This window comes from Streptomyces sp. NPDC003248, from assembly GCF_055563235.1.
This window is the reverse complement of sequence record NZ_JBVHDT010000004.1, coordinates 459,249-515,365: the sequence shown is the minus strand read 5'-3', so window position 1 is coordinate 515,365 and position 56,117 is coordinate 459,249. Positions and strand designations below refer to the sequence as shown.

Annotated in this window: 51 protein-coding genes and 2 pseudogenes (2 of these 53 cut by a window edge); 36 read left to right on the top strand and 17 right to left on the bottom strand. The window is 71.9% G+C overall.

Annotation, left to right across the window (positions count from 1 at the left end):
• The 12 genes from ACZ3KJ_RS13940 to ACZ3KJ_RS13885 form a co-directional block, all read left to right on the top strand.
• Nucleotides 1–1,674, top strand: partial view of an ABC transporter family substrate-binding protein gene (locus ACZ3KJ_RS13940; RefSeq protein WP_467526804.1) — the 3' portion only. Its footprint begins 573 nt before the window's first position; only the last 1,674 of its 2,247 coding nucleotides appear in the window; the start codon falls outside the window, past its left edge; it ends in the stop codon at nt 1,672–1,674.
• Nucleotides 1,675–1,858: 184 nt separating this feature from the next.
• Complete coding sequence (typA, locus tag ACZ3KJ_RS13935; protein ID WP_467526802.1) at nt 1,859–3,766, top strand: translational GTPase TypA; 1,908 nt, start codon at nt 1,859–1,861, stop codon at nt 3,764–3,766.
• Nucleotides 3,767–4,704: 938 nt separating this feature from the next.
• Nucleotides 4,705–5,736: an ABC transporter permease gene (locus ACZ3KJ_RS13930; protein WP_467526800.1), complete on the top strand. Its 1,032-nt coding sequence runs from the start codon at nt 4,705–4,707 to the stop codon at nt 5,734–5,736.
• A gap of 114 nt (nt 5,737–5,850) precedes the next feature.
• Entirely contained in the window at nt 5,851–7,647 is a 1,797-nt protein-coding gene (locus tag ACZ3KJ_RS13925) for an ABC transporter substrate-binding protein (RefSeq protein ID WP_467526798.1), read from the top strand.
• Between the two features lie 111 nt (nt 7,648–7,758).
• Nucleotides 7,759–8,736: an ABC transporter permease gene (locus ACZ3KJ_RS13920; protein WP_467526797.1), complete on the top strand. Its 978-nt coding sequence runs from the start codon at nt 7,759–7,761 to the stop codon at nt 8,734–8,736.
• Nucleotides 8,737–8,746: 10 nt separating this feature from the next.
• The gene (locus tag ACZ3KJ_RS13915; RefSeq protein ID WP_467526795.1) at nt 8,747–9,808 is read left to right on the top strand and encodes an ABC transporter ATP-binding protein; all 1,062 of its coding nucleotides are present in this window, start codon (nt 8,747–8,749) and stop codon (nt 9,806–9,808) included.
• Nucleotides 9,809–9,835: 27 nt separating this feature from the next.
• Nucleotides 9,836–10,975 (top strand): ABC transporter ATP-binding protein, encoded by a 1,140-nt coding sequence (locus tag ACZ3KJ_RS13910; protein ID WP_467526793.1) that lies wholly within the window; start codon nt 9,836–9,838, stop codon nt 10,973–10,975.
• Nucleotides 10,976–11,194: 219 nt separating this feature from the next.
• Nucleotides 11,195–12,823, top strand: coding sequence for a peptide ABC transporter substrate-binding protein (locus tag ACZ3KJ_RS13905; protein WP_467526791.1), 1,629 nt, complete (start codon nt 11,195–11,197; stop codon nt 12,821–12,823).
• 6 nt (nt 12,824–12,829) lie between these two features.
• Nucleotides 12,830–13,753 (top strand): ABC transporter permease, encoded by a 924-nt coding sequence (locus ACZ3KJ_RS13900; protein ID WP_467526789.1) that lies wholly within the window; start codon nt 12,830–12,832, stop codon nt 13,751–13,753.
• 34 nt (nt 13,754–13,787) lie between these two features.
• Nucleotides 13,788–14,768: an ABC transporter permease gene (locus ACZ3KJ_RS13895; RefSeq protein ID WP_467526845.1), complete on the top strand. Its 981-nt coding sequence runs from the start codon at nt 13,788–13,790 to the stop codon at nt 14,766–14,768.
• A 7-nt stretch (nt 14,769–14,775) separates the two neighbouring features.
• Nucleotides 14,776–15,759 carry an ABC transporter ATP-binding protein gene (locus tag ACZ3KJ_RS13890; protein WP_467526788.1) on the top strand — a complete coding sequence of 328 codons (984 nt, stop codon included), beginning with the start codon at nt 14,776–14,778 and terminating at the stop codon, nt 15,757–15,759.
• Nucleotides 15,743–16,813 (top strand): ABC transporter ATP-binding protein, encoded by a 1,071-nt coding sequence (locus ACZ3KJ_RS13885; protein WP_467526786.1) that lies wholly within the window; start codon nt 15,743–15,745, stop codon nt 16,811–16,813. Before ACZ3KJ_RS13890 ends, ACZ3KJ_RS13885 begins: the two co-directional genes overlap by 17 nt.
• A 149-nt stretch (nt 16,814–16,962) precedes the next feature.
• Here ACZ3KJ_RS13885 and ACZ3KJ_RS13880 read toward each other — a convergent pair whose 3' ends face one another.
• Nucleotides 16,963–19,107, bottom strand: coding sequence for a prolyl oligopeptidase family serine peptidase (locus ACZ3KJ_RS13880; protein WP_467526784.1), 2,145 nt, complete (start codon nt 19,105–19,107; stop codon nt 16,963–16,965).
• A 178-nt stretch (nt 19,108–19,285) separates the two neighbouring features.
• Here ACZ3KJ_RS13880 and ACZ3KJ_RS13875 point away from each other — a divergent pair, with 178 nt between their 5' ends.
• Complete coding sequence (locus ACZ3KJ_RS13875; RefSeq protein WP_385067291.1) at nt 19,286–19,480, top strand: hypothetical protein; 195 nt, start codon at nt 19,286–19,288, stop codon at nt 19,478–19,480.
• A 138-nt stretch (nt 19,481–19,618) separates the two neighbouring features.
• On the opposite strand, the gene ACZ3KJ_RS13870 is transcribed toward ACZ3KJ_RS13875, so the two are convergent.
• Together ACZ3KJ_RS13870 and ACZ3KJ_RS13865 are read right to left on the bottom strand one after the other, a co-directional pair.
• Complete coding sequence (locus ACZ3KJ_RS13870) at nt 19,619–19,828, bottom strand: DUF397 domain-containing protein (RefSeq protein ID WP_467526782.1); 210 nt, start codon at nt 19,826–19,828, stop codon at nt 19,619–19,621.
• Nucleotides 19,825–20,699, bottom strand: a pseudogene (locus tag ACZ3KJ_RS13865) (helix-turn-helix domain-containing protein). The gene ACZ3KJ_RS13870 and the pseudogene ACZ3KJ_RS13865 overlap by 4 nt, the downstream one beginning before the upstream one ends.
• Nucleotides 20,700–21,263: 564 nt before the next feature.
• Here ACZ3KJ_RS13865 and mshB point away from each other — a divergent pair.
• The 4 genes and pseudogenes from mshB to ACZ3KJ_RS13845 all read left to right on the top strand — a co-directional run.
• Nucleotides 21,264–22,133, top strand: coding sequence for an N-acetyl-1-D-myo-inositol-2-amino-2-deoxy-alpha-D-glucopyranoside deacetylase (mshB, locus tag ACZ3KJ_RS13860; protein WP_467526780.1), 870 nt, complete (start codon nt 21,264–21,266; stop codon nt 22,131–22,133).
• A complete protein-coding gene (locus ACZ3KJ_RS13855) occupies nt 22,133–22,543 on the top strand; it encodes a DUF6113 family protein (protein WP_385067277.1) in 411 nt (136 codons plus the stop codon). The genes mshB and ACZ3KJ_RS13855 overlap by 1 nt, the downstream gene beginning before the upstream one ends.
• A 154-nt stretch (nt 22,544–22,697) precedes the next feature.
• The gene (locus ACZ3KJ_RS13850) at nt 22,698–25,184 is read left to right on the top strand and encodes a hypothetical protein (protein WP_467526778.1); all 2,487 of its coding nucleotides are present in this window, start codon (nt 22,698–22,700) and stop codon (nt 25,182–25,184) included.
• 233 nt (nt 25,185–25,417) lie between these two features.
• Nucleotides 25,418–25,583 (top strand): annotated as a pseudogene (locus tag ACZ3KJ_RS13845) (ATP-binding cassette domain-containing protein); the annotation flags it as partial.
• Nucleotides 25,584–25,676: 93 nt separating this feature from the next.
• Here ACZ3KJ_RS13845 and ACZ3KJ_RS13840 read toward each other — a convergent pair.
• Together ACZ3KJ_RS13840 and ACZ3KJ_RS13835 are read right to left on the bottom strand one after the other, a co-directional pair.
• Entirely contained in the window at nt 25,677–26,519 is an 843-nt protein-coding gene (locus tag ACZ3KJ_RS13840; protein ID WP_467526776.1) for a transglutaminase family protein, read from the bottom strand.
• Nucleotides 26,516–27,532, bottom strand: a complete 1,017-nt coding sequence (locus ACZ3KJ_RS13835) for a GNAT family N-acetyltransferase (RefSeq protein ID WP_467526843.1) — start codon at nt 27,530–27,532, stop codon at nt 26,516–26,518. Before ACZ3KJ_RS13835 ends, ACZ3KJ_RS13840 begins: the two co-directional genes overlap by 4 nt.
• 141 nt (nt 27,533–27,673) lie before the next feature.
• On the opposite strand from ACZ3KJ_RS13835, the gene fdxA reads away from it, so the two are divergent.
• Together fdxA and ACZ3KJ_RS13825 are read left to right on the top strand one after the other, a co-directional pair.
• Entirely contained in the window at nt 27,674–27,994 is a 321-nt protein-coding gene (gene fdxA, locus ACZ3KJ_RS13830) for a ferredoxin (protein WP_385078888.1), read from the top strand.
• 131 nt (nt 27,995–28,125) lie between these two features.
• Nucleotides 28,126–29,220 carry a bifunctional succinyldiaminopimelate transaminase/glutamate-prephenate aminotransferase gene (locus tag ACZ3KJ_RS13825; protein WP_467526774.1) on the top strand — a complete coding sequence of 365 codons (1,095 nt, stop codon included), beginning with the start codon at nt 28,126–28,128 and terminating at the stop codon, nt 29,218–29,220.
• A 116-nt stretch (nt 29,221–29,336) separates the two neighbouring features.
• Here the strand turns inward: ACZ3KJ_RS13825 and ACZ3KJ_RS13820 are convergent, their stop codons facing one another.
• Nucleotides 29,337–29,786 (bottom strand): ATP-binding protein, encoded by a 450-nt coding sequence (locus tag ACZ3KJ_RS13820; protein WP_467526772.1) that lies wholly within the window; start codon nt 29,784–29,786, stop codon nt 29,337–29,339.
• 343 nt (nt 29,787–30,129) lie between these two features.
• Nucleotides 30,130–31,161: a VldE C-terminal domain-containing protein gene (locus tag ACZ3KJ_RS13815; RefSeq protein WP_467526771.1), complete on the bottom strand. Its 1,032-nt coding sequence runs from the start codon at nt 31,159–31,161 to the stop codon at nt 30,130–30,132.
• 93 nt (nt 31,162–31,254) lie between these two features.
• Between ACZ3KJ_RS13815 and dapE the strand changes: the two genes are divergently transcribed.
• Nucleotides 31,255–32,334, top strand: a complete 1,080-nt coding sequence (gene dapE / locus ACZ3KJ_RS13810; RefSeq protein WP_467526770.1) for a succinyl-diaminopimelate desuccinylase — start codon at nt 31,255–31,257, stop codon at nt 32,332–32,334.
• Between the two features lie 128 nt (nt 32,335–32,462).
• A complete protein-coding gene (locus ACZ3KJ_RS13805) occupies nt 32,463–33,221 on the top strand; it encodes an LOG family protein (protein WP_467526768.1) in 759 nt (252 codons plus the stop codon).
• A 154-nt stretch (nt 33,222–33,375) separates the two neighbouring features.
• Here ACZ3KJ_RS13805 and folP read toward each other — a convergent pair whose 3' ends face one another.
• Nucleotides 33,376–34,236, bottom strand: coding sequence for a dihydropteroate synthase (folP, locus tag ACZ3KJ_RS13800; RefSeq protein WP_467526841.1), 861 nt, complete (start codon nt 34,234–34,236; stop codon nt 33,376–33,378).
• Nucleotides 34,237–34,361: 125 nt separating this feature from the next.
• Between folP and ACZ3KJ_RS13795 the strand changes: the two genes are divergently transcribed.
• On the top strand, nt 34,362–34,718 hold the full coding sequence (locus tag ACZ3KJ_RS13795; protein ID WP_467526767.1) for a DivIVA domain-containing protein: 357 nt from the start codon (nt 34,362–34,364) through the stop codon (nt 34,716–34,718).
• Complete coding sequence (locus tag ACZ3KJ_RS13790) at nt 34,715–35,299, top strand: DNA-3-methyladenine glycosylase I (protein ID WP_467526765.1); 585 nt, start codon at nt 34,715–34,717, stop codon at nt 35,297–35,299. Before ACZ3KJ_RS13795 ends, ACZ3KJ_RS13790 begins: the two co-directional genes overlap by 4 nt.
• Before the next feature lie 16 nt (nt 35,300–35,315).
• Here the strand turns inward: ACZ3KJ_RS13790 and chcB are convergent, their stop codons facing one another.
• Complete coding sequence (gene chcB / locus ACZ3KJ_RS13785) at nt 35,316–36,119, bottom strand: 2-cyclohexenylcarbonyl CoA isomerase (protein WP_467526763.1); 804 nt, start codon at nt 36,117–36,119, stop codon at nt 35,316–35,318.
• Nucleotides 36,120–36,481: 362 nt separating this feature from the next.
• Here chcB and ACZ3KJ_RS13780 point away from each other — a divergent pair, with 362 nt between their 5' ends.
• Nucleotides 36,482–36,649, top strand: coding sequence for a DUF3117 domain-containing protein (locus tag ACZ3KJ_RS13780; RefSeq protein WP_003966491.1), 168 nt, complete (start codon nt 36,482–36,484; stop codon nt 36,647–36,649).
• 95 nt (nt 36,650–36,744) lie between these two features.
• On the opposite strand, the gene ACZ3KJ_RS13775 is transcribed toward ACZ3KJ_RS13780, so the two are convergent.
• The gene (locus ACZ3KJ_RS13775; protein WP_467526839.1) at nt 36,745–37,443 is read right to left on the bottom strand and encodes an O-methyltransferase; all 699 of its coding nucleotides are present in this window, start codon (nt 37,441–37,443) and stop codon (nt 36,745–36,747) included.
• A gap of 163 nt (nt 37,444–37,606) precedes the next feature.
• Between ACZ3KJ_RS13775 and sigE the strand changes: the two genes are divergently transcribed.
• The 5 genes from sigE (at nt 37,607) to ACZ3KJ_RS13750 (ending at nt 43,444) form a co-directional block, all read left to right on the top strand.
• Nucleotides 37,607–38,392, top strand: a complete 786-nt coding sequence (gene sigE / locus ACZ3KJ_RS13770) for an RNA polymerase sigma factor SigE (RefSeq protein ID WP_467526762.1) — start codon at nt 37,607–37,609, stop codon at nt 38,390–38,392.
• A complete protein-coding gene (locus ACZ3KJ_RS13765) occupies nt 38,389–39,351 on the top strand; it encodes an anti-sigma factor family protein (RefSeq protein WP_467526760.1) in 963 nt (320 codons plus the stop codon). Before sigE ends, ACZ3KJ_RS13765 begins: the two co-directional genes overlap by 4 nt.
• A 926-nt stretch (nt 39,352–40,277) precedes the next feature.
• A complete protein-coding gene (locus ACZ3KJ_RS13760; RefSeq protein WP_467526838.1) occupies nt 40,278–41,939 on the top strand; it encodes a S1C family serine protease in 1,662 nt (553 codons plus the stop codon).
• A 201-nt stretch (nt 41,940–42,140) separates the two neighbouring features.
• Nucleotides 42,141–42,602 (top strand): sec-independent translocase, encoded by a 462-nt coding sequence (locus ACZ3KJ_RS13755; RefSeq protein ID WP_467526759.1) that lies wholly within the window; start codon nt 42,141–42,143, stop codon nt 42,600–42,602.
• 182 nt (nt 42,603–42,784) lie between these two features.
• On the top strand, nt 42,785–43,444 hold the full coding sequence (locus ACZ3KJ_RS13750) for a hypothetical protein (protein ID WP_467526757.1): 660 nt from the start codon (nt 42,785–42,787) through the stop codon (nt 43,442–43,444).
• Between the two features lie 179 nt (nt 43,445–43,623).
• On the opposite strand, the gene ACZ3KJ_RS13745 is transcribed toward ACZ3KJ_RS13750, so the two are convergent.
• The 3 genes from ACZ3KJ_RS13745 to ACZ3KJ_RS13735 are packed head-to-tail and all read right to left on the bottom strand — an operon-like array spanning nt 43,624 to nt 46,703.
• Nucleotides 43,624–44,757: an Mrp/NBP35 family ATP-binding protein gene (locus tag ACZ3KJ_RS13745; protein WP_389513965.1), complete on the bottom strand. Its 1,134-nt coding sequence runs from the start codon at nt 44,755–44,757 to the stop codon at nt 43,624–43,626.
• 43 nt (nt 44,758–44,800) lie between these two features.
• Nucleotides 44,801–45,430 (bottom strand): DUF1003 domain-containing protein, encoded by a 630-nt coding sequence (locus ACZ3KJ_RS13740; protein WP_467526755.1) that lies wholly within the window; start codon nt 45,428–45,430, stop codon nt 44,801–44,803.
• A complete protein-coding gene (locus tag ACZ3KJ_RS13735) occupies nt 45,414–46,703 on the bottom strand; it encodes a magnesium transporter MgtE N-terminal domain-containing protein (protein WP_467526753.1) in 1,290 nt (429 codons plus the stop codon). The genes ACZ3KJ_RS13740 and ACZ3KJ_RS13735 overlap by 17 nt, the downstream gene beginning before the upstream one ends.
• Before the next feature lie 213 nt (nt 46,704–46,916).
• Here ACZ3KJ_RS13735 and ACZ3KJ_RS13730 point away from each other — a divergent pair, with 213 nt between their 5' ends.
• A complete protein-coding gene (locus tag ACZ3KJ_RS13730) occupies nt 46,917–47,669 on the top strand; it encodes a hypothetical protein (protein ID WP_467526751.1) in 753 nt (250 codons plus the stop codon).
• On the top strand, nt 47,666–47,833 hold the full coding sequence (locus tag ACZ3KJ_RS13725) for a hypothetical protein (RefSeq protein ID WP_467526750.1): 168 nt from the start codon (nt 47,666–47,668) through the stop codon (nt 47,831–47,833). Before ACZ3KJ_RS13730 ends, ACZ3KJ_RS13725 begins: the two co-directional genes overlap by 4 nt.
• A gap of 240 nt (nt 47,834–48,073) precedes the next feature.
• Here the strand turns inward: ACZ3KJ_RS13725 and ACZ3KJ_RS13720 are convergent, their stop codons facing one another.
• Both ACZ3KJ_RS13720 and ACZ3KJ_RS13715 read right to left on the bottom strand, forming a co-directional pair.
• Nucleotides 48,074–48,592: a hypothetical protein gene (locus ACZ3KJ_RS13720; protein WP_467526749.1), complete on the bottom strand. Its 519-nt coding sequence runs from the start codon at nt 48,590–48,592 to the stop codon at nt 48,074–48,076.
• Between the two features lie 23 nt (nt 48,593–48,615).
• The gene (locus ACZ3KJ_RS13715) at nt 48,616–49,731 is read right to left on the bottom strand and encodes a magnesium and cobalt transport protein CorA (protein ID WP_467526748.1); all 1,116 of its coding nucleotides are present in this window, start codon (nt 49,729–49,731) and stop codon (nt 48,616–48,618) included.
• 502 nt (nt 49,732–50,233) lie between these two features.
• Here ACZ3KJ_RS13715 and ACZ3KJ_RS13710 point away from each other — a divergent pair.
• A complete protein-coding gene (locus ACZ3KJ_RS13710; RefSeq protein ID WP_467526746.1) occupies nt 50,234–50,818 on the top strand; it encodes a suppressor of fused domain protein in 585 nt (194 codons plus the stop codon).
• A 189-nt stretch (nt 50,819–51,007) separates the two neighbouring features.
• On the opposite strand, the gene ACZ3KJ_RS13705 is transcribed toward ACZ3KJ_RS13710, so the two are convergent.
• Entirely contained in the window at nt 51,008–52,249 is a 1,242-nt protein-coding gene (locus ACZ3KJ_RS13705; protein WP_467526744.1) for an MFS transporter, read from the bottom strand.
• Between the two features lie 175 nt (nt 52,250–52,424).
• Here ACZ3KJ_RS13705 and ACZ3KJ_RS13700 point away from each other — a divergent pair, with 175 nt between their 5' ends.
• From ACZ3KJ_RS13700 to ACZ3KJ_RS13690, 3 genes are all read left to right on the top strand, one after another.
• A complete protein-coding gene (locus ACZ3KJ_RS13700; RefSeq protein WP_467526743.1) occupies nt 52,425–53,066 on the top strand; it encodes a DUF6758 family protein in 642 nt (213 codons plus the stop codon).
• Between the two features lie 108 nt (nt 53,067–53,174).
• The gene (locus tag ACZ3KJ_RS13695) at nt 53,175–54,032 is read left to right on the top strand and encodes a PHP domain-containing protein (RefSeq protein ID WP_467526742.1); all 858 of its coding nucleotides are present in this window, start codon (nt 53,175–53,177) and stop codon (nt 54,030–54,032) included.
• 302 nt (nt 54,033–54,334) lie between these two features.
• On the top strand, nt 54,335–54,940 hold the full coding sequence (locus ACZ3KJ_RS13690; protein ID WP_467526740.1) for a MarC family protein: 606 nt from the start codon (nt 54,335–54,337) through the stop codon (nt 54,938–54,940).
• Between the two features lie 113 nt (nt 54,941–55,053).
• On the opposite strand, the gene ACZ3KJ_RS13685 is transcribed toward ACZ3KJ_RS13690, so the two are convergent.
• Nucleotides 55,054–55,206 (bottom strand): hypothetical protein, encoded by a 153-nt coding sequence (locus ACZ3KJ_RS13685; protein ID WP_107055985.1) that lies wholly within the window; start codon nt 55,204–55,206, stop codon nt 55,054–55,056.
• A gap of 215 nt (nt 55,207–55,421) precedes the next feature.
• On the opposite strand from ACZ3KJ_RS13685, the gene ACZ3KJ_RS13680 reads away from it, so the two are divergent.
• Nucleotides 55,422–56,117, top strand: the 5' portion of a protein-coding gene (locus ACZ3KJ_RS13680) for an NYN domain-containing protein (protein WP_467526836.1). The gene runs 210 nt beyond the window's last position; the window shows 696 of its 906 coding nt (coding positions 1–696); it begins with the start codon at nt 55,422–55,424; its stop codon lies beyond the right edge, outside the window.

The window sequence follows — 56,117 nt, the reverse complement described above, 5'->3', positions numbered from 1 at the left end:
TGGCAGTCGCTGTTCTCCCCGCTGTACCCGAAGGACGTCATGGGCACGCCGGACTCGTTCAACGACGGGGCGCGGCGCAAGCTGAAGGTCACCGCGGGGCCGTTCACGGTGAAGCAGGTCGACCGGGACGAGGACCGGATCCGGCTCACCCCCAACCCGCGCTGGTGGGGCCGGCCCGCCAAGCTCTCCGAGATCGTCCTGACGGCCGTGCCGCGCGAGAAGCGGGCCGCCGCGCTCGCCGCCGGCGACATCGACCTGGCCGAGATCGACCCGGCCGCCGCGCAGCGCATCGACGGCGCGGCCCAGGGCGGCGCCGGACCCCTGGCCGGCCCCGGCGGCGGCCGTACGGCGGCCAAGGCGCTGCGGTCCTGGGCCCTGGCCCACGGCTCCGACGAGGACGCCGCCGAGGACGAGACGCACGCCCGCAGGAAGCTGAGCCAGGCGATCGCCACCTGGGAGCGCCAGCAGAAGGCGCTGCGCGACTTCGAGGTGCGCAAGTCGCTGGAGCCGGCCTCCACGCAGCTCGCCCTGAACGGCGCCGACGGCCCGCTCGCCGACGAGCGGGTGCGCCGGGCGGTGGCCCGGGCGCTGGACCGCGAGGAACTGGTCGAGGTGGTGCTCAAGCCGCTGGGGCTGCCCGCCGTCCCCGTCGGCAGCCACCTCGCCCTGTCCGGCCAGGAGGCGTACGCCGACGGCAGCGGGGCGCTCGGCGGTCAGGACACCAAGGAGGCCCAGGCGCTGCTCGCGGACGCCGGCTGGGTGCCGGGCGGCCCGGTCGAGGAGCGGAAGAAGACGGAGAAGGCGGCCGGCTCCGAGGGCGAGCGGGGAGGGAAGGGCGAGAAGGGCGAGAACGGAGAGAAGGGGCGGAAGGGCGAGGACGGCGGCCGGAGCGAGCAGGGCGCCGGGTCCGGGAACGGCCGGTCCGAGGGCGACGACGACGGCACGTACATCGTCGGCGAGGACGACAAGGCCCCGGGCGAGGCGGGAGGCGAGGAGCACGTCCGGCAGCTCGCCCAGGACGGCAGGCGCTCCGTCGGCCGGCAGGGCCCGCCCGGCGCCTACGCCCCCCGGGGCACCGCCGCCCCGGCCGGCGCCGCGCGCGGGGCGCTGGCCAAGGACGGCAAGGCGCTCACCCTGCGGTTCGTGCTGCCGAGCGGCGCGGGCTCGGAGCCCCTGCACGCGGTCGCCGGCCGGATCACCCGGATGCTGGACCAGGTCGGCATCGGCACCGAGATCACCAAGGTCTCCGACGAGAGCTACTTCAAGGACCACATCGCCTCCGGCGAGTACGACCTCGCGCTGTACTCCTGGCCCGCCTCCGCCTACCCGGCCACCGACGCCCGGCCGATCTACGCCAAGCCGGTGCCGGCCGCCGACGGGTCGCTCAGCGTCCAGCAGAACTACACCCGCGTCGGCACCGACCAGGTCGACCAGCTGTTCGACCAGGCGATCTCGACGCTGGACGCGGAGGAGGAGCGGTCCCTGCTCCGCAAGGCCGACGCCCGGATCTGGGCGGCCGCCGGATCGATTCCCCTCTACCAGCGCCCCCAGCTCACGGCCGCGAAGAAGAACGTGGTCAACGCCGGTGCCTTCGGCTTCCAGACGCCCGTCTACGAGGACATGGGCTTCCTGAAGAAGGGCGCGCGGATCGCCGCGAGCCCCTCCGCGGAGTGACGCGGGCCCGCCCGGGGAGCGAGGTGACGGGCACGGGGGAGTGAGCTGCGTGGCCCTGCGGAGGTCGGCTCCCGCAGGGCCACGTACCATGGGGTGAGGCCGTGGCATGTCAAGCCCGGCAGGGCCCGCGTAACACAGACGTACGCAGCAGGGCCGTCCTCACACTCCGGGAGAACGCCGCTTTATGGCCACGCGCCACGACATTCGCAACGTAGCCATCGTCGCCCACGTCGACCACGGCAAGACGACCATCGTCGACGGCATGCTCAAGCAGGCCGGTGCCTTCGCCGCCCACCAGCTCGACTCGGTCGACGACCGCATGATGGACTCGAACGACCTGGAGCGTGAGAAGGGCATCACGATCCTCGCCAAGAACACCGCGGTGAAGTACCACCCGAAGGACGGCGGGGACCCGATCACCATCAACATCATCGACACCCCCGGCCACGCCGACTTCGGTGGCGAGGTCGAGCGCGGTCTGTCGATGGTCGACGGTGTCGTCCTGCTCGTCGACGCCTCCGAGGGGCCGCTGCCGCAGACCCGCTTCGTGCTGCGCAAGGCGCTCCAGGCCCGCCTGCCGATCATCCTGTGCATCAACAAGACCGACCGGCCGGACGCCCGGATCGACGAGGTCGTCAACGAGACGTACGACCTCTTCCTCGACCTGGACGCGGACGAGGAGCAGATCGAGTTCCCGATCGTCTACGCCTGCGGCCGCGACGGCATCGCCTCGCTGACCAAGCCGGAGGACGGCACGGTCCCGGCGGACTCCACCAGCCTGGAGCCGTTCTTCTCCACGATCCTGGAGCACATCCCGGCCCCGACCTTCGACGAGGAGGCCCCGCTCCAGGCGCACGTCACCAACCTGGACGCCGACAACTTCCTCGGCCGTATCGCGCTGCTCCGCGTCCACCAGGGCGAGCTGAAGAAGGGGCAGACCGTCGCCTGGATGAAGCGCGACGGCTCCGTCACCAACGTGCGCATCTCCGAGCTGATGATGACCGAGGCGCTCACCCGCAAGCCCGCCGAGAAGGCCGGCCCGGGTGACATCTGCGCCGTCGCCGGTATCCCGGACATCATGATCGGCGAGACCCTCGCCGACCCCGAGAACCCGGTCCCGCTGCCCCTGATCACGGTCGACGAGCCCGCGATCTCCATGGTCATCGGCACCAACACCTCCCCGCTGGTCGGCCGCGGCGGCACCGGCAAGGGCGCCGACGCCAAGTCGGCCGTCAAGGACCGCAAGGTCACCGCCCGCCAGGTCAAGGACCGCCTGGACCGCGAGCTGATCGGCAACGTCTCCCTGCGCGTCCTGGACACCGAGCGTCCGGACGCCTGGGAGGTCCAGGGCCGCGGCGAGCTGGCGCTGGCCATCCTGGTCGAGCAGATGCGCCGCGAGGGCTTCGAGCTGACCATCGGCAAGCCGCAGGTCGTCACCAAGGACGTCGACGGCAAGGTCTACGAGCCGGTCGAGCGCATGACGGTCGACGTGCCCGAGGAGCACATGGGCGCGGTCACGCAGCTCATGGGCGTCCGCAAGGGCCGGATGGACAACATGTCCAACCACGGCTCCGGCTGGGTGCGCATGGAGTTCGTGGTGCCCTCCCGCGGTCTGATCGGCTTCCGGACCGAGTTCCTGACCCAGACCCGCGGCACGGGCATCGGCCACTCCATCCACGAGGGCCACGAGCCCTGGTTCGGCACGCTCCAGACCCGCAACAACGGCTCCCTGGTCGCCGACCGCTCCGGTGCCGTCACCGCGTTCGCGATGACGAACCTCCAGGAGCGCGGCGTCCTCTTCGTGGAGCCGGGCACCGAGGTGTACGAGGGCATGATCGTCGGCGAGAACTCCCGCGCCGACGACATGGACGTCAACATCACCAAGGAGAAGAAGCTCACCAACATGCGGTCCTCGACGGCCGACGTGGCCGAGTCGATCGTGCCGCCGCGCAAGCTGTCGCTGGAGCAGTCGCTGGAGTTCTGCCGCGACGACGAGTGCGTGGAGGTCACCCCGGAGGCGGTGCGCATCCGCAAGGTGAACCTGGACGCGCGGGAGCGCGCCCGCGCCGCGAGCCGCGCCAAGCACGGCTGATCACCGGCCCGACCCGACGACACCGGGCACCCCGCCAGGCGGGGTGCCCGGTGTCGTGTGTTGACGACAGGGCGCGGACACCGCTGCCGGTCGACGGTACGAGGGTAGGGAAAACCCTCTATTTGCCGCGGTGTGCCCCTCTGATGGCACCGTGCCCACTACCCTGCTTGCGAAAGCGGCCGTGACGGCCCGTCCGCGGGCCGGCGCAGGCCACCGCGCCGACGGCGGAACGGCCCCGTCGGAAGCGCGGGGAGAGCCCGTGAGCCCGCGGGGCACCTTGCACGCCGGCGCCGCACACCGCAATCGAATTTCCTCCCCCACGCGTCCGGAAACCGGACACCTGTTGCCGCTGGGCGTGTAACAAGTCCGTTTCGCAGGGATCTCTCACCAAACTGTTTGTCCGGATTTTGGAAGATGTTAGCGCGAGCTGTGATCGAACCGAGACCTCGTGGGTGTGGTTCGGCCTTGGCGCATGGCAGATAGTTAGGCGCGTAGAACTCGGACGAACGGGTCACACGCCGAGGCGGCGCCCGTTCACGAGCGCGGGGGCACCCGAGCAACTCCGGCACCGGCGACGGGCGGTGCGGTGCTGTGTCGCACGCTCCCCTTGTGGTGAAGCTATGGATGTATGAGGAGGAACCCATGCGCGGTGGCCACGAGCGCCCTACGGGTCGCGTCGTCCCCGAGGACAGGTGCAGGCCCCGCGGGTTCGCCCGGTCCCGTCACGGTGGTCGCGGCAGCGGCGCGCCGACGCGCACTTCCTCGACGACCTGTTCCGTCGGCCGGTAGGCGCCGGCCGCGAACCAGGGTTCTCCAGGGGGCTGGTGTCGCCCCTCCGTCGTTGTTCCCCTCGCGCGCTGCGCATGACGTACGCCGTGCGAAGGCCGTCGGGTCGCCGTGCACTCCCGACGACCTCCAACCTGTGAAATGGACGAATCATGACGAGTCCAATCGAGATTGAGGGTGCTGAAGCCTCTTCCGTCTTGGACGAAGCGAGCGTGCCCCCCGGTGGCGCCAAGGAGTCGAAGAAGCTCGAGGGGCGCAGTCCCGGGCAGTTGATGTGGGCGCGTTTCAAGCGTGACCGGACCGGTGTGGTCTCCGCCGTCGTCGTCCTGTTCTACTTCCTCATCGCGGCGGCGGCACCGCTGATCGCGAAGCTGTACGGCAAGGACCCGTACACCCTGTACGGGCAGGACAACCCCGAACTGCTGGACATGTTCACCATGCCGGCGAAGCCGGCCGGCGGCATCGACGGCGAGTTCTGGTTCGGCATCGAACCGGGTCTCGGCCGCGACGTCTTCACGCAGCTCCTGTACGGCATCCGGACCTCGCTGCTCACGGCGCTGGCCGCCACGGTGCTGATGACCGTGACGGGCGTGCTGATCGGCCTCGCCGGCGGCTACTTCGGCGGGAAGATCGACTACTGGCTCGGCCGGACGACCGACTTCTTCATGGCCCTGCCCAACCAGCTGTTCTTCGTCGCGGCGATGCCCGTCATCACCACGGTGTTCGTCGCCCCCGACGAGGAGACGCCCACCTATGTGCGCACCGCCGCGATCATCATCGTGCTGTCCTTCCTCGGGTGGATGAGCATGGCGCGCATCGTCCGCGCCGCCACGCTGTCCCTGCGCGACCGGGAGTTCATCGAGGCCGCGCGCATCTCCGGAGCCTCGTCCTGGCGCATCATCCGCAAGGAACTGCTGCCCAACATCGTCACTCCCACGCTGGTGCAGGCGACGCTCACCCTGCCGAGCACCATCCTCAGCATCGCGTTCCTGTCCTTCGTGGGTGTCGGATACGTCGAACCCACCCCGGACTGGGGGCGGATGTTCTCCATCGGCGCCAACATCGTGGAGCAGGACCCGTACTACATGCTCTTCCCCGGCGTGGCCATGGTGATCTTCGTCGTGGCCTTCAACCTCCTCGGTGACTCGGTGCGGGACGCCTTCGATCCCAAGACCGGACGCTGAACCCCGGCAGGTCCTCCCCCCACACTCTTCGCCTGGCCGGTCCGGGGCTCCACGGCCCGGAACCGGTCACGTACCAGCATGGCTCACTACTCACAGGCAGGTGGATTCGTCCCCATGAGCATCTTCCGCAACCGCACCGCCACGGCCGCGATAGTCGCGGTCGCCGCCGGCGCCCTGACCCTGACCGCTTGCGGCGGTGGCAGCGACAGCTCCGCCAAGGACAACAGCAAGAGCAAGGAGGATGCCAAGTCGCAGTCCAAGCCGGTGCAGATCGGTGACGCCAAGGCGTCGACCGGTCCGGCCCCCGCGGTGACCGGTGCCCAGACCGGCGGCACGGTGACCGTGTACCAGGAGGCGGACTTCTCCCACCTGGACCCGGGCCAGATCTACGTGTCGGACGGCAAGCTCCTCAGCCGCCTCGTCTTCCGCGGTCTGACCCAGTACGCCGAGGACGACAACGGCAACCTGACCGTCGTGGGCGACCTCGCCACCGACGCCGGTCAGGTCTCGGACGGCGGCAAGACCTGGACGTACACCCTGAAGGACAACCTGAAGGACGAGAACGGCAACCCGATCGACTCGGCGGACATCCGCCACACGGTCGAGCGCCTGTACGCCTCGTACATCACCGACGGTCCGACGTACCTCCAGCAGTGGCTGTCCGGCTCCGGCACCGCCTACCGCGACGCGTACGCGGGCCCGGACAAGGGCAAGCACCTGCCGGACAGCGTCCTGGAGACGCCGGACGCGAAGACGATCGTCTTCCACTTCAAGGACGCGCAGCCCGACCTCCCGCAGACGCTGACCATGCCGGGTTACAGCGTCGTCCCGGAGGAGACGGACACCAAGGAGAAGTACGACACCGACCCGGTCGCCACCGGGCCGTACAAGATCTCCGACTTCAAGCCGGGCAAGTCCATGACGCTGGTGAAGAACCCCCAGTGGGACGCGAAGTCCGACTCGGTGCGCCACCAGTACGTGGACGGCTTCGCCATCGAGATGAACCACGATGACGAGGACCAGACCAAGACCCTCCTGGCCGACCAGGGCACGGCCAAGAACGCGATGATGTTCACCGGCCAGGTCGCCACCACGCAGCTCCAGAACGTGGTGAGCGACAAGGCCGCCATGGCGCGCACCATCCAGGGCTACGCGCCCTACGTGTGGCAGCTCAACTTCAACCTGGACCGCGTCAAGGACAAGAAGCTCCGGGACGCCATCACCCTGGCGCTGCCCGCCACCTCGGTCTTCAAGGCCGACGGCGGTGCCTACGGCGGTGAGGTCGCCAACTCGCTGATCTCGCCCACCACGCCGGGCTACGACGAGTCCTTCGACCCGTTCGACCGCGCGTCCAAGCCCAACGGCGACATCGAGGCCGCCAAGAAGCTGATCAAGGAAGGCGGCTTCGAGGGCAAGAAGCTCGTCTACGCCTACGGCAACACCCCGGTCCGCCAGCAGCAGGCCGTGCTGATCGCCACCGCCCTGGAGAAGATCGGTCTCGACATCCAGAAGAAGGAGATCGACTCCGCCACCTGGTACGAGCAGGTCGGCAAGGTCAACAACGGCTACGACCTGTACATGACCGGCTGGGGCCAGGACTGGCCGTCCGCCTCCACGGTCATCCCGCCGCTCTACGACGGCACGCAGATCCAGGACGGTTCGTCGAACTACGCGCACATCAACGACGACCACGTCAACTCGGAGATCAAGCGCATCCAGAAGATCACCGACACGACGGAGGCCACCAAGGCCTGGGCCGAGCTGAGCGAGTACATCTCCAAGGAGATCAACCCGGCCGCCCCGATCTACTACACCAAGGTGTTCCAGATCTTCGGTTCGAACATCGGCGGCCTCCGCTACAGCTCCGACTCGAGCTACGTGGACGTCACCAGGATCTTCCTCAAGAAGTAACCGTCAGAACCGGGAACCCGGTGGGGGACGCGCGGCGGAGCGCCCCCACCGGGCCCCGGACTTCCCGCAGACCCCTCCCGATCGCCGCCGTCCTGAGAGCAGCTGCCTGCCATGCTTCAATTCCTCATTCGCCGGACGTTCGGCGCGGCGCTGATCTTGCTGTTGATCAGTGCTTTCACGTTCTTCATGTTCTTCGCCATCCCGCAGGACCCGGCCACGCTGGCCTGTGGCAAGAACTGCACTCCGGACGCGCTGGAGATCATTCACAAGAACCTCGGCCTCGACCAGCCGGTCACCACCCAGTACTGGGACTTCCTGGTCGGCATCTTCGCGGGCCGTGACTTCGCCGTCGGCCACTGCGACGCCCCCTGCTTCGGCGTCTCCTTCGCCAACAACCAGAACGTCTGGGACACCATCCTCGACCGCTTCCCGCTGACCGTCTGGCTCACCGTCGGCAGCCTGGTGGTCTTCCTCACCGTCGGCCTCGGCGCCGGCCTGCTGGCCGCCAAGTTCCGCGGCACCTGGCTGGACAAGGTGTTCAGCACCGGCTCGCTGGTCATCAGCTCCCTCCAGATCTACTTCCTCGGCCCGCTGCTCCTGCTCGCCTTCGTCTACAGCACCGGCTGGCTCGACAAGCCGAAGTACGTGCCGCTCACCGAGGATCCCGGCGGCTGGTTCATGGGCCTGCTGATCCCCTGGGTCGTGCTGGCGACCATCTTCACCGCCAACTACACCCGCATGAGCCGCTCCTCGATGGTCGAGCAGCTCCAGGAAGAGCATGTGAAGGCGGCCCGGGCCAAGGGCATGTCGGGCAACTACACCTTCTTCCGCTACGCCTGGCGCGGCTCCCTCATCCCGATCATCACCATCCTCGGCATCGACCTGTCCGCGCTGCTGGCGGGCGGTATGGCGACCGAGCTGACGTTCGGCCTGGCGGGGCTCGGCCGGCTCGCGCTGGACTCCGTCACCAACAAGGACCTGCCGATGCTGATGGGCGTCATGCTGATCAGCGCCGCGCTCATCATCGTCTTCAACCTGATCGTGGACGCCCTGTACGCCGTCATCGACCCGCGCGTGCGCCTGTCCTAGGAGAACCACCGTGACCACTCAGACCAAGCCCGACGAGGCCGCGGCCGCCGCCGCGGGGGACGCCTTTCTCTCGGTGCGCGACCTCAAGGTCCACTTCTCCACCGAGGACGGCATCGTCAAGGCGGTGGACGGGCTCTCCTTCGACCTCCAGCGCGGCAGGACCCTCGGGATCGTGGGCGAGTCCGGCTCCGGCAAGTCGGTGACCAACCTGGCCGTCCTCGGCCTGCACAACCGCAAGAACACCGCCGTCGACGGGTCGATCCGGCTGGACGGCCAGGAGCTGACCGACGCCAGTGAGAAGCAGCTGGAGACGCTGCGCGGCAAGAAGATGGCGATGATCTTCCAGGACGCGCTGACCGCGCTGTCGCCGTACTACACGGTCGGCCGGCAGATCGGCGAGCCGTTCATGAAGCACACCGGCGCCTCCAAGAAGGACGCCCGGGTACGCGCCATCGACCTGTTGGAGAAGGTCGGCATCCCGCACCCGCAGAAGCGGGTCGACGACTACCCGCACCAGTTCTCCGGCGGTATGCGGCAGCGCGCCATGATCGCCATGGCGCTCTCCTGCGACCCGGACCTGCTCATCGCCGACGAGCCCACCACGGCGCTGGACGTGACGGTCCAGGCGCAGATCCTGGACCTGCTCAAGGACCTCCAGCAGGAGTTCGGCTCCGCGATCATCATGATCACCCACGACCTCGGTGTGGTCGCCAACATGGCCGACGACATCCTGGTGATGTACGCCGGCCGCGCCGTGGAGCGCGGATCGGTGCGCGAGGTGCTCAAGGCGCCCGAGCACCCGTACACCTGGGGTCTGCTGGGCTCGATGCCGCGCCTGTCGTCCGACGTCGACGAGCCGCTGGTGCCGATCCCCGGATCGCCGCCCTCGCTGCTCAACCCGCCCACGGGATGCCCGTTCCACCCGCGGTGCGCGTTCACCGACCTGGTCTCCGGGGAGCGTTGCTCGGGTGAGCGCCCGTTGCTCGCCGCGGGACGTGCCGCGGCCTGTCATCTGACGAAGGCGCAGCGGCAGCAGGTCTTCATCGACACGATTCAGCCCCGGCTGGGCTGAGCGGAAACCGGCGACTGGGGCATCACCATGAGCGACAACAGCAAGACGACCACGGCGGTCGCCGACACCATCCCGCAGCAGCGGGACGAGGCCGCCGCACCGCTGGTGAAAGTCAGCGGTCTGACCAAACACTTCCCGATCAAGGGCGGTTTCCCGATCCGGCGCACCGTCGGCGCGGTGAAGGCCGTCGACGGCGTCGACTTCGAGGTGTTCCCGGGGGAGAGCCTCGGCCTCGTCGGCGAGTCCGGCTGCGGCAAGTCGACGACCGGCCGGCTGCTGACCCGGCTGTACGAGCCGACCTCGGGCACCATCGAGTACAAGGGCCGGGACATCAGCCGGGCCGGCCGCAAGGAGCTGGCGCCGGTCAGGTCCGAGATCCAGATGATCTTCCAGGACCCGTACGCCTCGCTGAACCCCCGGCAGACCGTGGGCACGATCATCTCGGGCCCGATGGAGATCAACGGGATCAACCCGCCGGGCGGCCGGGAGAAGCGCGTCCGTGAGCTCCTGGAGATCGTCGGTCTCAACCCGGAGCACTACAACCGCTTCCCGCACGAGTTCTCCGGCGGCCAGCGCCAGCGCATCGGCGTCGCGCGGGCCATCGCCCTCCAGCCCCAGCTGATCGTCGCCGACGAGCCGGTCTCGGCCCTCGACGTGTCGATCCAGGCGCAGGTCGTGAACCTGCTCCAGGAAGTGCAGCGGGAGATGGGCATCGCGTTCGTCTTCATCGCCCACGACCTGGCGATCGTGCGGCACTTCTCGCAGCGCGTCGCGGTGATGTACCTCGGGAAGATCGTCGAGATCGCGGACCGCGACTCGATCTACAACCGGCCCCGCCACCCCTACACGCACGCGCTGCTGTCCGCCGTGCCGGACGCCGACATCGACGCGGAGAAACGGGAGCGCATCCGCCTGGAGGGCGACGTCCCCTCGCCGATCGCCCCGCCGTCCGGCTGCCGCTTCCGCACCCGCTGCTGGAAGGCGCAGGACAAGTGCGCGACCGAGGAGCCCCCGCTGGTCCGCCTCGGCGGGAACAAGGAGGGCCACCTGACGGCCTGCCACTTCCCCGAGGCGCCCAGCACCAAGGCCCGCACCGAGGACGTGGTGATGGACCCGGGCCTGAAGGCCCTGGAGGAGCACGGCACCGCGGACGTCGACAAGAGCTGATCCGGCGGACCCCTCCGGCCGGGGCACCGGCCACGCCGAACCACCCGGGACCGGGGGCGGGAGCGAGCGCTCCCGCCCCCGGTCCCGTTGTCCGCCGGATGTTCCTCCGTACGCTCCTGTGGAGCAACCCCGTACCCATACGGACCGGACGAACGTGCGCCGCGCGGCACCTCCTCGGAAGCTGACCCAGCAAGGGATCGGCGGACGAGGAGGCACTCCATGCGCGGAGCGACGCACGCCAGATGGGCCGCGGGCGCGGCGGCGGCAGCCCTCGCGGCGGCGGGCTGCGGAGGCGGGGCGGACAGCGGCGGCGACACCGCCGCGGTGCTCAGCTCCTCCTGGGGGGACCCGCAGAACCCGCTGGAGCCCGCCAACACCAACGAGGTGCAGGGCGGCAAGGTCCTCGACATGATCTTCCGCAACCTGAAGCGGTACGACCCGGAGACCGGCAAGGCCGAGGACATGCTCGCTGAGAAGATCGAGACCTCCGACTCGCGGAACTTCACGATCACCGTCAAGGACGGCTGGACGTTCAGCAACGGGGAGAAGGTGACCGCGCGGTCCTTCGTGGACGCCTGGAACTACGGCGCGAGCCTGCGGAACAAGCAGCGGAACGCGTACTTCTTCGAGTACGTCGAGGGCTACGACCGGGTCCACCCGAACGACGGCGGCGAACAGAGCGCCGACACCCTCTCCGGCCTGGAGGTCGTCGACGACCGTACGTTCACGGTCCGGCTGACGCAGAAGTTCTCGACCTTCCCCGACACCCTCGGCTATCCCGCCTTCGCGCCGCTGCCGCGGGCCTTCTTCACCGACCACGCGGCCTGGCTGGCCAAGCCCGTCGGCAACGGCCCGTACGCGATCCAGTCCTACACCAAGGGCTCCCAGATGGAACTGCGCACCTGGGCGGGGTACCCGGGGCCGGACAAGGCGCGCAACGGCGGGGTCACCCTGAAGGTGTACACCGACAACAACACCGCCTACACCGACCTGATGGCCGGCAACCTCGACCTCGTCGACGACGTGCCCGCCGCCCAGCTCAGGAACGTGAAGAACGACCTGGGCGACCGCTACCTCAACACCCCCGCCGGCATCATCCAGACGCTCGCCTTCCCCTACTACGACCCCGACTGGAACAAGGCCGGCTCCGCCAAGGTCCGCACCGGCCTGTCCCGGGCGATCGACCGCGAGCAGATCACCCGGACGATCTTCCAGAACACCCGCACCCCCGCCACCGACTGGACCTCCCCGGTGCTCGGGGAGGACGGCGGCTACAAGAAGGGCCTGTGCGGGGACGCCTGCGCCTACGACCCCGAGGCGGCCAGGAAGCTCATCAAGGAGGGCGGCGGCCTCCCCGGCGGCCAGGTGAAGATCACGTACAACGCGGACAGCGGCTCCCACAAGCAGTGGGTCGACGCGGTCTGCAACTCCATCAACAACGCCCTGGGCAACGACCGGGCCTGCGTCGCCGACCCGGTCGGCACCTTCGCCGACTACCGCGGCCGGATCACCGAGAAGAAGCTGGCGGGCCCCTTCCGGGCCGGCTGGCAGATGGACTACCCCCTCATCCAGAACTTCCTCCAGCCGCTCTACTACACCAACGCCTCCTCCAACGACGGCAAGTGGTCCGACGCGCGGTTCGACCGGCTCGTCGACGAGGCCAACGCCGAGACCGACACCGCCGCGGCCGTGGCCAAGTTCCAGCAGGCCGAGGAGGTCGTCCGGGACAGCATGGCCGCCATCCCGCTCTGGTACCAGAACGGCAGCGCCGGCTACTCGCAGCGGCTGTCCGGCGTACGGCTCAACCCGTTCTCCGTCCCCGTCTACGACGAGATCAAGGTCAGCTGACCCGCCATGGGGCGGTATGTGATCCGGCGCCTGCTCCAGATGGTCCCGGTGTTCGTCGGCGCCACCCTGCTGATCTTCCTGATGGTGCACGTGATGGGCGACCCCGTCGCGGGACTCTGCGGCGACCGCGAGTGCGACCCGGCCACCGCCGCCCGGCTCCGGAAGGAGTTCGGCCTCGACCAGCCGGTGTGGCGGCAGTACCTGACCTACATGGGGAACGTCTTCACCGGCGACTTCGGCACGGCGTTCGACGGCCGGCCGGTCACCGAGCTGATGGCGACGGCGTTCCCGGTCACCGTCCGGCTGACGATCGTCGCGATCCTCTTCGAGCTCGTCGTCGGCATAACCCTGGGCGTCGTCACGGGCCTGCGCCGGGGCCGGCCCGTGGACACCGGCGTCCTCCTCGCCACCCTCGTCGTCATCTCCGTCCCCACCTTCGTCACCGGCCTGCTGCTGCAACTGCTGCTCGGCGTGGAGTGGGGGTGGATCGCACCGTCGGTGTCCCCGGCGGCCGGCTTCGACGAGCTGATCGTCCCGGGCCTGGTGCTGGCCTCGGTCTCCCTGGCCTACGTCACCCGCCTGACCCGCACCTCCATCGCGGAGAACCGGCGCTCCGACTACGTCCGCACCGCCGTCGCCAAGGGACTGCCCCGGCACCGGGTCGTCACCCGGCACCTGCTGCGCAACTCCCTGATCCCCGTGGTCACCTTCATCGGCACCGACATCGGTGCCCTGATGGGCGGCGCCATCGTCACCGAGCGCATCTTCAACATCCACGGCGTCGGCTTCCAGCTCTACCAGGGCATCCTCCGCCAGAGCACCCAGACCGTGGTCGGCTTCGTGACCGTCCTGGTGCTGGTCTTCCTGGTGGCCAACCTGCTGGTCGACCTCCTGTACGCCGTACTCGACCCGAGGATCCGCTATGTCTGAGCAGCCGTACGCGATGTCCGAGCGGCCGTACGCGATGCCGGAGCAGCCGTACGCGCCCGGCGGCGCCGTCGCCGGGACCGGCATGGGCGGCACGATGGACCTCGCGACGAGCGAGGGCGCGTCGCTGGAGGCGGCGCCGCGGGGCCCGGACGACACCGGGCCCGCCGCCAAACCGCGCTCCCTGTGGTCCGACGCCTGGCGCGACCTGCGCCGCAACCCGGTCTTCCTCCTCTCCTCCCTGGTCATCCTCTTCCTGGTGTTCGTCTCCGTGTGGCCCTCGGCGATCGCCTCCGGCTCCCCCCTGTCGTGCGACCTCGCCAAGGCCCAGGAGGGCTCCCAGCCGGGCGCTCCCTTCGGCTACGACGGACAGGGCTGCAACGTCTACACCAGGACCGTCCACGGCGCCCGTACGTCCGTCACGGTCGGTGTCCTGGCCACGCTGGGCGTCGCCGTCCTCGGCAGCGTGCTCGGCGGGCTCGCCGGGTTCTTCGGCGGGGCGGGGGACGCGGTCCTGTCCCGGATCACCGACATCTTCTTCGCGATCCCGGTCGTCCTCGGCGGTCTGGTCCTGCTGTCCGTGGTGACCGGCGACACGGTCTGGCCGGTCATCGGGTTCATGGTGCTGCTCGGCTGGCCGCAGATCTCCCGGATCGCCCGCGGCTCGGTCATCACCGCCCGGCAGCACGACTACGTCCAGGCCGCCCGCGCCCTGGGCGCCTCCCCCGCCCGGACGCTGCTGCGGCACATCGCGCCCAACGCCGTCGCCCCGGTGATCGTCGTGGCGACCATCGCGCTCGGCACGTACATCGCGCTGGAGGCGACCCTGTCCTACCTCGGCGTCGGCCTGAAGCCGCCGACCGTCTCCTGGGGCATCGACATCTCCGCCGCCTCCCCCTACATCCGCAACGCCCCGCACGCCCTGCTGTGGCCCTCCGGCGCGCTGGCGGTCACCGTCCTCGCGTTCATCATGCTGGGCGACGCGGTGCGCGACGCCCTCGACCCGAAGCTGAGGTGACGGCGTCATGCTGCTCGACGTACGCGACCTGCACATCGAGTTCCGCACCCGCGACGGCGTCGCGAAGGCCGTCAACGGCGTCTCCTACGGCGTCGACGCGGGCGAGACGCTCGCCGTGCTCGGCGAGTCCGGCTCCGGCAAGTCCGTCACCGCCCAGGCGGTCATGGGCATCCTCGACACCCCGCCCGGTCGGATCACCGGCGGCGAGATCCTCTTCCGGGGCCGGGACCTGCTGAAGCTGAAGGAGGAGGAGCGCCGCGCGGTCCGCGGCGCGCAACTGGCGATGATCTTCCAGGACGCGCTGTCGGCCCTCAACCCCGTGCTCACGGTGGGCGACCAGCTCGGCGAGATGTTCGTCGTCCACCGGGGCCTGTCGCGCAGGGACGCGCGGGCCCGCGCCGTCGAGCTGATGGACCGGGTGCGCATCCCGGCGGCGAGGGAGCGGGTCAGGGACTACCCGCACCAGTTCTCCGGCGGCATGCGCCAGCGCATCATGATCGCGATGGCGCTGGCCCTGGAACCGGCGCTCATCATCGCCGACGAGCCGACCACCGCCCTCGACGTCACCGTGCAGGCCCAGGTCATGGACCTGCTCGCCGAGTTGCGGCGCGAGTACCGCATGGGCCTGATCCTCATCACCCACGACCTGGGCGTGGTCGCCGACGTCGCCGACCGCATCGCCGTGATGTACGCGGGCCGGATCGTGGAGTCGGCCCCGGTGCACGGCCTCTACAAGGCGCCGGCCCACCCGTACACCCGGGGGCTGCTGGACTCCGTCCCGCGCCTGGACCGGAAGGGCCGGGAGCTCTACGCCGTCAAGGGCCTGCCGCCGAACCTCATGGACATCCCGCCCGGCTGCCCCTTCCACCCGCGTTGCCCGATGGCCCGGGACGTGTGCCGGACCGACGTGCCGCCGCTGTACGCGGTGGACGAGGACCGGGGCAGCGCCTGCCACTTCTGGAGGGAGTGCCTGCATGGTGCCGACGGCTGAGCCGATCCTGGAGGTGAGCGGGCTCGTCAAGCACTACCCGCTCACCCGCGGCGTCCTCTTCAAGAAGCAGGTCGGCGCGGTGAAGGCGGTCGACGGCGTCGACTTCGCGCTCGGCCGGGGCGAGACCCTGGGCATCGTGGGGGAGTCGGGCTGCGGCAAGTCCACGGTCGCCAGGATGCTGGTCCACCTGGAACGGCCGACGGCGGGCCGCATCCGGTACCGGGGCGAGGACATCACCCGGCTGTCGGGCCGGGCCCTCAAGGCCGTCCGCCGCAACATCCAGATGGTCTTCCAGGACCCCTACACCTCCCTCAACCCCCGGATGACGGTCGGGGACATCATCGGGGAGCCGTACGAGATCCACCCCGAGGCGGCCCCCAAGGGCGACCGGCGGAGGCGGGTGCGGGAACTGCTGGACGTCGTGGGTCTCAACCCCGAGTACGTCAACCGCTATCCGCACCAGTTCTCCGGCGGCCAGCGCCAGCGCATCGGCATCGCGCGCGGGCTCGCCCTGCGCCCCGAGGTGATCGTCGCCGACGAGCCGGTCTCCGCGCTGGACGTGTCGGTCCAGGCCCAGGTGGTCAACCTCCTCGACCGGCTCCAGAGCGAGTTCGAGCTGTCGTACCTCTTCATCGCGCACGACCTGTCCGTCGTGCGGCACATCTCGGACCGGGTCGCGGTGATGTACCTCGGGCGGATCGTGGAGACCGGCAGCGACACCGCGATCTACGACCACCCCACCCACCCGTACACCCAGGCCCTGCTGTCGGCGGTGCCGGTGCCCGACCCCGACGCGCGGGAGCGCCGGGAGCGGATCATCCTCTCGGGTGACGTGCCGTCGCCGACCAGCATCCCCTCCGGCTGCCGCTTCCGCACCCGCTGCTGGAAGGCGCGGGAGCGGTGCGCGGTGGAGGTGCCGGCGCTCGCGGTCCCGGCGTGGTTCCGCGCCGTGGGCGGCCCCGCGGCCCACGACTCGGCGTGCCACTTCGCGGAGGAGAAGAAGGTCGTCCCGCCGGAGCGGTCACGCGAAGATCGTGCCCAGGGAGACGCATAGCGGTACATGTGTGCAGTAATCGCGTTAACACGCAGGCAACTTGGCCGACCCGGTTCCGATATACGGACGCGTCAGGCTGAACAGCGTACGGCCGTGCGGGTGCCGTGAACGGGCCGGGAGCGCCATGTCTCCCGGCCCGTTGCCGTGTCTCAGCCGCCGGGGCGTCCGCCGGTGCCGCCCGTGAGGCCCAGGGACCGCTTGAGGAAGTCCACCTGGAGCAGCAGCAGGTTCTCCGCGACCTGTTCCTGCGGGGTGATGTGCGTGACCCCGGACAGCGGCAGCACCTCGTGCGGGCGGCCGGCGGCCAGCAGGGCGGAGGACAGGCGCAGGGCGTGGGCGACGACCACGTTGTCGTCGGCGAGACCGTGCACGATCATCAGCGGGCGGTGCGGGCCGGCCGGCGCGGAGAGCCCCTCGTCGGTGACGAGCGAGTTGTGCGCGTACGTCCCGGCGGCCGCGGCCGGGTCGCCGAGGTACCGCTCGGTGTAGTGGGTGTCGTAGAGCCGCCAGTCGGTCACCGGGGCGCCCGCGACGGCCGCGTGGAAGACGTCCGGGCGGCGCAGCACCGCCAGGGCCGCCAGGTAGCCGCCGAAGGACCAGCCGCGGATCGCCACCCGGGACAGGTCCAGGGGGTGGCTCCGGGCCAGGTCCCGGAGCGCCTCGATCTGGTCGTCGAGGGCGACCGTGAAGTCCCCGTGGATCGCCTTCTCCCAGCCGGGGGAGCGGCCGGGCGTGCCCCGGCCGTCCGCGACGACCACCGCGAAGCCCTGGTCGGCGAACCACTGGGAGGTCAGGTGCGCGTTGTGCGCGGCGAGCACCCGCGGCCCGTGCGGTCCGCCGTAGGGGTCGAGGAGCACCGGCAGTGAGGTGTCACCGGGGTAGTCCGTAGGCATAAGCACGGCGCACGGGATTCTCCGTGCGCCCCCCTCGGTGAAGCGCACGCGGGGGGACAGACCGGGATCTTCCGCATACGACCGGACAGTCGCCACGGTCTTCCCGTCCCGCTGGACCAGGGCCCGGCTCCCCGGCCGGCCGGGCACCGCCGATACCATCACGGTCACGCCCCCCGAGCGCACCGCCGAGTGCACCCCCGGCTCCTGCGAGAGGCGCTCGACGCCGAGTTCGCTGACGCGGTAGACATGCACCTCGCCGGTCTCCCGTGCCGCCGCGTCCTCCCCGGCCGACGCCGAGACCAGTACGTCGTCGGCCGTCACGTCCAGCACCGCCCGTACGTGCAGCTGGGCCCCCGTCAGCGGCCGTTCGCCGACCGCGAGGACCCGCGCACCGCCCTCGTCGGTGATTCGGACAAGTTGTCCCGACGGGCTCCAGCACGGCACTCCAGGGAAAAGATCAAGCCATTCTCGATCTTCGTCGGCGTGCACCATCCGGGTCGCCCCGGAGTCGGCGTCCACCGCCAGGTACACCTGAGTCCGCTGGTCGCGCGCTTGGACCAGCAACAGCGGCGCACCCCCCGCTGACCAGTGCACTCGCGCCAGATACGGGTAGCGCGCACGGTCCCAGACGACCTCCGTGCGCACCCCGTCGAGGCCGAACACGAACAGCCGGACCTCCGCGTTGGCCGTCCCGGCAGCTGGATACGGCACGTGTTTTGGGTCACGTTTCGGATGGGCCGGATCGGAAATCCACCACCGTTCCACCGGCGTGTCGTCCACCCGCGCCACGAGCAGCCGGTCGGACTCCGGGGACCACCAGAACCCCCGCGAACGCCCCATCTCCTCCGCCGCGATGAACTCGGCCAATCCATAGGAAACCGGCTCCGACTCCGGCGCGGCGACCACCCGGTCGCCCTCCCCCTCCGCGCCCACCACCCGCAGCGCACCCCGGGCGACGTACGCCACCAGCCGTCCGTCGGGGGAGGGGCGAGGGTCGACCACCGGCCCCGCGACGGGGAGTTCGCGCGCCGTGCCGGCCCGCAGCTCCGCCGTGAAAAGCCGCCCTGACAAGGCAAAAGACGCCAACTCGACGGTCTCGTCGGTGGCGTAGCCCACGATGCCGGCGCCGCCCTCACGGCTGCGCTCGCGGCGTGCCCGCTCCTCGGGCGGGAGGTCCTCCGGGGCGCCGCCCAGGAGGGCGCGCGGGTCCGCCGCCACGCGCTCCCGGCCGTCCGCCGGATCGAGCACCCACAGCGCGTTCGCCCGGTCCGTGCCGGAGGACGAGCGGAGGAACACGACACGGGAGCCGTCGGGGGCCACCGTGAACGAACGCGGCGCGCCGAGCGTGAAACGCTGGGTGCGGGCGAGCCGCCGGGGGAAGGAGTCCGACTCGGTCGTCATACCCCGACCATATTGGCCATGCGCCCCCTTGTGCGGCTGTGCGCCACTCGATGCGCACGCACTCATAGTTATGATCACTAGCGCTGTGTGGGTATGAACCTGCTGGCAGTTGTACGGTTTTACGCGTTCCCGCTCTGTACTTTCCCCCACGTTCCCGGGTTCTTGGAGGTGAGCCGCCGTGGCACTCTCGATTTCGGCGGTGGTGCTGCTGGCGATCATCGTCTTCTTGCTGATCAAGAAGTCAGGGCTGAAGGGCGGTCACGCGGTCGTCTGCATGCTGCTCGGCTTCTACCTCGCCTCCTCGACCATGGCGGGGACGATCAGCGATCTGACGACGAGCGTGGCAAGCATGATCGGCAGCATCAAGTTCTGACGCGTGCCGGCCCGTGGCTCCGGTGAGCGGTCGACCGGAGCCCGGCTCCGGTCGTCTATTTCCGCGCCTTCCCCGGATCGGGGTCCGTAAGCCACCCGGCTTCGGGCGTTCTCCCCTCGGTCCGGGGTGAGCGGACCGTCAGCCTTCGGACGCGTACGGCACGAAGGCGGCCCAGGCCCCCGGCGAGAGCCGGAGGCGTGGTCCTTCGGTGTGCTTGGAGTCGCGGACGTGGACGGTGTCGGGGGTGGTGGCGATCTCGACGCAGTCGCTCGGGTTGCTGCTGTCGCTGTAGCTGCTCTTGCACCACGCCAACGTGAACGCGTCTTCGGCAGAGTCCTTGCGGATCATGTCTCTCCCACCAGTTGCTCGACGAAGGCCAGTGACTCCCGTGTGGTCAGAGCCTCGGCCCGGATGATGCCATAGCGCAGTTCGAGGATCCGGAGCTGCTTCGGGTCGTGGACGGGACGGCCGTTGAACTCGTCGTCCATGCGCCCAACTGCCGTGCCGTCCAGGAACTTCAGCACCTGGATCCGCCCTCCCGTCCCAGGGTGGTCCCAGCGGTCTGTCGGCATCACCTGATTTCGACGTGCCGCAACAGCGAGACCTCCAGCAGGTGTTCGAGCTGTCGGCGCCACACCATCTTGCCTCCGACCGGGCGCCTCAGCGTCGTCTCTTCCAGGATGAAGCTGAGTTCAGGGGCTGGTGAGCGCTCGTAGATCGCCTTCCTGGCCATGCGCGCCGCCACAGCCTGCTCCAGTTGGTCTTCGGGGGTCACCGGCCGCCGCGTCTTCAGCAGCGCCCGTGCGTACTCTTCCGTCTGTAGCAGACCGTGCAGATTGTGGTTGCCGTACGAGAGCAGCTCCGCGGCCTTTGCCTCCATCTCCGCCAGCTGCCGGAGCTTCCTGGGGTGCCGGACCTTTTCCACGTCCTCCTTCATCGCCGCCAGCAGCCCGCCCGCCCCCAGCAGCTCGTCCGCCCGGTCCAGGAACTCCGGCCGGGGAATCCGCTTCCCGCCCTCGATCTTGTAGATCAGGTCCTCGCCGTATCCGAGGGCCTCCGCGAACTGGCCGGCGCGCATCCCCACGGCCTCGCGCCGCAGCCTGATCTGCCGCCCCACCGTGGCGACGACCGCGATGCCCCACTCGTCGTCGGGCTCCACCTCCCAGCCCGGCTCGTCCGCCTGGCCCTCGAGCTGCCTCGTGTCAGTGTCCACGCTCATTCCGCGCCCTCCCGTCGTACGACCTGGCAACGACGCCTTACCCGTGCACACCGCTCCGGCGGCCCGGACAACGCTGGACAGCCCACCACGCCGTCGCCCTGTGTGATCGGCTCGTCACTGTCACGGTAAGTGTGGGGTGCCACCTCGGGTGACGGCATCGAGGAAACCTCGTCCTCGCCGGAGCCCACCCGCCCGTGCTCCGGTGGAACGGGCGCGCCCGAGAGGTGCCTCACTCGCGAGAGTGAACATCACCAACTGGGCGGAAGTCGGACGCCGTTGCCTGCCCCACTCTCAACGTCGCGTCACGGACGAGCGCCGACCCCCGCCGGGTCCTGCAATCCCAAGGCGAGGACCTGACCACCGTCGGGTGTCGCCGCCCGGCCGACGCGGGACGTCGGCCCCGACCACTCACCACGACGACCCCAACCTCATGCGCCACTGGCCGATTCGTGCCGTCACCGCCGCATCCGCCGGAGAGATCTTCGGGGAGCCGGGCGACGCCGTCTGATCCCCTTGGGGAGCCGTCGCCCCATGACCAGGCGGGAGCCTCGTAGGGTTGGGCGCATGACGGAACTGCCCGCTCGACGTCTGCTGCTGGTGCACGCGCACCCGGACGACGAGTCGATCAACAACGGCGCGACCATGGCCGGGTACGCGGCCGGCGGAGCGCACGTGGCCCTGGTCACCTGCACCCTCGGTGAACGCGGCGAGGTCATCCCGCCGGAGCTGCGGCACCTCACGGGCGCCGCCCTCGGCGAGCACCGCCTGCGCGAGCTGCGGGCCGCCACCGCGGAGCTCGGCGTGCACGACGTCCGGCTGCTCGGCGGCGCCGGCCGCTTCGCCGACTCCGGGATGATGGGCATCCCCGACAACGACGACCCCGGCTGCTTCTGGCAGGCCGACGTCGACGGCGCCGCCGCCCTGCTCGCCGAGGTGATCCTGGAGCTGCGCCCCCAGGTGCTCGTCGCCTACGACGACGACGGCGGCTACGGCCACCCCGACCACATCCAGGCCCACCGCGTCGCCATGCGCGCCGTGGAGCGGGCCGCCGACGCCGGCTGGAGCGTCCCCAAGGTCTACTGGAACCGCGTCCCGCGCTCCGTCGCCGAGGCCGCCTTCGACCGGCTCCGGGACGAGCTGCCCGGCCTGCCCTTCACCGAGAGCGCGACGGTCGCGGACGTCCCCGGCGTCGTCGACGACGAGCTGATCACCACCGAGATCGACGGCACCGCCCACGCCGCCGCCAAGGCCGCCGCGATGCGCGCGCACGCCACCCAGATCGAGGTCGCCCCCGACGGGCGTTCCTTCGTGCTCTCCAACGAGCTCGCGCAACCCCTGTTCACCACGGAGTACTACCAACTGGTGCGCGGCGGTCCGGTGGCGGGCCCCGGCCGGGAGACCGACCTGTTCGCCGGCGTGGGGGAGGAGGCCTGATGTCCGGTCACGGCTCCCCGCTCGCCCAGCCGCTGCGTCCGCCCTCCGCCGGACGGGCCGCCGCCTACCTGGGCCTGCTGCTGCTCGGCGCGGTCACCGGCGCCGCCGGGGCGCTCGTCCAGTCCGGCTGGTTCCCGGGCGGACTGCTGCTCGCGCTCGCGGGCGCCGCCGGCCTCTTCCTCGGCGGGGCGCGTGCCCTCCGCGGGCGGGGCGGGGCCGTCGCCCCCGCCGCGGGCTGGATGATCGCCGTCGTCCTGCTCACCACGGCCCGCCCCGAAGGCGACTTCATGTTCGGCGCGGGAGGCGGCTCCTACCTCTTCCTGCTCGGCGGTATGGCGCTGGCTGTGATCTGCGCCACCCTTGCTCCGGGGCGGCAACCCGTCGGCGACGACGTCCGACTTGACAAGTGACGTACCGCTTCGCCGTACCGGAACCGTGCGGGTCCGGTGCGGGTTTCGACGGCGGTCGTGGGATAAGCGCCAGAAGTGGCCAGTATGGTGGTGCGCGCCGCCGGGCCGCCTCTGAGGTCGTGGCGGGCGGCGGAGCCAACCTGGAGAACCTGCCTTGAGTCGTGAAACTGACAGTCCGTCCTCCGGGCCCCACGGGCGCGGCGGAGCCGCATACCCCTCGGGCACCCCGCCCTACGGCACACCGGTGGTGTCCGACGGCGGTGCGGACGCGGGCCGTTCGGCCGCGCAGCCGGAGGAACGCAAGACCGAGACCACGCTGACGACCCGGATCCGGATCAACATCCCCGGGTCGCGGCCCATTCCGCCGGTCGTCGTGCGCAAGCCCGTGGCGGACGCCGAGGGCGCGGGCGACGGCGGTGCCGACGCCCGGACGCAGGGCTCCCCCGCGGAAGCGGGCGCCCCGGCGGCGTCCGCGGCCGCCGGGAACGGGAGTTCCGCGTCCGCCGCGAGCACCGCCGAACCGCCCGCCGCGCAGGCGCCGACGGCAGGGGAGAAGACCAGCGACTGGTTCGCGCCGCGCAAGTCCGCGCCGGCCAAGGCCGGTCAGGGCGGCGGCGCGGCCAACGGAGCCGCGGCCGCGGGCGGTTCCCCCACGGGCGCCAACGGCGTCGCGGGCGCCGGCGCCCCGCGTCCGGGCGGACCCGGTGCCGGCGCGCCCGGTGGCGCGCGTCCGGGCTCCGGGCGGCCCGGTGGCGCCGGCGGCCCGACGAGCGCGCCGGGCGCCCCCCGCTCCGGCGGTGCGAACGGCGCCGGGCTGCCCGGCGGCGCCACCGGCGGTCCGGTGGCGCCGGGGCACGGCGGCGGCACCGGCTCCTTCGACGTGACCGAGGCGCTCGCCGCGGGCCCGCTGGCGGGCGGCACGCGTCCGGGGCAGGGCGGCGGCACCGAGCCGCGCCGCGACGACCTGCCGTACGTCTCGGACGACGGCGGCGGCCGGAACGGCTACGCCCCGGCGAACGGCCGGGGCGGCGTCCCCGGCGCCCCGGGTGTTTCCGGTGCTCCGGGTGCGCCCGGTGGGCCGAACGGCTTCACCGGGGCGGACGCCCCCGGCGGGCCCAGGGACTTCAGCGCTCCGGACGGCGCCGGCCGCCGTGGCAGGAGCGGCCCGCAGGGTCCCGCCGGTCCGACCGGCGGCCCGGTCACCGGCGACGGCCCGCTGGTCCCGCCGATGAACGGCACGGCGTCCGGCGCCGCCACCGGCACGGTGGGCGCCCCCCGCGCTCCCCAGGCGCCCGGCGGCCCCGGCGCGCCCGGCGGCCCCGGCGCGCCCGGCGGCCCCGGCGCGCACGCCGGTCCCGGCGGTCCCGGTGGTCCCGGTGGTCCGGGTGCGCAGGGTGGTCCCGGCACCGGGCCGCACTTCCCCGGTGGTGGTCTCAGCGACGACACCGCGATCCTCACCCCGCAGCAGCCGGCCCCCGAGCCGGGCCCGGGCGGCGGCTACGGCCGTCATGACAACGTCTCCGGGCAGACCGTCACCAGCGGCATCCCGGTCGTGTCCCCGGGCGGCCAGGGCGCCGGTCCCGGCGGGCCGTTCGCGCCCGGCGCGCACCCCGATGGGCCGCTGCCGCACACCCCGCCGCAGCAGACCGAGCCGGCCGCGCAGAGCACGCCCGCCGCCGACTCGAAGAAGAAAAAGAAGAAGGGCCGCAGCAAGCTGGTCCTGCTCGGCGGCCTGGTCGTGGTCGGCGCCGCCGGCGTCTACGGGGCCGGCCTGCTGATGAACCACTCCGACGTGCCCAAGGGCACCACCGTGCTCGGCGTGGACATCGGCGGCGGCACCCGTGACGACGCCGTCAAGAAGCTGGACAGCGCCTTCGACAGCCGGGTGAACCAGGCGCTGAAGCTGTCCGTGGACGGCGGCACCGTCACCCTGAAGCCGGACCAGGCGGGCCTCCAGTTCGACATGCAGGCCACGGTCGACGAGGCGGCCCACAGCGACTACAACCCCGTCTCGGTGATCGGTTCGCTGTTCGGGCAGCAGCGCGTGGTCGAGCCGGTCATGCCGGTCGACGAGGAGAAGCTCCAGGCCGCCCTGGAGAGCGCCGCGGGCGGCTCCGGCTCGGCCACCGACGGCTCGATCACCTTCAAGGCGGGCAAGGCCGTCGCCGTCTACGGCAAGGCCGGCAAGGGCATCGACGCGACCCAGGCCGAGACGGCCGTCGTGACCGCCTACCGGGCCCTGGTGGAGAACGGCACCACCACACCGGTGAAGGTCCCGACGACCACCAAGCAGCCCACGGTCTCCGATGCCGAGGTCGACCGGATGATGAAGGAGTTCGCCGAACCGGCGATGTCCGGCACCGTCACGGTGCAGACCGACGCGGCGCACAGCGTCGCCTTCAGCCCCGAGAACTCCCTCTGGAAGTTCCTCAAGGTCAAGGCCGTCGACGGCAAGCTCGTCGACAGCTACGACGAGGCGGCCCTGAAGGAGCTGTACGGCGGCACCTTCGACGGCGTCAAGATCACCCGCGCCACCGGCCAGAAGACCGACGTCACCGTCCAGGACGTCATCGGAGCCCTGCGCCTGGCGCTGAAGAGCACCACCGACCGGGTCGGGGTCATCGAGACCGACCCGAGCTGACGCACCCCATCCGCGAGGGGCACCCGGCACCAGCACCACCACCGGGTGCCCCTCGCGCGTCCCGGCCGGGTACGGCCCGGTACGGCCTGGTACGGCCCGGTACGGCCCCGCCGGGGACCCCGGCCAGGGCCGCGCACGAGACCTGCGCGAAGACACCCGCATGACATCTGCCATACGGCACTCCGGACGGCCGACACTGCCGCCCGCCCGGCCCCCGGCGCGACGATCGACCCATGACGACGACACCACCGGTGGTCGAGTTCGACCAGGTCGGCAAGGGCTTCGGGGACGTACGGGCGGTGGACGGCCTCAGCCTCACCCTGCACCCGGGGCAGACCGTGGCCCTGCTCGGGCCCAACGGAGCCGGCAAGTCCACCCCCCCTCGACCTCCTCCTCGGCGGTGAGGGCGGGCCGGCCATGACGCCGGACCGGCCGTGAGGCGACCGGCCATGACGGCGGTCCGGCCGGGCGGGGCGATCCGGCGGTGCCGGGTCAGTTCATCAGGGCCCGCGCGGCCTGGGCCTCCTGCCGTACGCGCGCGGCGGCGGCCTCGTCCACCACCTCCACCAGCCCCGCGTACTCCTCCAGCTCCGCCGCCCCGCCGAGGAAGTCCCCGCGCCGCACCAGCACCTGCCCCCGCTCGTAGCGCAGCCGCGCCGGATGGGACGGCACCAGCAGCGACAGTTCCACCGCCCACAGCGCCACGTCGGACCGCTCGGGCCGGGCCGCCGCCCACGACCGGATGTTGTTCAGGATGCGCATCACCACCTCCAGCGGCTCGGCCGGCGTCAGCATCGACGGCTCCAGCCGGGCCCCCGTCGCCCCGCTCACCAGCCGGTCCGCGTCACCGGCCGTGAGCACCCGGCCCCCGTCGAAGGGATCGACGAGCACCTGCCGCTCCAGGTCGCCGGGCGGCCCGAACCCCACCGCGAAGTGCCCGGGCAGGGCCACCCCGTACACCGGTGCCCCCGCCCTGCGCGCCACCTCCAGCCACACCACCGACAGCAGGATCGGCAGCCCGCGCCGGCGCCGCAGCACCTCGTGCAGCAGCGAGGACTCCAGCCGCCGGTAGTCCGCCGGGGAGCCGCGGAACCCGTACCGCTCACCCAGCAGCTCCCGCAGCGCCTCCGCCCATGCCCGCGGACCGCCCGGCCGGAACGGCACCTGCCCGGCCAGCGCGTCCAGCTCGACCTGCGCGGCGTCCAGGCCGGCCTCGTCCAGCGCGGGGTCCGCCTCCGCCCCCATCAGCAGGCACAGCACGGACAGGTCGGGCCGCTCGGCCCGCGCCTCCTCGCCGAACCGCCGCCGCGCATCCCCGGGCTCCCACGCGTTCACGGCGCACCAGCCCCCGGCTCCCGGTAGTGGTGGTACGCGTGGTGGGGCGCGAAGCCCAGCGCCTCGTACAGGGCGCGCGCCCCCACGTTGTCGGTCTCCACCTGGAGCCAGGCGGCCGAGGCCCCCTCCTGAAGCGCCCGCCCGGCCAGCGCGGCCATCACCACGGTGGCCAGCCCCCGCCGACGCTGCTCCGGATCCACCTCGACGGCGGCGAAGCCGGCCCACCGCCCGTCCACGACACACCGCCCGACGGCGGCCGGCGCCGCCCCCTCGTCGCCCGGCACGGACGCGAACCACACCGACGGTCCGGACCCCAGTACCTTCAGGGCCACCTCGCTCACCCCTTTGCGCTGGTACCGGGCGAGCCACGCCTCGTCGGCCTCACGGGCGAGCGCCACGCCCGCCACGTCCTCGGCCGACACCCGGTCGGCGACCGGCGCCAGGGCCCCGATCCACAGCTCGGCGGTCACCTCCCGCACCCAGCCGCGCCGCTCCAGCTCCGCGCCCAGCAGTTCCTGGGTTCCCTCGGCGCCGGTCGCGGTCTGCACGTAGGCGGGCAGGCCCCGCTCGCCGTACCAGCGGCGCACGGCGTCCAGCGCCGCGTCGAGCGGCAGGCCCGGGTCGCCGAGCGGCAGCACCGAGTTGGCGCGGCGGGTGAACCCGGAGGCGGCCCGCAGCTCCCACTGCCCGAGCCGCTCGCTCTCCACCGGCCGCCAGGCCCGGGAGGAGACCCGGGCGAGCTCCTCGTACGAGGCGGCCGGCCCCCGGCGCCGCGCCGGAGCGGCCGGCACGACCTTCCCGGCGACCAGAGAGGTCTCGTCAATGCGGACGCTCTCCCCGCTCTTCCGTGTGATCACCAGCACACCGGCGTCCCATGATGTGAGAACACCCACCGTGTCAGTGAATTTCCCCTCCGTCACACCGGGCTCGCTCAAACGCCGCACAGAGACGCGTTTCCCCACGTCAGCGGCGGTAATGCGGACCTCGAGGCGTCCGGCGGCCGAGAATTCCACAGGTCGGTCCACCCCTCCTGTTCGGATCATGCCCAAGAACGGAGATACTAGGGGCGGGCATCGACGACGCCGCGCTCCCGCGCGCCAGGCGGCGGAGCCTGTGGGAGGCCCGCCAGCGCCCTATCGAGGAGGAACGACAGCGTGACCTACGTCATCGCGCAGCCTTGTGTCGACGTCAAGGACAAGGCGTGCATCGAGGAGTGCCCGGTCGACTGCATCTACGAGGGCTCCCGGTCCTTGTACATCCACCCGGACGAATGCGTCGACTGTGGTGCCTGTGAGCCGGTCTGCCCGGTCGAGGCGATCTTCTACGAGGACGACGTCCCGGACGAGTGGAAGGACTACTACAAGGCGAACGTCGAGTTCTTCGACGAGCTCGGTTCGCCCGGCGGCGCCAGCAAGCTGGGTCTGATCGAACGCGACCACCCCTTCGTCGCCGCGCTGCCGCCGCAGGCCGAGTAATACGCGAGCGGCCCGCACACCGTGCCGCCTCGGTCCCGTACGGCCCGATCGTCCGCGATCGCCGTACGGGGCCGAGGCGTTTGCCGTGACCGCGCCGTGCGGGTCGCACCGAGGAAAGTGAGCCAGTAACCGTGTCCGCAGTATCCGACCGCCTTCCGGTCTTCCCCTGGGACAAGCTGGAGCCGTACAAGAAGACGGCCGCCGCCCATCCGGACGGCATCGTCGACCTCTCCGTCGGCACCCCGGTCGACCCGGTCCCCGAGCTGATCCAGAAAGCACTGATCGACGCGGCGGACTCCCCGGGCTACCCGACGGTCTGGGGCACCCCGGCCCTGCGCGACGCGATCACCGGCTGGCTGGAGCGCCGGCTGGGCGCCCGCGAGGTCACCCACCGCCACGTCCTGCCGATCGTCGGCTCCAAGGAACTGGTCGCCTGGCTCCCCACCCAGCTGGGCCTCGGCCCCGGCGACCGGGTCGCGTACCCGCGTCTGGCCTACCCCACGTACGAGGTGGGCGCCCGTCTCGCCCGCGCGGAGTACGAGGTCTACGACGACCCGACGGAGCTGGACCCGGCCGGCCTGAGGCTGCTCTGGCTGAACTCGCCGTCCAACCCCACGGGCAAGGTCCTGCCGAAGGACGAGCTGACCCGGATCGTGTCCTGGGCCCGTGACCACGGCGTCCTGGTCGTCTCCGACGAGTGCTACCTGGAGCTGGGCTGGGAGGCCGACCCGGTCTCGGTCCTCCACCCGGACGTCAACGGCGGCTCGTACGAGGGCGTCGTCGCGGTCCACTCCCTGTCCAAGCGGTCGAACCTGGCCGGCTATCGCGCGGCCTTCCTGGCGGGCGACCCGGCCGTCCTCGGCCCCCTGCTGGAGATCCGCAAGCACGGCGGCATGATGACGTCGGCGCCCACCCAGGCGGCGGTGGTGGCGGCCCTCGGCGACGACGAGCACGTCCGCGTCCAGCGCGAGCGCTACGCCTCCCGCCGCGCCCTCCTGCGTGACGCCCTCCTCGGCCACGGCTTCCGCATCGAGCACAGCGAGGCCAGCCTCTACCTGTGGGCCACCCGGGGCGAGTCCTGCTGGGCCACGGTCGCCCACCTGGCCGACCTCGGCATCCTCGTGGCGCCGGGCGACTTCTACGGCCCCGCGGGCGGCACGTTCGTACGGGTGGCGCTGACGGCGACGGACGAGCGGGTGCGGGCCGCGGTGGACCGCCTGGCGTGACCCGGCGTCGTACCGCCGCGGCCGCGCCGACGCGACGGCGCACACCGCACACCGCACGGTGAAGGGGTCCGGGGAAGTTCCCCGGACCCCTTCACGTCACCGGTCGATCCGCGGCCTCAGCCGACGGGCAGGTCCTTCACCGGCAGCGTCTCCGCGCCCGGAAGACCGCCCTGGGCCAGGGACTCCGTCGGCAGGCCGCCCTTGGTGGCCGTCGACGCGGTGTCCCCGAGGAGGCCCCCGGCCGAGCCGGCCGCCTCGCCGGCCGCCTTCTGGGCCGCCGGCGTCGCCTTCTTCACGGCCTTGCCGCCGGTCTTGCCCGCGGCCGGAACCGCCTGCTTGACCGCCTTGCCGCCGGTCTCGCCCGCGGACTTGGTGACGCTCTGCGCCGCGCCGTCGACCGTGTTGCCGACGTTCGCCCCGTCCAGGGCGGTCAGGCCGCCGAGGTTCGGGGTGGCGGGCAGTCCGGGGGCCGCGCTGGCGGAGCCGGCCGCACCGACCCCGGCAGCCGCTCCGGCAGCGACGAGCAGCGCGGCACGGGCGATCCTGCGGGTCAGGGGGAGGGACATGATGCTCCTTCGACGGAGGAAACGAGAAACGGTGATGACGGCTGAAGGTCCGCCCCGGCCCGGCGGACGGCCGACTGGGTGACGGCCGCCGTCCGGGCTCGGGCGCAGTGACTACCGCTCGAGGCCCGCGAAGGTTGCGGACGGCCGACGTAAAGAGTTGGCAATGCGTCGCATTATCGGCTGCGGATGAAAACGGGCAAAAAGTGCCCGGTGTGAAAGTCCGCCGAACCCCTGGAGCCCTTTGTCCTCAAGGGCTTTCGGGCGTGCGGGAGTGAGGGCGCGAAAACCTGACCACCCGGCGTCCGCGACCGCCGCACACAACCCGTGCGGGTGAGGGGCCGTACTACTGCGCGGTGACGATCCGCACGGCGCCGGTGCCGGCCCCGGCCGCCGAGCCCGCGGCGCCGGCCGCCTCCGTCCCGCCGCTCCGGGCGGCCCGCCACCGGGTGTCGGTGGTCCCGGCGGTCCACTCCCGGCCGGCGTACGTGACGCGCTCGATGTGCAGGGCCGAGGCGTTGGCCACCGCCCAGTGCGCGAGCTGCCAGCCGCGCTCGGAGACCCCGCGGCCGGCGGCGTCGGTGACGGGCAGCGTGACGGTCCGCCCGCTGGTCCGGGCCGCGGGCACGTCCACCGTCTCCGCGGCGGCGGACACCTCCTCCGTGCTGCCCTCGGAGTCGTCCTGCGCGTCGTCCTGCGCGTCGTCCTCCGCGTCCGCCTCCCGCAGCGCGTCCGTCCCGAAGTCCCGCAGCAGCGCCGCGCGCACCGCCGCCGGCCCGGTGGCCGTCGCCGTCTGCGGGCTGCCCTCGCAGGTCAGCGTGGCCGCGGAGGCGCCGGTGAGCGCGGCGGCGAGCGCCGTGGCGTCCGCCTCGTGCTTGGCGTACGCCTCCGGGTAGCCGCTGCGCTGCACGCGCTGCGCGGCGACGGTCAGCGCCAGCTCGGTGTAGTCGGGCACCTCGGCGAGGTGCTCGTAGAAGACGGCGGCCGCGTACGAGGGGTCGGTGACCTGCGCCGCGGTCCCCCAGCCCTGCGAGGGCCGCTGCTGGAACAGGCCGAGCGAGTCCCGGTCCCCGTGAGCCAGGTTGCGCAGCGCCGACTCCTGGAGCGCGGTCGCGAGCGCGATGGTCACGGCCCGCTCCGGCATGCCCCGGCTGGTCCCGACGGCCGCGATCGTGGCCGCGTTCACCGCCTGCTCCGGCGTGAACTCGTACGTCGTCCCGGCATCCTCCGCGGAAACGACTCTGCACCCCGGGTCCCCCGCGCCACCGGTGACGTACTGGACCACGACGTAGCCCGCGACGGCGGACAGGACCACACAGGCCGCCCCGAACCGGAGGAGGCGGCCGCGGCGCTTGGGGGAAGGCGACGGCTCTGGCACGCGTACAAGGTACTGGAGAGTACGGAAACGGGGGAGACGTGCGGGACGGCCGGGGTCGGCGGGACGCGCACCCGGCGCGTTAGGGTCGACGCCATGGCCGAGACCCCGCTTGACCTCACCCTGGACGCCGCGCTGCTCACCGCGCAGCTCGTCGACTTCCCGTCGGAGAGCGGCACCGAGAAGCCGCTCGCGGACGCGATCGAGACCGCCCTGCGCGCGCTGCCCCACCTGACCGTGGACCGCTACGGCAACAACGTGGTCGCCCGCACCGACCTGGGCCGCCCGGAACGGGTGATCCTCGCCGGCCACATCGACACGGTCCCGATCGCCGGCAACGTCCCGTCCCGGCTGGACGCGGACGGCGTGCTCTGGGGCTGCGGGACCTGCGACATGAAGGCGGGCGTCGCGGTCCAGCTGCGCATCGCGGCGACGGTCCCGTCCCCCAACCGCGACCTGACCTTCGTCTTCTACGACAACGAGGAGGTCGCCGCCGACCTGAACGGCCTCAAGCACGTCGCCGAGGCCCGGCCGGAGTGGCTGCGGGGCGACTTCGCGGTGCTGCTGGAGCCGTCCGACGGCCAGGTCGAGGGCGGCTGCCAGGGCACCCTGCGGGTCCTGCTCAGGACCAAGGGCGAGCGGGCCCACTCGGCGCGCGGCTGGATGGGCTCGAACGCGATCCACGCGGCGGCCCCGATCCTCGCCCGCCTGGCCGCGTACGAGCCGCGCCGGCCGGTCATCGACGGCCTGGAGTACCGCGAGGGCCTCAACGCGGTCGGCATCGGCGGCGGAGTGGCCGGCAACGTCATCCCCGACGAGTGCGTCGTCACCGTCAACTTCCGCTACGCGCCCGACCGCACCCCGGAGGAGGCCGTCGCCCACGTCCGCGAGGTGTTCGCCGACTGCGGGGTGGAGGAGTTCGTCGTCGACGACCACAGCGGCGCCGCCCTGCCCGGCCTCTCCCACCCGGCCGCCGCGGCGTTCATCGAGGCGGTGGGCGGCACCCCCCAGCCCAAGTTCGGCTGGACGGACGTCTCCCGCTTCTCGGCGCTGGGCGTCCCCGCGGTCAACTACGGCCCCGGCAACCCGCACCTGGCGCACAAGCGGGACGAGCGCGTGGAGACGGCGAAGGTCCTGGCGGGCGAGGAACGGCTGCGCGCCTGGCTCACCGCCTGACCCACGGGACACCCGTGTGACCCCGGCCGTGGTTTGCGGCGCTCCACGGCGGACATGCTGAGGTCCCCCGTACGTAACCCGCGTAGATCTACGCTGAGGTGGAACCACTGCAAGCGGAGGGAGCTCTTATGGCCACTGGCAACCCGGAGGGCAAGAAGCAGCCACCGGAGGAACAGCGCCTGGGACCGGTCCTCCGGCGGCGGGACCAGGTCCAGGCGAGCACCACGGACCAGCGGCTGCTGGACGAGCGCGCCCCCTCCGACTGGGTGCACACCGACCCCTGGCGGGTCCTGCGCATCCAGTCGGAGTTCATCGAGGGCTTCGGCACCCTCGCCGAGCTCCCGCCCGCCATCAGCGTCTTCGGCTCCGCCCGGACCCCGGTGGACTCGCCCGAGTACGAGTCGGGCGTACGGCTGGGACGCGCCCTGGTCAACGCCGGCTGGGCGGTCATCACCGGCGGCGGACCCGGCGCCATGGAGGCGGCCAACAAGGGCGCCTGCGAGGCGGGCGGCACCTCGGTCGGCCTCGGCATCGAACTGCCCTTCGAGCAGGGCCTGAACCCCTACGTCGACATCGGCCTCAACTTCCGGTACTTCTTCGTCCGCAAGATGATGTTCGTGAAGTACGCACAGGGCTTCGTCGTCCTGCCCGGCGGCCTCGGCACCCTCGACGAACTCTTCGAGGCCCTCACCCTGGTCCAGACCCAGAAGGTCACCCGCTTCCCCATCGTCCTCTTCGGCACGGAGTACTGGGGCGGCCTGGTCGACTGGCTGGAGAACACCCTGGTCGCCCAGGGCAAGGCCTCCGCCAAGGACCTGCTGCTCTTCCACGTCACGGACGACGTGGAGGAAGCGGTGGCACTGGTGTCGAAGGAAGCGGGCCGGTAGTACTTTTCAGCCTGTCCGGCGCTTGAGGACGAGGCCCGTCCAGGGCCGAAACGGGGGTCCGGGGGCGGAGTCCCCGGGGACGGGACGGGAAGGGGCGGCGGGGGCGAAACACCCCGCCGGCCCCGCCCTCGTCGGGCGCGCCACCGCCGGAGGCCTACGCCAGCCCCCTCCGCGCCACCGCCGGCGCCCGGTGCCCCGCGATCGACGCCACCATGTCCAGCACCTGCCGCGTCTCGGCGACCTCGTGCACCCGGTACACCTGGGCACCGAGCCACGCCGACACCGCCGTCGTCGCCAGCGTGCCCAGCACCCGCTCCTTCACCGGCCGGTCCAGGGTCTCCCCGACGAAGTCCTTGTTGGACAGGGAGACCAGCACCGGCCACCCCGTCTCCACCATCTCGCCGAGCCGCCGCGTCGCCTCCAGGCTGTGCCGCGTGTTCTTGCCGAAGTCGTGCCCCGGATCGATCATGATCGACTCCCTCGGCACGCCCAGCCCGGCCGCCCGCTCCGCCAGCCCCACGGTCACCCGCAGGATGTCGGCCATGACGTCGTCGTACGTCACCCGGTGCGGACGGGTCCGGGGTTCCGCGCCCCCGGCGTGCGTGCACACCAGCCCCGCCCCGTACCGCGCCGCGACCTCCGCCAGCCGCGGGTCGACGCCGCCCCACGCGTCGTTCAGCAGGTCCGCGCCCGCCTCGCAGACGGCCTCGCCGACCTCGGCCCGCCAGGTGTCGACGCTGATGACGACGTCCGGGAAACGCCGCCGCACCTCGGCCACGAAGCCGACCGTGCGCCGCGCCTCCTCCTCGGCGGTCACCTCCTCGCCGGGCCCGGCCTTCACCCCGCCGATGTCGATGATCGCGGCGCCCTCCGCGACCGCCTGCTCGACCCGGGCCAGCGCCGGTTCGTCCCGGAACGTCGCCCCCTGGTCGTAGAAGGAGTCCGGGGTCCGGTTGACGATCGCCATGATCACCGGCTCGTGCGCGCCGAACTCACGCCTGCCCAGCCTGAGCATCCCCTGTGACCTCTCCCAGTACCTCGTGGACATCCGCCGCCTGCGACCCTAACCGTCCCGCCCGCATGGCACGATCGGAGCCTGACACATCCGACACCGAGCACTGCGAGCGTGGGGACCCACCGATGGTTATGTTCTTCTTCCTGGTCGTCGCGCTCGCCGTCGTGGTCGCCGCGGTGACACTCGCCGTGGTGGGCGGCGGCGAGGGCACGGGCCCCCTCCCGGAGGCCGTTCCGCAGCGGCTGCACGACCCGCTGCCCCCGGACCGCCCGCTCGACCGGTCCGACGTCGACCGCGTCCGCTTCCCGCTCGCCGCCCGCGGCTACCGCATGGCCGACGTCGACGACGCGCTCAACCGCCTCGGCGCCGAACTCGCCGAACGGGACGCCCGTATCGCCGAACTGGAGTCCGCCCTGGCCGGTGCCCGGCGGCCCGAGCCGCACGTCTCCATGGAGAAGCCCGAGCAGGAGGAGCAGCGGTGAGCGACGGCACCGCCCTCGTCGGCCCGGACGGCGCCCCGCGCTGCCCCTGGGCCCTGTCCACGCCGGACTACGTGACCTACCACGACGAGGAGTGGGGCCGCCCGGTCCACGGCGACGACGCCCTCTACGAACGCCTCAGCCTGGAGGCCTTCCAGTCCGGACTGTCCTGGATCACGATCCTGCGCCGCCGGGCCGGCTTCCGCACCGCCTTCGCCGGCTTCCGGATCGCCTCGGTGGCGGCCTTCACCGACGAGGACCGCGCGCGCCTCCTCGCCGATCCCGGCATCATCCGCAACCGCGCCAAGATCGACGCCACGCTCGCCAACGCGCGCGTGCTCGCCGACTGGGCGCCGGGTGACCTGGACGAACTGATCTGGTCGCACGCCCCCGACCCGGCCGCCCGCCAGGTCCCGAAGACCCTCGCCGACGTCCCCGCGGTCACCACGGAGTCGACGGCCCTGTCCAAGGCGCTGAAGCGGCGGGGCCTGCGGTTCGTCGGGCCGACGACGGCGTACGCGCTGATGCAGGCGTGCGGACTGGTCGACGACCACCTGGAGACATGCGTGGCCAGGCGGGGCTGAGCCCCGCCCGCCGGGCTCACCGCCCCAGGTACTTCGGCCTCTCCTTGTCGACGAACGCCTGCACCGCGATCGCGTGGTCCTCCGACTGCCCTGCCCGCGTCTGGAGCTCGTCCTCCTTCTCCAGGGTCTGCGCCAGCGAGTGGGAGGACCCGTACGCCACCGCCTCCTTCAGTGCCGCGTACGCCACCGTCGGCCCCTCGGCGAGCGCCCGCGCCACGCCCTCGGCCTCCGCGCGCAGCGCGTCCGCCGGCACGACCCGGTTGGCGATGCCCAGCTCGTACGCCTCCTGGGCCTTGATGCTGCGCGGGAAGAGCAGCAGGTCCGTGGCCCGGCCCGGGCCCACCACGCGCGGCAGCGTCCAGGAGACGCCGGAGTCGGCGGTCAGCGCCACCCCGGCGAACGAGGTGTTGAAGGCCGCCGTGTCCGCCACGATCCGGTAGTCCGCCGCGAGGGCGAACCCGAAGCCCGCCCCGGCCGCCACCCCGTTCACGGCGGCGACCACCGGCTTCGGCGCCTCCGTCAGCGCCCGCACGATCGGGTTGTAGTGCTCCTTGACCGTGCTCATGGTCCGGGTCGAGCCGGTCTCCCGGTCCTCCACCAGCAGCCCGATGTGCTCCTTGAGGTCCTGGCCGACGCAGAAGGCCCGGTCACCGGCGGCGGTCAGCAGCACCGCGCGGACGGCCGAGTCCTCCGCGGCCGTGCGCACGGCCTCCCGCAGGGCGACCTTCGCCGCGGTGTTCAGCGCGTTCATCGCCTCCGGACGGTTCAGTGTGATCGTCGCGAGCCCGTCGCTCACCTCGTACAGCACGGTGTCGGCCATGGATCCCCTCCGGTGTCACGGCTGCGGCGTACCCACCGGTACGCCCCTCTCGAAGGACAGCATGCGGGAAAGGCTCCGCGCGGTACGTGTGACCTGCGTCAAAGAAAACGGCACGATGTCCGGCCGGGGGACGTCCGTGCGGATGCGCAGTATCGCAGGCACATCGCCGAATTGAGTGGTTTTGCTCGCGCGCGTTGCCCAAGCGATGCCGACCGATGTTGGTCATCGGGTCCTGAGATGCGGGATAATGGCTTGGAAGCAATGTGTTCGATGCCGGTGTCGCGTGTCCCACGCTGGAATGCGCGTGCCCTTCACGGGCCGTCGGCTTTGACGGTGAGCTGGTTTGAGGAAGGGGAACGAGCATGGCGGCCATGAAGCCGCGGACGGGCGATGGCCCGCTCGAGGTGACCAAGGAGGGGCGGGGCATCGTCATGCGCGTTCCGCTCGAAGGCGGCGGTCGGCTCGTCGTCGAGCTGACCCCTGACGAGGCCGACGCGCTCGGCGACGCCCTCAAGAAGGTCGTCGGCTGACGCGGAAGCGACCATACCCTTTCAGCTGCCCCGGCATCCTCATGGGTGCCGGGGCGGCTCGTTTCCCGGGACGTCCCCGGTTCCGTTTCCCCGCGTCAGCGTCTGACGGCGCACAGCAGCCCGTCCCCGACGGGCAGCAGGGACGGCACCAGCTCCTGGCTCTCGCGTACGGTGCGCAGCAGCTCGCGGATCTTTATGACCTCCGTGGGCTGCGGACCGGAGTCGATCGTGCGTCCGTTGGCGAAGCAGCCCTCGAACACCACCAGGCCCCCGGGGCGCAGCAGACGCAACGATTCGGCGAGGTAGTCCATGACCTCGAGGCGGTCGCCGTCGCAGAACACGAGGTCGTAGCCGGAGTCCGCGAGGCGGGGCAGCACGTCGAGCGCGCGGCCGGGGATGAAGCGGGCCCGGTTGCTGGCGAAGCCGCAGGCGCGGAAGGCCTGCCGGGCGAACTGCTGGTGCTCCGGCTCCGGGTCGACGGTGGTCAGCACGCCGTCCGGGCGCATCCCGTGCAGCAGGTGGATCCCGGAGACACCGGTGCCGGTACCGATCTCCGCGACCGCCTTCGCGTCCACGGTGGCGGCGAGCAACCGCAGCGCGGCGCCCGCGCTGGGCGACACCGAGCGCAGCCCCGCCTCGCGGGCCCGGTCGCGGGCCCAGAGCAGCGCTTCGTCCTCGGCGACATAGGCGTCGGCGAACGCCCAGCTCGTCTGCCGGTTGCCGGTAATGACCCTCTCCCTACCCCATGGTTGCCTCGGCGTGACTGTATCCGTTGCCGCCGGGAACCCGCAGATGGGACCGGGCGTTTGAAGGGGTGGGAAGGACGACCGGGGGACACAGTTGGATCACGACGAGGGACGAGACGCCGAGCAAGTGCTGACGCAGGCGTATGAGCCGTATCAGCACAGATCAAATTCTCGTAAAACCGCTTATCCGGAGCTAACGGGCGAGGTGGCTATGGTAGGGGCTCCACTGGACACCACCAGAGCCGACAGGGGAGGTGCGGCTGCGCCTGTGGATCGTGGAGGAGTGCTGCGGCGCTTCCTCGGATCGGCAGGCAGGCCGAAATCCGTGAACGACACCGCTGCTGACCACAGCCACGCCGCCGGCCTCGCCGTCGGCCCCGCCCAGACCGCGACCTTCTCCACCGACGCGGACGGGCAGGCGTGGACTCCGCCCACGTGGGAGGAGATCGTCAGCATGCACAGCGGCCGGGTCTACCGGCTCGCCTACCGCCTCACCGGCAACCAGCACGACGCCGAGGACCTCACCCAGGAGGTCTTCGTCCGTGTCTTCCGCTCGCTGTCGACGTACACGCCGGGCACCTTCGAGGGCTGGCTGCACCGCATCACCACCAACCTCTTCCTGGACATGGTCCGCCGCAAGCAGCGCATCCGCTTCGACGCGCTCGGCGAGGACGCCGCCGAGCGGCTGGCCAGCAAGGAGCCCACCCCGCAGCAGGTCTTCAACGACGCCCACTTCGACGCGGACGTCCAGCAGGCCCTCGACACCCTCGCCCCGGAGTTCCGGGCCGCGGTCGTCCTGTGCGACATCGAAGGACTGTCCTACGAGGAGATCGCCGCGACTCTCGGCGTCAAGCTCGGCACGGTCCGTTCGCGGATCCACCGCGGCCGTTCGCAGCTGCGCAAGGCGCTCGCGCACCGCTCGCCCCAGGCGCGCGCGGAGCGACGCACCTTCATGGCCCGCGTGCCCGCTCTGGGGGGAGGGGGCGCGACCGCGTGAGTGGCACCCGTCCTACCCCTGCCGAGCAGCACCTCGGTGACCGGCTCTCCGCCCTCGTGGACGGCGAGCTCGGACATGACACCCGGGAGCGTGTCCTGGCGCACGTCGCCACCTGCCCCAAGTGCAAGGCGGAGGTCGACGCGCAGCGCCGGCTGAAGAACGTCTTCGCGGAAGTGGCCCCGCCCGCCCCCTCCGAGAGCTTCCTGGCCCGTCTCCAGGGGCTCCCCGGGGGAGGTGACACGGACGGCGGCGGCATGCCGCTCGGGGGAGGATTCGGCGACCGCTTCGGCTCCCGCCCCGCGGCGGCCGGCGTCTTCGGAGTGACGGCGGCGGACGAGCCGTTCGGCTTCGGCTACGTGCCCGCCCGTGACCACGGCGCCGTGCTCACACCCGCCTCGGAGCGCGGCTTCCGGATCCATCCGGTCGGCCGTGGCGACACCGAGCGCTCCCGCAGCATGCGGTTCGCCTTCGTCGCCGCCGGAGCGGTGTCGCTGGCCGCGATCGCCCTGGGCGGCGTGAACACCGGCGTCCCGCCGGCCGACACGGAGGCCCGTGGCGGCTCCGGCAGCAACGTCACACCGGCCCGCACCCCCGGCACCGGCTCCACGACGGCCCCCGACGGCCAGCGCCGCCGCGGCACCGGACCGCTGCTCGCGCAGGGCGGCCAGTTGCTCGCCGGGAACCCGGTCGCTCCCACCCAGATCTCGGCTCCGCTGCTGCCCGGAGTTCCGGCCCAGGCCCCGGTCCCCGCCGAGCAGGCCTTCCGGCACGGGCTCACCACCCCCGTGATGGCCGGCGCCGCCGCCATGTCCCCCCTGATACGTCCGCTCGGCGCCACCCCGCCGATCACCCTGACCGCATGGACCACCGCGCCCGAGGTCACGGCGCCCGGCCTGCTCTCCGCGCCCGTCCCCGACGCCACCCCCAGCACCTCCCCCTCCGCGCAGAACGCCCGCTGACCCGGCTCCGGCGCCGGTGCGCCGCGAACCTGGTTGAATCCTCGAAGGACCGCGCACGTGCCCGGCGGCGGGCACGCAGGCGGCGTTCGACGTGCGGGGAGAGCATGAACGAGGGGAAGTCCCCGAAGGGGAAGTGGTGGAACCGGCCCCGACCGCAGAGCCCTGACGGGCAGGAGAGCGGCCGTGAGAACACCGAGGGCGACTTCGAACTGGCGCGACCCGCGGGGGCGGCGGACACGCCGGCGACCTCCGCGTCACCGGCCCGCCGGGCCGACGGCGGTCCGTCCGGCGGTGGCTCGTCCGACGGTGGCTCACCTGTCGGTGGAACTTCCGGCGGTGGCTCGCCTGTCGGTGGCCCGGCCGATGTGGCTCCGTACGGCGGTGGCCCGGCCGATGTGGCTCCGTACGACGGTGGCTCGCCCGACGGCGGTTCACATGACGGTGCCTCGTCCGACGGCGGTCCACACGGCGGTGCCGCGCCCGACGGGGGCCCGGCCGTTGTCGCTCCGCACGACGGTCACTCGGCCGAGGGTGGCGCGGCCGACGTCGGTCCGCACGACGGTGCCCCGGACGACGGCGACTACGAACTGAGCCGGCCGTTGGGCGCGGACGCACCTCGCGCCTCGGAGCACGACGACTCGGACCGGCCCGTCAATGACGACCGGCCCGAGGAGCGGGGCGGTGACTCGTCCGGTGAGCGGCTCGGTGAGCGGCCCGAGCACGGGCCCGGCGACTCGTTCGGTGACCGGCCCGGCGAGCAGGACGCACAGGTCGGGGCCGTTGTCCCGCCGTCGGGCACGAGCGACCGCCCCAAGCCCTTGCACGACCCGGACCCCTACAGCACCCCGCCCTACGGCGAGCCGGGCCCCTGGGCCCCCGCACCGCCCGTGCAGCACCCGGCGCTGGCCATGCCCGCCCAGGGCGCGATGCCGGCCGGCCCGCCTCCCGGCATGCCCGGCGCCGTTCACGACGTGGTCACGCCAGGCTCGCCCCCGCCCGGCGTGACGCCCGCGACGCCCCTCCCGCCCGCGCCTTCCCGTCCCTCGGACGCCCCCGGCGCGATGGCCCCTGCTGTCCCAGCGGCCCCCACGCCCGTGACGGCCCCCACGCCCGTGACGGCCCCCACGCCCGTGACGGCCTCCGTCCCCGCGACGGCGCCCACACCCGCGACGGCGCCTGCTGTCCCGTCAGGCCCCTCGCCGACAACGGACTCTGCCATTCCGTCAGGCCCCCCGCCCACGACCGCCCCTGTCGACCCGTCGGCCTCCGCGACCCCGACCCCCACGGGCCCCACGACCCCCACGGGCCCCACGACCCCCACGGGCCCCACGACCCCCACGACCCCTGCGGCCCCCACGTCCCAGACGGCGCCCGCCGCCCCCTGGCGCCGCTACGACCCCTGGTCCGCGACCCCGCTCCGGTCGGTTTCCGGCGGGTCGTTCCAGCAGACCGGAGCCGTCGTGCTCACGGAGCCGCAGCGGCGCAAGCGGGCGCGGCGGGCGCTCGTCGGCGGGGCGCTGGCGCTCGCGCTGGTGTCCGGGCTGGTCGGAGGTGTCGTGGGCGCGTACCTGGAGCGCAACGGCGGACTCGACGGGGTGCAGCTGCCGCAGGCCTCCGCCGAGCCCACCGGGCGCGCCGCGGACAGCGTGGCGGGGATCGCCGCGCGTGCCCTGCCCAGCGTCGTCACGCTGCACGTCAGCGGCAGCGAGACGTCCGGCACCGGCACCGGCTTCGTGCTCGACACGCTGGGTCACATCCTCACCAACAACCACGTCGTCGAGCCCGCCGGTTCCGACGGCCGGATAACCGTCGTCTTCAACGGCGGCCAGACGGCCGAGGCCGAGGTCGTCGGCGGGGACAGCGGCTACGACCTCGCCGTCGTGAAGGTGACCGGCGTGGAGGGCCTGAAGCCCCTGTACCTCGGCAACTCCGACAACGTCCGGGTGGGCGACCCGGTCGTCGCCATCGGCGCCCCCTTCGACCTGGAGGGCACCGTCACCTCCGGCATCATCAGCGCCAAGGAGCGGCCGATCACGGCCGGCGGGGAGAGCGGCGACGGCAGCGACGTGTCGTACGTCGACGCGTTGCAGACGGACGCTCCCATCAACCCCGGCAACTCCGGGGGCCCGCTCCTCGACGCTCAGGGGCATGTCATCGGCATCAACTCGGCCATCCGTTCGGCCGCCGACGGCACCGGCTCCGACAGCGGCCAGGCCGGTTCCATCGGGCTGGGCTTCGCCATCCCCGTCAACCAGGGCAAGCGCGTCGCCGAGGAGCTGATCAACACCGGCCGGGCGACCCACCCGGTCATCGGCGTCACCCTCGACATGGACTACACCGGCGACGGCGCCCGCGTCGGCGGCCAGGGCACCGACGGCGGCTCGCCGGTCACCCCCGGCGGCCCCGGTGACCGGGCCGGCATCCGGGCCGGCGACGTCATCACCGAGATCGACGGCCAGCCCGTCCACTCGGGTGAGGAGCTGATCGTCAAGACTCGCGCCCACCGCCCCGGCGACCGCCTGGACCTCACCGTCGAACGCGACGGGAAGGAGCGCACCCTCACCCTGGTGCTCGGCTCCTCGGATTGACAGGAACCTCACAGACGGAACCCCGGAACGCCGTCCCACAAGGCAAACAACGCCCAAAAGAGGTCGCCCGTACGCACTCGGACACCTCGCGACGGTACCGGCCGGACAGGTCCGACAGGTACCGTGGTCCCGGCCCGGACCACGGAAGACCCGAACTGACCACCGAGGGCCGAGGACCGCGGACATCGCAAGGAGCTTCAGGTGTTCAATGACATAGGTGCGCTCGAGCTGGTGACGATCGTCGTCCTGGCCGTGCTCGTCTTCGGTCCGGACAAGCTCCCGAAGGTCATCCAGGACGTGATGCGCACGGTCCGGAAGATCCGTGAGTTCTCGGAGAGCGCCAAGCACGACATCCGTCAGGAGCTCGGCCCGGAGTTCAAGGACTTCGAGTTCGAGGACCTCAACCCCAAGACGTTCATCCGCAAGCAGCTGGACAACGAGGACCTGGGGCTGAAGGAGATCCGCAACGGCTTCGACCTGAAGAAGGAGATGGCCGAGGTCACGGACGCGGTCCACGGGCGCGACAGCGACTCCTCGTCGTCGTCGGCTTCGTCGTCGTCGGCCTCCTCGCCGGGTTCGTCCGGCGGCCGCGTCGACATGGTGAAGAAGCCCGAGGAACCGGCCAAGGACGACCGCCCGCCCTTCGACGCGGACGCCACCTGAGCCCCACGCGCCCCCCGGTGTGAGGGGGCGCACGCCTCACGCACCGGGCGGCTTCCCGACAGTCGGCAGCGGGGTGGCTATGCTGCCTGGTTGTTGTGCGGACCGGACCCCCCAGGGGGAAACGCCGCCCGAAGGGGGGCGGGCCGGGTCGGTCCGCCGAGATCGAGGAGGCGTCCGGGCACATGGAGACGACGAGTCGGGCAGTCGCTGAGGCGCCGGCCGCGGAGGATGGACAGCAGGTCCGCTCCGCCCGGCGCACGGTCGACGGCTACCTGGAGGCGCCCTTCCCGTGGTACGGCCTCGACGAGGCCTTCACGGGACCGCGCTGGCTCATGCAGGTCGGCACGGCCGCCGACGGGACCGTCGAGCACGGTTCCACCGGGCACGGTGACGAGCCCTCCGTACGGCACGAGACGGCGGGCGAGGACCGCGGGAAGTTCGCGGTCGTGGTGACCGTCGCCGCGAGCCCGTCGCGCCGGAGCGCCGACGGCACGGGGCTGCTGGAGGCCACGTCGGTGTCCTCCGCGGCCTGGCTCGCCGGGGTGGGGCTGCTGTCCTTCACCTGGCCCGGCCAGATGGACCACAGCCTGCGCGACGACTGGCTGGAGCAGCAGACCGAGACCGCGTGGGTCCTGGCCGACGACCTCTCCGGCCCGGACTGGTCCACGCTGTCCCTCCCGGTCGACGGAGTACCGACCCCGTTCCACTACCGCGAGTCCGAGTTCGGCTGGGTCCTGGCCGGCTCGACGCAGGAAGGGGTGCACGTGGGGGCGTACGGGAGAGGGATGAGCGCATACGGGCTCGGCTTCGCCGTCATCAAGGACATCACCACCTACGCCTGACCAGCGCACGAGACCGGGGCATTCTCCGCGCACGAGGCCGGGTCCCTCTCCCGCGCACGAGGCGGGGCGCCGTCCGCTCACGAGACCGGGGCGCCGTCCGGGCACGACGACGGGGCGCCGTCCGGGCACGACGACGGGGCGCCGTCCGCGCAGGACGGCGCCCCGATGTCGTAGGGGTCCTAGAACTTGTTCCTCGGGGTTATCCCCAGGGACAGCCCCGACAGTCCGCGCTGCCGTCCCCCCAGCTTCCCCGCGATCGCCCGCAGGGCCGAGCCCGCCGGGGAGCCCGGGTCGGTCAGCACGACCGGCCTGCCCTCGTCGCCGCCCTCGCGGAGGCGGACGTCGATGGGGATGCTGCCGAGGACGGGGACGGAGGCGCCCGTCGTGCGGGTCAGGCCGTCGGCGACGAGCTGGCCGCCGCCCGTGCCGAACACGTCGACCATCTCGCCGCAGTGCGGGCAGGGCAGGCCGGACATGTTCTCGACCACGCCGACGATCTTCTGGTGGGTCTGTACGGCGATGGAACCGGCCCGCTCGGCCACCTCGGCGGCGGCCTGCTGAGGCGTCGTCACGACCAGGATCTCGGCGTTCGGGACCAGCTGGGCCACCGAGATGGCGATGTCGCCGGTGCCCGGCGGCAGGTCCAGCAGGAGGACGTCCAGGTCACCCCAGTACACGTCGGCCAGGAACTGCTGGAGCGCCCGGTGGAGCATCGGACCGCGCCACACCACGGGGGCGTTGCCCGGGGTGAACATGCCGATGGAGATGACCTTCACGCCGTTCGCGGACGGCGGCATGATCATGTTCTCGACCTGGGTGGGACGGCCGTCGGCGCCCAGCATGCGCGGCACGCTGTGGCCGTAGATGTCGGCGTCGACCACACCGACCTTCAGGCCGTCGGCCGCCATCGCCGCCGCCAGGTTCACCGTCACCGACGACTTGCCGACACCGCCCTTGCCGGAGGCGACCGCGTACACGCGCGTCAGCGAGCCGGGCTTGGCGAAGGGGACCTCGCGCTCGGTCTGGCCGCCGCGCAGGGCGGTGGCGAGCTCCTTGCGCTGCTCGTCGCTCATCACGTCGAGCGTGACGTCGACCCGGGTGACGCCCTCGACCCGGGAGACCGCCTCGGTGACGCGCTGCGTGATCGTGTCGCGCATCGGGCAGCCGGAGACCGTCAGGTACACGGTGACCGCGACCGCTCCGTCCGCGCCGATCTCCACCGACTTGACCATCCCCAGTTCGGTGATGGGGCGGTTGATCTCGGGGTCGTTCACCGTCGCCAGTGCTTCGCGCACCGCGTCTTCCGTAGCCATAGAGACGATGGTACGGCGCGCCGCGGGCGCCCCGGGATGCCCGTCAGCGGTCGTCTACGTCACGTCCGCGCGACCGTTCTGCCGCGACTGCCGGGAATACGCCGTGGCCGTCCCGGCGGTCCTCCAGCTCCTTGAGCACGTCCTGGAGCTCGGAGCGGATCCAGTCCCGGGTGGCGACCTCGCCGAGGCCGATGCGCAGGGCGGCGATCTCCCGGGTGAGGTACTCGGTGTCCGCGATCGACCGCTCGTTCTGTTTGCGGTCCTGCTCCAGGTTGACCCGGTCGCGGTCGTCCTGCCGGTTCTGCGCGAGCAGGATCAGCGGGGCCGCGTAGGACGCCTGGAGGGACAGCATCAGGGTCAGGAAGATGAACGGGTACTCGTCGAAGCGCAGGTCGCGCGGGGCCGAGACGTTCCACACCACCCACAGGATGATGACGATCGTCATCCAGACGATGAACCGTCCGGTGCCCAGGAACCGGGCGATGCGCTCCGACAGCCGCCCGAAGGCCTCCGGGTCCCACTCGGGCACGATGCGCCGCCGGGGCGGGCGCGGCTGGTCCAGCCGGGCCCGGGGGCGGCCGGCCGCGGTGGCGCCGGCCGCCCCCGGCCGGCCCGTGGCGGTGGTACCGGCCGGGGTGCGCTCGACGCGGCCGCCCTCACGGTCGGGAAGCATCGGTCGCCTCCCCGTCGCCCAGGTGGAACTCCGTCTCCCGCCAGTCCTCCGGCAGCAGGTGGTCCAGCACGTCGTCCACGGTCACCGCGCCCAGCAGCGACCCCGCCTCGTCCACGACGGGCGCCGCGACCATGTCGTACGTCGCGAAGAACCCGGCGACCACGGGCAGCGCCGCGTCCGGCTCCAGCGGCTGGAGGTCGTCGTCGAGGAGGGAGCTGACCAGGGTGTAGGGCGGGTCGCGCAGCAGGCGCTGGAAGTGGACCGTGCCGAGGTACTTGCCGGTGGGGGTCTCGTCGGGCGGGCGGCAGACGTAGACCTGGGCGGCGAGGGCGGGGGAGAGGTCGCGGTTGCGGACCCTCGCGAGGGCGTCGGCGACGGTGGCGTCGGGCCGCAGCACGATCGGCTCGGTCGTCATCAGACCGCCCGCCGTGTGCTCCTCGTACGACATCAGGCGCCGCATGTCGGCCGCGTCGTCGGGCTTCATCAGGCTCAGCAGCCGCTCCTTGTCCGCCTCCGGCAGCTCGGCGAGCAGGTCGGCGGCGTCGTCGGGGTCCATGGCCTCCAGGACGTCCGCCGCCCGCTCCTCCTGGAGCTTGCCGAGGATCTCGATCTGGTCGTCCTCCGGGAGTTCCTCCAGGACGTCGGCGAGACGGTCGTCGTCGAGGGCGGCGGCGACCTCGGCGCGGCGCTTGGCGGAGAGGTGGTGCAGCACGTTGGCGAGGTCGGCGGGGCGCAGCTGCTCGAAGGTGGCGAGGAGGCTCTCCGCGCCCTGCCCGTGCTCCTCCAGGGAGAAACCGGAGACCGCCGACCACTCCACGGTCAGCTTCTCGCCCCTGCCGCGCCGGAAGGCGCCCGACCTCTTCCCCTTCTGCACGAAGACCCGGTCGATCTCCCAGTCCCGGCGGGCGGGCAGCTGCTGCACGGACAGGTCGAGGACGGTGACCTCCTCGCCGGTCTCGGCCAGCGTCACGCGCCGGTCGAGCAGCTCCCCGAAGACGAGGCGCTCGGTGGGCCGCTGCTCGAAGCGGCGGACGTTGAGCACGCCGGTGGTGATGACCTGGCCGGACTCGATGCTGGTCACCCGGGTCATGGGCAGGAAGATGCGGCGGCGGGTGGGCAGTTCGACGACCAGTCCGAGCAGTCGCGGCGGCCGGCGCCGGACGCGCAGCATCACGACCAGGTCGCGTACGCGGCCGACCTGGTCGCCGTTGGGGTCGAAGACGGCGACACCGGAGAGGTGCGAGACGAAGATCCGGGGGACGCCCGCGGCCATGGCAGCACCTCCTTCGTCACCCGTGATTGTCAGTGGTTGTCACCCGTGGTGCTCTTTTCGCAAATGCCCGCTCGTGCGGGCTTCAGGCTAGCCCGTCCCGATCGGGTACGCCCTGGTGAGCGGTCCGGACGGACTGGCTCCGCTGCCGCCCGACGGCCCCGGTACGCTGCGGTACGCCGCTCAGGACTCCCCCGCAGAAAGGCTGTTGTCTCTGTGACTGCGATGCCCCAGGGCCGTACCCGCCGCCGGACACTGGTGAGCGCGATGTGCGCGCTGGTCGTGACGGGCCTGGGCGTGACGGGGTGCAGCGAGGACCCGGACGCGGGCACGAACGGCGTCGGCAAGCTGTCGGCGGACCGCATCCAGAAGAAGACGAAGGCGGCCGCGACCGCGGTCGACACGGTGCGGCTGTCCGGGACCGTGGTCGCCGGCGGGAAGTCGTACAAGCTCGACATGCGTCTGAAGTCGGACGGCGGCACGGGCTCGGTCACCGCCGCGGGGGCCTCCTTCCACCTGCTGCGGATCGGCGAGCAGCTGTACCTGAAGGCGGACGCGGCGTTCTGGAAGAACGAGGACGGCGAGGCAGGCAGCGACTCCGACACGGCGGCCGCGGACAAGCTCGACGGCAAGTACGTGAAGGTGCCGTCCGGGGACCCCTCGTACAAGAAGTTCAGCGGCTTCACGGACAAGGACCTGCTCCTCGGCGACCTGCTGACCCTGCACGGCTCGCTGGGCAAGGACGGATACCACGAGCAGTCCGGCAAGCGCACGGTCCGCATCACCGGGGGCGGCGGCTCCGGCGGCACGCTGGACGTCTCCCTGGAGGGCAAGCCGTACCCGCTGCGCCTGGTGCGCGCGGGTGACGCCGGCACGCTGAGCTTCTCCGCGTGGGGCGAGGACTTCACTCTCAAGGAGCCGGCGAAGGACGAGACGGTGGACTACGGCAAGGAACTGCCCACGTCGTGACCGGCGTGGCCGACCGGGCGGACGGACGGACGGGCGGCGCGGCTGCCCGCGTGGGCGGGTCCCGCTACCGACCGGCTACCGCGCGGGCGGCCTGGTCCGGCTGGTCCGGTCCGGTCCAGCCCGGGCTGGCCTGGTTCGGCGCGGGCTGGTTCGGCTCGGCCTGATCCGATCCAGCCATGTCCGGCCTGGTCCGGCTTGGTCCGCCGCGACGGTCGCGGGCCGCTCTCGGGCTGCCGTGAGGGGCTGCCGCGGCGGGCTGGGGCCTCCGAGGGTGCCGGGCCGGGGCGGCTGTCACGGCGGGGTCCCCTCGGGGCGCTGGGCCGGGGCGTCGGTGAGGCGGGGCGGGGGCGATCCGCGCCGTGCCGGGCGGGCACCCGGCCGCCGGGTGCCCGGCTGAACGGCGGCTACTTCCTCTTGCGCTTCTTCTTCAGCAGCAGCCGCGGCAGGCCGGCGGGGATCTCCCGCCGGGTCGTGGCCGGCGACGGCCGCGGGGCCTCGGCCAGGGAGCCGTCGGGCAGCGGCACCGTCCCCCCGGTCGGCTCCAGACGGACCACCCTGCACTCGGCCGCCCACCGCTCGGTCATCGCCTCCCCGTCGGGCGCGTTCAGCCGCTTGCCCTTGAGGTCGGCGACGGCCGCCGCGTACGCCTCGGTGCCGGGGGCGAGCTGGACGACCCGGGCGGCCCACGAGACCAGCCGGCCGCCCTTGTCCTTGCTGCGCACGGTCACCTCGGCCGACGCGCCGTCGGCCAGGCCGGGCAGCGGCTGCTCGCCCGGCCCGTCACCGACCAGGCAGGCCGCGCCCTCGTGCCAGACGTGCCACAACGCCCGTGCGGCCGGCTCACCGGCCGCCTTGACCCAGATGAGGCCGGACTTCTTGGTGGCCTCCTCGACGAGGGCCTGGTCGAGCAGCTCGCGTGTCATGGCCTCACCCTATCCAGGCGCGGTCACAGCCAGCCGTTGCGCTTCAGCGTGCGGTGGATGCCCAGGCAGAGGACGACCGTGACCGACATGATCACGGGGTAGCCGTACTTCCAGTGGGTCTCCGGCATGTAGTCGAAGTTCATGCCGTACACCCCGCAGACCATGGTCGGTACGGCGATGATGGCCGCCCAGGAGGTGATCTTGCGCATGTCCTCGTTCTGGGCGACGGACGCCTGCGCGAGGTTGGCCTGGAGGATGGAGTTGAGCAGCTCGTCGAAGCCGACGACCTGCTCCTGGACGCGGGCGAGGTGGTCGGCGACGTCCCGGAAGTACTTCTGGATGTCGGGGTCGACCAGCCGCATGGGCCGCTCGCTCAGCAGCTGCATCGGCCGCAGCAGCGGCGAGACCGCGCGCTTGAACTCCAGCACCTCGCGCTTGAGTTGGTAGATCCGTCCGGCGTCGGTGCCGCGCGGCGCGCCCTTGCGGCCCGGCGAGAAGACCTCGGTCTCGACCTCGTCGATGTCGTCCTGGACGGCGTCGGCGACCGCGATGTAGCCGTCGACGACATGGTCGGCGATGGCGTGCAGCACGGCCGAGGGGCCCTTGGCGAGCAGCTCGGGGTCGTCCTGGAGGCGGCGGCGCAGTCCGCGCAGCGACCCCTGGCCGCCGTGCCGGACGGTGATGAAGAAGTCCTTGCCGGTGAAGCACATGACCTCGCCGGTCTCGACGACCTCGCTGTTGGCGTCGAGCTGGTCGTGCTCGACGTAGTGGATGGTCTTGAAGACCGTGAACAGGGAGTCGTCGTACCGCTCCAGCTTGGGCCGCTGGTGGGCCTGGACGGCGTCCTCCACGGCCAGCGGGTGCAGCCCGAACTCGCCGGCGATCCCCGCGAACTCGGCCTCGGTGGGCTCGTGGAGCCCGATCCACACGAATCCGCCGTCGCGCCGCACCTGGCGCATCGCCTCCTGCGGGGTGAGCGGCGCCGGGGTGTGGACCCGGGCACCGTCGCGGTAGACGGCGCAGTCGACGACGGCCGAGGGCGTGGCGGGGTCGCGGGTGGTGTCGTAGGCGTGGCCGTCCTTGCGCGGGGAGGGACGGGACGGGCGGACCACGGCACGCAGGTCGCGGATCATCGACATGGCGGGCTCCTTCGCGACGGGCAACGAAAGGCGCCGACGACGGGTGGAACTACCCGGAATGGGGACGTCCTGACTCCAGATGTTTGGCACGTCCACAAAGCGGGGAGCACCGCACCGTCGCGGTGGCGGGTTTCGCTACTGATTCAGCTACTGCTTCAGATCAGAAGGACCGGCCCGATCGGACCCCGAGGGCCGGTCGGACGGATCCGGTACAACGAAACGAAGTGCTCTTCCGTGTGAAGACGCGAGCGCGAGAGGCGGCGATCGGCCGGAGCCACAGAGCTACATCAGCGGCGGGAAGAGCGAGTGGTACTGCACGGTCGACTTCGATCCATGACAGCCCCACCTCCTCCAGCCGGTCCCCCGTGGGGGAGTACCTTCGGCGTCGGGGCTTGATCGCGACGCTTCTGCGTGCTGCCCCGAACCACCGGGCAAGAGTATCAGCCGACGGAAGTGTCAAGGCGCTGCTTTGCCCGGTACCGACGAGTTCTATTCTCGCGGCATGACGGATGTTCTCCCTTTGGTCGAGGCCCGGTTGCGTACCGCGCTGGGTGAGCCGGACGCCCGCGCCGCGGTCACCTTCCTCGGTACGGACCGCGTCGAGGTGCTGCGCTTCCAGGAGGGTGACATCGTGCGCTACGCCACACTCGGCATGTCCGCCCAGCCGATGGGCGACCCCACCGCGATGGTCGCCGACCCGGTCCGGGGGCCGCGCGCCGAGTTGGTCCTGTCCGTGCGTGGCGGTCTCGCCGACACCGACAAGGTGCTCCGCCCGCTCGCCGTGCTCGCCGCGTCCCCGCAGGTCGAGGGTGTGGTCGTGGCCCCCGGCGCCTCCCTCGACGTCGGTGAACCCCTGTGGCCCGGCGCGCCGTTCACCTCCGTGCTGGTCGCCGAGCCGGGCGGTCTGGTCGAGGACCTGGACCTCGACGAGCCCCTCGACCCGGTCCGCTTCCTGCCGCTGCTGCCGATGACGCCGAACGAGGCCGCCTGGAAGCGCGTGCACGGCGCCCAGGCACTCCAGGAACGCTGGCTCACGCACGGGACGGACCTGCGCGATCCGTCCCGCCGGCCCGTCCCCCTGGACTGACGACACGTGAGCAAGGTCACCAACCGGCTCGGGTCGAGCGCGGGTTGACCGAGCGCCGGTCGACCAGCGCCGGTCGACCGGACGCCGGCTCGGTCGGTGAAAGCGGTGACACCCTGCTCCTGCTCGGTCGGCGTAACCGGTGGCGCCCGCTCCTGCTCGGTCGGCGTAGCCGGTACGCCCTGCTCCGGCTCAGTCGGCGAAGACGGTGACGCCGTCCTCCGTGGCGTGCCGCGGCGCCAGTTCTTCCGCGTCGTGCCGCAGTGCCCCGCGCCGTACGACGACCACCAGTGCACCGGCGGCCGCGGTGAGCGCCGCCACGACGAACGGGACGTGGACGTCGGTCCACTCCTCGATCTTGGGCGCGAAGTAGGGAGCGGCCGCCGCCGCGAACCACCGCACGAAGTTGTAGCCCGCGCTCGCCACCGGCCGCGGTGCGTCCGACACGCCCAGGGCGAGCTCCGTGTACACGGTGTTGTTCACGCCGATGAAGGCGCCGGACAGGATCGTGCAGACGACGGCCGCGGTGTGGCCGCCGTAGCCGAGGACCAGCACGTCGGCGGCGAGCAGCACCAGGGAGCCGCCGAGCACCTTCAGCGAGCCGAACCGCTTCTGGAGGCGCGGTGCCACGACGACCGAGAAGACGGCGAGCAGCACACCCCAGGCGAAGAACACCGCCCCCGACCTGTACGGCGTCATGTTCAGCACGAACGGGGTGAAGGCCAGCACGGTGAAGAACGTGTAGTTGTAGAAGAACGCCGACACGGCCGCCGAGGCGAGGCCGCCGTGGCCGAGGGCCCGGATCGGGTCCAGGAGGGAGGTCCTGCGGGCCGGCCGCGGCTGCTCCTTCAGGAACGCCGTGATGCACAGGAAGCCGATCGCCATCAGGACCGCGGTGCCGAAGAAGGGGTAGCGCCAGCTCGCGTCGCCGAGCAGCGCGCCCAGCAGCGGCCCGCACGCCATGCCGAGGCCCAGGGCGGACTCGTACAGCAGGATCGCCGCCGCGCTGCCGCCCGCCGCCGCGCCGACGATGACGGCGAGGGCCGTCGAGACGAACAGGGCGTTGCCCAGGCCCCAGCCGGCGCGGTAGCCGACGAGCTGGCCGACCGTGTCCGAGGTGCCGGACAGGCCCGCGAAGACCACGACGAGGGCGAGGCCCAGCAGCAGGGTCTTGCGGCCGCCGATGCGGCTGGAGACGAAGCCGGTCAGCAGCATCGCGAAGGCGGTGATGAGGAAGTAGGACGTGAAGAGGAGGGAGACCTGGCCGGCCGTGGCGTCCAGGCCCTGGGCGATGGACGGCAGGATCGGGTCGACCAGCCCGATGCCCATGAAGGCGACGACGGACGCGCCGGCGGTCGCCCACACCGCCTTGGGCTGCCGCAGTATGCCGCCGGCTCCGGTGCCGGCGGCGGAGCCCGTGTCGAAGGGGTCCATGCCTGCTCCAATCCCGGTAGATGGTTGGTGTATGCACATAGTAAGTTAGCTAGTCTAATTAATGCAAGTTACATCTATCTCTCGCGGTGGGGGTGCCGCCACCCGTGTCCCGGCTTCCGTCCGGACGGGTGATCGTCCTTGACGTGGAGGGAACGGGGTAGGACCGTGGGGCTCTATGAGGGGCGAACCCAGTTGCCCGAAGTGTGGTGGCCGGGTCAGGGCTCCCGGTCTCTTCGCCGATTCCTGGCAGTGCGATGTGCACGGGACGGTGCATCCGCTGCAGCCCGTGATCCCGCCCAGCGTCGAGGCCCTCAGTGTCGTCGTCCACCGCACCCAGGTGCCGGTGTGGATGCCGTGGCCGCTGCCGGTCGGCTGGCTGTTCACGGGCGTGGCGTACGCCGGTGACGACCGCAGCGGCGGCCGGGCCTCCGCCGTGGCCTGCTCCGGTCCCGGCCCGCTCGGAGGGGTGGGTGAGCTGATCCTCGTCGCCGAGGAGCTGGGTGTCGGTCTCGGCGCGCGGTACGCCGGCATCGACGGGCCGGACCCCGGCCCCTATCTGGACGTCGAGAAGCCGCCCCAGGCCAAGGTGCTCGCCGCCGGCCGCCCGACCCCGCTCTGGCACGTCTCCGGCTCCCCCGACGACCGGGCCGTCTTCGCGGGCGAGGCGCGCGGGCTGTGGCTGTGGGCGGTGGCGTGGCCCGAGCAGTCCGGGCTCCTCATGTACGACGAGCTGGTGCTGACGGACCTGCGGGACGCGGGCCCGGAGATAGAGCTGGTGCCGTGCGGCGCGCTGTCGCCGCGGCTGTTGAAACCCTAGGGGCTGGCTGTAGGGGGTGCCTCCGGGATGCGGGTGTGACAGGGGTCGGCGAGGTGCGGTTATGCTGGAGCGTCCCCTCCCGCCCCGTCACCGCCTGGAGCCCGCGTCGTGCGTATCGACCTGCACTGCCACTCCACGGCCTCCGACGGCACGGACACCCCGGCCGAGCTGGTGCGCAACGCCGCCGCGGCCGGCCTGGACGTCGTCGCCCTCACCGACCACGACACCACGCGCGGGTACGCCGAGGCGGTCGCCGCGCTGCCGGAGGGGCTCACCCTCGTCACCGGCGCCGAACTGTCCTGCCGTGTCGACGGCGTCAGCATGCACATGCTGGCCTACCTGTTCGACCCGGAGGAGCCCGGGCTGCTCGCCGAGCGGGAGCTCGTGCGCGACGACCGGGTGCCGCGCGCCCGGGGCATGATCGCCAAGCTGAACGAGCTGGGCGTGCCCGTCACCTGGGAGCAGGTCGCGCGCATCGCCGGGGACGGCTCCGTCGGGCGGCCGCACGTCGCCACGGCGCTGGTGGAGCTCGGTGTCGTCCCGACCGTGGGCGACGCGTTCACGCAGGACTGGCTGGCCGACGGCGGCCGGGCCTTCGTCGAGAAGCACGAGACCGACCCCTTCGAGGCGATCCGCCTGGTCAAGGCGGCGGGCGGGGTGACGGTCTTCGCTCACCCGGGCGCGAGCAAGCGAGGCCGTACGGTGCCGGAGTCCGCGATCGCCGACATGGCCGCCGCCGGCCTCGACGGCATCGAGGTCGACCACATGGACCACGACGCGGACACCCGCGCGCGGCTGCGGGGGCTCGCCGGCGAACTGGGTCTGCTGGTGACCGGGTCCAGTGACTACCACGGCAGCCGCAAGACCTGTGTGCTCGGTGAGTACACGACCGACCCCGAGGTCTACGGAGAGATCACCCGGCGCGCCACGGGTGCGTTCCCGGTGCCGGGGACCGGCGGGGCCTGAGGCCCAGGCCCGGCCCCGTCCCGCCGGGGGACCGTCGTTCCGGGTTCGCTGCGCCCTCCTGCGTTCTCGCCGTCCACCGTCCTGCGTTCGCTGTCCCGCGTGCGCCGTCCACCGTCCCGCGTCCGTCGTCCCGCCTCCTCGCACCGTCCTGGTCGTTCACGCCGTCCTGGACTTGCTCGGTCCGTCCGGACTCGCTCACACTCCACGGTCCCGTGACCGTCCCTGCGCCGTCCTCCCGGCGCTCCCACCCCTGTTCCGTACTTACGCGCGTGTGCGCGTCGTTTCCGCAAGGCCTCGTACCGATGTTCGACCTCGCCGTCTTCGGCTCCCTCTTCCTCACCCTGTTCGTCATCATGGATCCCCCCGGGATCACCCCCGTCTTCCTCGCGCTGACCGCCGGGCGCCCGGCCGCCGTTCAGAAGCGGATGGCCTTCCAGGCCGTCTGCGTGGCCGGCGGGGTGATCGCCGTGTTCGGTCTCCTCGGGCACCGGATCCTCGACTACCTGCATGTGTCCGTGCCCGCGCTGATGATCGCGGGCGGGCTGCTGCTCCTGCTGATCGCACTGGACCTGCTGACCGGCAAGACCGACGAGCCGAAGCAGACCAAGGACGTCAACGTCGCGCTCGTCCCGCTGGGGATGCCGCTGCTCGCCGGTCCGGGCGCGATCGTGTCGGTGATCCTGGCCGTGCAGAAGGCCGACAGTGCCGCCACACAGCTGTCGGTGTGGACGGCGATCCTCGCCATCCACGGGGTGCTGTGGCTGGTGATGCGCTATTCGCTGCTGATCATCCGGGTCATCAAGGACGGCGGTGTGGTGCTGGTGACACGGCTCGCGGGCATGATGCTCTCCGCGATCGCCGTGCAGCAGATCATCAACGGGGTCACGCAGGTGATCCGGGCGAACTGAGCGGAACCGGCCCGGCCCGGCCCGGCCCGGCGCGGGAAGACGTACGGAGCCCCGTACGGCATTCGAGTGACTGCCGGACGGGGCTCCGAAGTGCGTGAAGAGGGATCCGCGGGTTACGAGGCCGAGGTCTCGGCCGGGCGGATCCACAGCCGCTGCCCTATGGCGGCGGCCTGCTGAACGATCCGGTTGACGGAGGCGGCGTCCACGACGGTGCTGTCCACGGGCGTGCCGTCGACGTCGTCGAGTCGCATGATTTCGAAGCGCATGGCTTCTCCCTTCGTCTGGTCATCCTCCTGAGGAGAACTACTGGTGAGTGACCCCTGGGACGACAGTGCCCCCTGGTCCGTTCGTATTCAACGCGGTGCGTGTTACAAACATTCCCTACGCTAAAGAAATTTTTCGAACGACTAATTACTAACGAGTAAGAGAGCGTCATGGACCGAACGGGACCGGTTGTGTTCGCAGCGTGACCGCCGGGAGAATGGAGGTGATGAACGACGACCTCGCGGCCCTCGCCGCCCGCATCGACCGCACGAACGAGCTGCTGAACCGCATGCTCGCCGAGGTGGCGAAGACACCCTCGACCCATGCCATCTTCGTCGACGCGGGGTACCTGTACGCGGCCGCGGGCCGGCTCATCGCGGGCACCGAGGACCGCCGGGCCTTCGACCTGGACGCCGAGGGCCTGATCGAGGCGCTCATCGACCGGGCGCGGACCATCTTCGCGGACAGCCGGCTGCTGAGGGTCTACTGGTACGACGGCGCCCGGCGCCGCATCCACACCGCCGAACAGCAGTCCATCGCCGAACTCCCGGACGTCAAGGTCCGCCTCGGCAACCTCAACGCCAACAATCAGCAGAAGGGCGTCGACTCCCTGATCCGCAGCGACCTGGAGTCCCTCGCCCGGCACCGCGCCATCAGTGACGCGGCCCTCCTCGGCGGCGACGAGGACCTGGTGTCGGCGGTGGAGGCGGCCCAGGGTTACGGCGCCCGCGTCCACCTCTGGGGCATCGAGGCCCCGGAGGGCCGCAACCAGGCGGAGCCCCTGCTCTGGGAGGTCGACAGCCAGCGCACCCTCGACCTCGACTTCTTCAAGCCGTACGTCTCACGGCGCACCACCCCCGCCTACGAGCCGGCCGGCGCGGCCCGGCCCACCCGCGAGGACGTCCGCTTCGTC

What these genes read in the sequence shown, in the direction of transcription:
- typA (WP_467526802.1), top strand. Translation starts at nt 1,859, where the DNA reads ATGGCCACGCGCCACGACATTCGCAACGTAGCCATCGTCGCCCACGTC.
- ACZ3KJ_RS13930 (WP_467526800.1), top strand. Translation starts at nt 4,705, where the DNA reads ATGACGAGTCCAATCGAGATTGAGGGTGCTGAAGCCTCTTCCGTCTTG.
- ACZ3KJ_RS13925 (WP_467526798.1), top strand. Translation starts at nt 5,851, where the DNA reads ATGAGCATCTTCCGCAACCGCACCGCCACGGCCGCGATAGTCGCGGTC.
- ACZ3KJ_RS13920 (WP_467526797.1), top strand. Translation starts at nt 7,759, where the DNA reads ATGCTTCAATTCCTCATTCGCCGGACGTTCGGCGCGGCGCTGATCTTG.
- ACZ3KJ_RS13910 (WP_467526793.1), top strand. Translation starts at nt 9,836, where the DNA reads ATGAGCGACAACAGCAAGACGACCACGGCGGTCGCCGACACCATCCCG.
- ACZ3KJ_RS13905 (WP_467526791.1), top strand. Translation starts at nt 11,195, where the DNA reads ATGCGCGGAGCGACGCACGCCAGATGGGCCGCGGGCGCGGCGGCGGCA.
- ACZ3KJ_RS13900 (WP_467526789.1), top strand. Translation starts at nt 12,830, where the DNA reads ATGGGGCGGTATGTGATCCGGCGCCTGCTCCAGATGGTCCCGGTGTTC.
- ACZ3KJ_RS13895 (WP_467526845.1), top strand. Translation starts at nt 13,788, where the DNA reads ATGCCGGAGCAGCCGTACGCGCCCGGCGGCGCCGTCGCCGGGACCGGC.
- ACZ3KJ_RS13890 (WP_467526788.1), top strand. Translation starts at nt 14,776, where the DNA reads ATGCTGCTCGACGTACGCGACCTGCACATCGAGTTCCGCACCCGCGAC.
- ACZ3KJ_RS13885 (WP_467526786.1), top strand. Translation starts at nt 15,743, where the DNA reads ATGGTGCCGACGGCTGAGCCGATCCTGGAGGTGAGCGGGCTCGTCAAG.
- ACZ3KJ_RS13880 (WP_467526784.1), bottom strand. Translation starts at nt 19,107, where the DNA reads ATGACGACCGAGTCGGACTCCTTCCCCCGGCGGCTCGCCCGCACCCAG.
- ACZ3KJ_RS13870 (WP_467526782.1), bottom strand. Translation starts at nt 19,828, where the DNA reads ATGATCCGCAAGGACTCTGCCGAAGACGCGTTCACGTTGGCGTGGTGC.
- mshB (WP_467526780.1), top strand. Translation starts at nt 21,264, where the DNA reads ATGACGGAACTGCCCGCTCGACGTCTGCTGCTGGTGCACGCGCACCCG.
- ACZ3KJ_RS13855 (WP_385067277.1), top strand. Translation starts at nt 22,133, where the DNA reads ATGTCCGGTCACGGCTCCCCGCTCGCCCAGCCGCTGCGTCCGCCCTCC.
- ACZ3KJ_RS13820 (WP_467526772.1), bottom strand. Translation starts at nt 29,786, where the DNA reads ATGTCCCTCCCCCTGACCCGCAGGATCGCCCGTGCCGCGCTGCTCGTC.
- dapE (WP_467526770.1), top strand. Translation starts at nt 31,255, where the DNA reads ATGGCCGAGACCCCGCTTGACCTCACCCTGGACGCCGCGCTGCTCACC.
- ACZ3KJ_RS13805 (WP_467526768.1), top strand. Translation starts at nt 32,463, where the DNA reads ATGGCCACTGGCAACCCGGAGGGCAAGAAGCAGCCACCGGAGGAACAG.
- folP (WP_467526841.1), bottom strand. Translation starts at nt 34,236, where the DNA reads ATGCTCAGGCTGGGCAGGCGTGAGTTCGGCGCGCACGAGCCGGTGATC.
- ACZ3KJ_RS13795 (WP_467526767.1), top strand. Translation starts at nt 34,362, where the DNA reads ATGGTTATGTTCTTCTTCCTGGTCGTCGCGCTCGCCGTCGTGGTCGCC.
- chcB (WP_467526763.1), bottom strand. Translation starts at nt 36,119, where the DNA reads ATGGCCGACACCGTGCTGTACGAGGTGAGCGACGGGCTCGCGACGATC.
- ACZ3KJ_RS13780 (WP_003966491.1), top strand. Translation starts at nt 36,482, where the DNA reads ATGGCGGCCATGAAGCCGCGGACGGGCGATGGCCCGCTCGAGGTGACC.
- sigE (WP_467526762.1), top strand. Translation starts at nt 37,607, where the DNA reads ATGGTAGGGGCTCCACTGGACACCACCAGAGCCGACAGGGGAGGTGCG.
- ACZ3KJ_RS13760 (WP_467526838.1), top strand. Translation starts at nt 40,278, where the DNA reads ATGCCGGCCGGCCCGCCTCCCGGCATGCCCGGCGCCGTTCACGACGTG.
- ACZ3KJ_RS13750 (WP_467526757.1), top strand. Translation starts at nt 42,785, where the DNA reads ATGGAGACGACGAGTCGGGCAGTCGCTGAGGCGCCGGCCGCGGAGGAT.
- ACZ3KJ_RS13745 (WP_389513965.1), bottom strand. Translation starts at nt 44,757, where the DNA reads ATGGCTACGGAAGACGCGGTGCGCGAAGCACTGGCGACGGTGAACGAC.
- ACZ3KJ_RS13740 (WP_467526755.1), bottom strand. Translation starts at nt 45,430, where the DNA reads ATGCTTCCCGACCGTGAGGGCGGCCGCGTCGAGCGCACCCCGGCCGGT.
- ACZ3KJ_RS13735 (WP_467526753.1), bottom strand. Translation starts at nt 46,703, where the DNA reads ATGGCCGCGGGCGTCCCCCGGATCTTCGTCTCGCACCTCTCCGGTGTC.
- ACZ3KJ_RS13720 (WP_467526749.1), bottom strand. Translation starts at nt 48,592, where the DNA reads ATGACACGCGAGCTGCTCGACCAGGCCCTCGTCGAGGAGGCCACCAAG.
- ACZ3KJ_RS13715 (WP_467526748.1), bottom strand. Translation starts at nt 49,731, where the DNA reads ATGTCGATGATCCGCGACCTGCGTGCCGTGGTCCGCCCGTCCCGTCCC.
- ACZ3KJ_RS13710 (WP_467526746.1), top strand. Translation starts at nt 50,234, where the DNA reads ATGACGGATGTTCTCCCTTTGGTCGAGGCCCGGTTGCGTACCGCGCTG.
- ACZ3KJ_RS13705 (WP_467526744.1), bottom strand. Translation starts at nt 52,249, where the DNA reads ATGGACCCCTTCGACACGGGCTCCGCCGCCGGCACCGGAGCCGGCGGC.
- ACZ3KJ_RS13700 (WP_467526743.1), top strand. Translation starts at nt 52,425, where the DNA reads ATGAGGGGCGAACCCAGTTGCCCGAAGTGTGGTGGCCGGGTCAGGGCT.
- ACZ3KJ_RS13690 (WP_467526740.1), top strand. Translation starts at nt 54,335, where the DNA reads ATGTTCGACCTCGCCGTCTTCGGCTCCCTCTTCCTCACCCTGTTCGTC.
- ACZ3KJ_RS13685 (WP_107055985.1), bottom strand. Translation starts at nt 55,206, where the DNA reads ATGCGCTTCGAAATCATGCGACTCGACGACGTCGACGGCACGCCCGTG.